Source organism: Nocardia sp. CDC159, assembly GCF_023740735.1.
Taxonomy (GTDB): domain Bacteria; phylum Actinomycetota; class Actinomycetes; order Mycobacteriales; family Mycobacteriaceae; genus Nocardia; species Nocardia pulmonis.
In genome coordinates, this window is record NZ_JAMRXH010000002.1 from 628,285 (window position 1) to 675,041 (window position 46,757).

Below are 46,757 nucleotides of genomic sequence, written 5' to 3' on the forward strand. Positions count from 1 at the left end.
CGGTGAGTTCGGCGGCCGCCTCGGCGATCCGGGGAATCAGCTGTATTCCCGACGATCCGGTGCCCACGATGCCGACGCGCCTACCGCGGAAGTCGACGCCCGCGCGCGGCCACCGACCGGTATGCACTCGAACGCCCTCGTACTGGGCGAGTCCAGGCAGCTCCGGCGTGTACGGCGCCGACATGCAGCCGACCGCGGCGATCAGATAGCGGCACCGGTGGGTGTCGCCGGCGTCGGTGACGACGGTCCAGGTCGCACTGGCCTCGTCGAATTCGGCGGCGCGGATCGCGGTGTCGAAGGTGATGTGCGGCAACAGGTTCGCGTAGTCGGCGACGTAGCGGGCGTAGCGCAGGATCTCGGGCTGTCCGGCGAATCGCTCGGTCCAGGTCCAGCCGTCGTGTAGGCGGCGGTCGAAGATGAAGCAGTAGTCCTTGCTTTCGATATCGCACCGGGCGCCGGGATAGCTGTTCCAGTACCAGGTGCCGCCGACGTCGCCGCCCGCCTCGAAGGCATGCACAGCGAATCCGCGGTCGCGACGCTGGTGGAGTACGCGTAGTCCGGCGAAACCGGCTCCGATGACGATGGCGTCGAGCACAGCAAAACTCTCTCACGCCTGGAGGTAAAGCGAAGGTCAAGTTTTCCGAAGTACTTGGAACGGAATGATCTGTTCTGTTACAGTGAGAGCAGAACGAAACATTCCGTTTCGGAGAGCAAGGAGCACCTCATGTCCGACATCCGCCCCTTCCGCATCGAGATTCCGCAGGCCGATCTGGATGATCTGACCTACCGGCTGGCCCGTACCCGATTCGCCGCGGAACTGCCCGCGGAGCAGGTCGCGGGCAAGGTGGACCTCGGGATTCCGGTTCCGCCGGGCTGGGAGTACGGCGTGCCCGGATCGTTCGTGCGGCCGCTGCTCGAGCGGTGGCGCGACGAATTCGACTGGCGCGCGGTCGAGGAGAAGCTCAACGCCTATCCGCACTTCGTCACCGAGATCGACGGGCAGACCATTCACTTCGTGCACATCCGCTCGGCGAATCCGGCGGCGACGCCGCTGATGCTGACCCACGGCTGGCCGAGCACCTTCGTCGAGGGCCTGCGCCTGGTCGAGCGGCTGACCGACGAGTTCCACCTGGTCATCCCGTCCTATCCGGGCTTCGCGTTCTCGGGCCCGACCCAGGACATCGGCTGGACGCCGGAGCGGATGGCGGCCGCATTCGTCGAGCTGATGCGGCGGCTGGGATATGAGCGCTACGGCGTGCACGGCAACGACGGCGGCGCGATCGTCTCGCCCGAAATGGGCCGTCTGGCACCGGAAAACGTGATCGGCGTGCACGTCACCCAGATCTTCTCGTTCCCCAAGGGTGAGCCGGGCGAACTGGACGGCCTCGGCGAACAGGATCTGGCCTTCCTCCAATTCGGCCAGAAGTTCCTCGAGCACTCGATCCACGACTTCACCCAGCGCGCCCAGCCGCACACCCTGGCGCACGCCCTCTCCGACTCCCCCGCGGGCCAGCTCGCCTGGAGCGGCCAGCTGATCGGCACCCTGGACCCCGACGACATCCTCACCAACGTCGCGATCTACTGGTTCACCAACACCTCGGCCTCCTCGGCCCGCTTCTACTTCGAAAACGCCAAGGGCGAACACGCCACCACCCCCACCACCGTCCCCCTCGGCCTGGCCTCCTTCGGCTACGACTACAAGCCCCCGCGCAAGTTCGCCGACCGCGACCACGCCAACATCGTCCAGTGGAACGAATACCCCGAGGGCGGCCACTGGTCCGCCTACGAGGTCCCCGACCTCCTGGCCACCGACATCCGCAATTTCTTCGCGAAGCTGGGATAGCTCGAGCGATACCGTCCGGCCCGGTCGATCCGTCGACCGGGCCGGACGCGTTCACGCCAGCAGATTCACCAGGAAATTTCGCGGGATCTGCGGGCCGTCCGGCTGGCCGGTGCCGAAGGGAAGTTCGTCGCGCAGGGTGCGGAGGATGGCCAGGACGCCGGGCCCCGCGTCCAGCAGCGGTCTGGTCCACCGTAATTCGGCGCAGCGAATCACGGCGGGGGTGAGGGTGCCGATGGCCTCGCCGGTCCAGCCCGCGGCGGAGAGGCATTCGGACAGGAGCAGGGCGGTGTCGAGTTCGGCTCGGGGGCGGTGTTGTTCGACCATGCGGCCGTGCAGGGCGCGGGCTCGTTTGACGGCGGAGTCGTCGGCGCCCAGGGGGGCCAGGTCGTCGCCGATGTAGGCGTCGTAGCCGCGGTGGTGGCGGGAGAGCAGGGCGCGGATGGCGGCCAGTTCCTCGGCCTCCGCGGCCAGGGCGGTGGTGCCGGTGGCGTGGCGCATCGAGCGCAGCACCGGATCGTTCATGGTGGGGAAGGCGTCCAGGGGCAGGCCCAGGCGCAGGCGTTCGGCGCGGATGTGGGCGCCGAGGCGGGAGAGCTTGCGGTCGGCGGCGATTCGGGCGCCCTCGTCCAGGCGGGCGGCGGCGGTCTCCAGATCGCCGCGCACCGCCTTGACCCGCGCGCCGACCACGAAGGTGGTGACCATGAAGTCGACCGGGCCCACCCGGGCGACCAGCTGATGGCTCTGATCCAGCAGCCGCTCCGCGACATCCAGATCGCCGCGCCGGTAGGTCACCTCGCCCAGCAGCGCCGCCGCCACCCGCACCGCGTGCGAGCGCGGGCCGGAACGCTCCCGGGCGATCTGCCAGGCCTGCTCGAAACAGCCGGTGGCCGTCTCGATATCGAGCTGTTCGTAGGCCGCCGCGCCCTGGCCCAGCAGCCCGAAGACGATGCCCAGCGGATCCTTGGAGCGGGCGTGGTACTGCGCCGCCCACTCCTGCATGCCGCGGGCCCCGTCGAAATCGAAATCGCACAACCGCACGAACGACACCAGATTCGCCGCCGTCGACACCGTCCAGGCGGGTAGCTCGTCGGCCAGTTGCAGGCAGTCCGAAAGCCGTTCCAGCACACCGTCGGTGCGATCGCGAGCCACCTGATCGGCCGCCGCGAGCACGGCCGCCTGGCAGCGCTGGCGGATGGCGTCGGCGTCGGTCGGCTCGCTGCGCGCCAGCATGCTCGACAGCCGCCCCAGCGCGGTGCGCGCCGCACCGGACTGCTGCAGATTGATATTGGCCCGCGCCAGCGCCATCAGCAGCTTCGACCGCGAGGCCACCTGTTGCACGGGCAGTTTCGACACCGTGCCGAGCAGGGTCGCCAGCTTGGAGGTGTCGATGAGGTCCATCCCGCCGCTCTCCACCAGATCCAGCGCCAGCTTCAGGTCGGTGGCCTGCAGCGCGTGATCGACCGACTTGCGCAGCAGCTGATGTTCGGCGTACCAGCGGGATGCCTTGCGGTGCTGGGATTTCAGATTGCCTGGATGGACCCGCTCCAGCCGGGCCCGCAGTTGCTCGGCGAACAGCGGCTGGATCCGGAACCATTCCGGATCGTAGGCGACCCGGCTGATGAACAGCTCGCGCTGCTCGGCCTGCTCCAGCAGTTGCTCGGCATCGGCCTCCCCGCTCAGCGCGGCCGCCAGCGGGCCGTTCACCTTCTCGGTCACCGAGATCGACATCAGGAATTCCAGCAGCCGCGGCTCGAGAGTGTCGAGCACGTTCTCCGACAGGTATTCCCGGATGGTCTGATTACCGCCGGACAGCTGCCCGATCAGCCGCTCCGGATCGGCCGGGCCGTTGCCCGAGCCGCGCAGTGCCAGGCTCACCAGCTGGATCGCGGCGGGCCAGCCGTCGGCCGCCGCGTGGATCCGTTCCACCTGATCGTCGGTGAGGCCGAAGCCGTTGTGCGACACGAGGATCTCGCGAGTCTCCGGCACGGTCAGCCGCAGTGCGTTGCAGTCGATTTCGACCAGCTCGTCCCGCACCCGCATCCGGCTCAGCGGCAGTCCCGCCTGCTCCCGGGTGGTGACCACGAAGCGCAGATGATGACATCCGTTGTCCAGCAACGCGTCCATCGCCCGGTGCGCCCCGGCATCGCTGACCCGGTGCCAGTCCTCGACCACCACGACCACCGCCCGCGCGCTCGCGTGGATCTCGTCGATGAGCGTGGAGATCGCATACGACACCGCCTCCGGCGGGCGCTCCTCGAGGACCTGCTCGAGACCGGTGCCGATATCCGGGCAGACCCGCCGGATCGCCTGTACCAGATGGGCGAGAAACCAGACCTCGTTGTCGTCGTCGTGGTCGATGCCGATCCACGCCACCGCGACCCCGCGGTCGGCCAGCTCGCCGCGCCACTGCGCGGCCACGGTGCTCTTGCCGAATCCGGCCGGACCGTGGATCACCGCCAGCCGTCGCCGTCCACCCGCCCGCAGCACCTCGAGCAGGCGCGGCCTGGGCACCGGCTCCCGGCTCGGGGTGGGCGGGCGGAACTTGGTCGTCGGCGTGGGCGGCAGGGTGGGCGAGGCCACCGGTGTGGCCTCGCCGGGCGGGCGCAGCGACAGCGTGCCGCGGGGGCCGCTCACCATCGATCGGGTGCGCAGCGACGGATTGGCCGCGCTGGCACCGGGATTCGTACCGTTGCCGGTGTCCTCGGCATCGAGCCCGGCGTCCAGCAGCGCCATCTCGTCGGGCAGCTGATCGTGCGCCTGCTGCACCGAGCGCAGCAGCTCGCCCAGTTCATAGGCCGAGGCCGGGCGATCCGCCGGATCCGGGGACATCGCCCGTTCGATGACATCGGCCACATCGGCGGGGATGTCCTGTTCCCGCAGGTCCGGAATGGGCTGGGTGGTGATGCGCAGGAACTGCGCCACGATCTTCTCCCCGGATCGCCGCTCGAAGGCGGCATGCCCGGTGAGCAGGGCGAACAGGGTCGCGCCCAGGCCGTAGACATCGGAGCGCTCGGTCGGCTCCTCGCCCTTGAGCACCTCGGGGGCGGTGAAGGCGGGCGAACCGGTGATCATGCTGGTGGAGGTGCGAAACCCGCCCGGGATGCGGGCGATGCCGAAGTCGGTGAGCTGGGGTTCGCCGTAGCGGCTGAGCAGGACGTTGGCCGGTTTCACATCGCGGTGCAGCACGTGCACGCGGTGGGCGCTCTCGATCGCACCGGCCAGCTTCACCCCGACCCGCAGGGTGTCGGCCCAGGTCAGCGGGCCGTGTTCGCGTACGAGCCGTTCCAGCGAACCGTGTGCGGCGTACGGCATGACGATGAACGGCAGGCCGCTGGCGGTGACGTCGACCTGCAGGATGTCGACGATATTGGGGTGGCCGGACAACCGGCCCATGGCATGTTCCTCGCGTAGGAAGCGCTCGCGGCTCTCGTCGTCGATCTCCGACGACAGCACCTTCACCGCCACGATGCGGTCCAGGGCCCGCTGGGCACAGCGATAGACGACCCCGAAGCCGCCGCGCCCGATCTCCTCCGCATCGAACAGTCCCATCGCCTCGAGCTCATCGGCGACGCCGATGGGCAGGTGACGCTGGGTGGTGCTCGATTCCGCCTGTGTGTCGGTGCTGCGGACCTTGCCCGTGTGTGGATTCATGGCACCACCTCGAACGTTCCGCGCTTACTCCAACGTAGCGCGGTAGGAACTCACGCGTATGGAATTCCGATCACGGCACGCGCGGACCGACCAGTCCGAACGAAAATCCTTCGGACACAATACGGCCCGGACCACGAATTTCCGTGATCCGGGCCGTACCCGTGCGATCTAGAAGGTAAGGGGGTCAACCCTCGACCAGCGTCGAGAAGCTGTCGACCTTACTTGCGCAGCGAGGCCGGAACCTCGAAGCGCGGGCCGAACTTGGCGACCAGCTCGTCGGCGCGGGCCACGAAGGCCTCCTGGCCGCCCGGGTAGCCCACGATGAACTGGTGGGTGCCACCGGTCCAGGCCGGGAAGCCGATGCCGAAGATCGAGCCGATGTTGGCGTCGGCCGTGGTGGTCAGCACGCCCTCGTCGAAACACTTCTGGGTCTCGATCGCCTCGGCGAACAGCATGCGATCCTTCAGATCCTGGAAGGAGACGCCCTCGGGCAGCTCCGTCGAGGTCTTGAACAGCGAGCGCAGCTCCGACCACAGGCCCACGGCCTTGCCGTCGACGTAGTCGTAGAACCCGGCGCCGCCCGCCTTGCCCTTGCGGTCGTACTCGCCCACCAGCTTGTCGAGGATCTCGGCGGTGGCCTTGGCGGCGGCATCGATCTCGCCGCCCGCGGCCACGAGGGCCTCGGCCGTCTCCTTGTAGATCTTCTGCATGGTGGTGAAGTTCAGCTCGTCCGACAGCTTCAGCGGCGCCGCGGGGTAGCCCGCCTGCAGACCGGCCTGCTCGATGGTCTGCGGGTCCACGCCCTCGGCCAGCATCGTGATGGCCTCGTTGATGAACTTGCCGATCACGCGCGAGGTGTAGAAGCCGCGCGAGTCGTTGACCACGATCGGGGTCTTGCGGATCGCGAGGGTGTAGTCGTACACCCGGGCCAGCGCCTCGTCGGAGGTCTTCTCGCCCTTGATGATCTCGACCAGCGGCATCTTGTCGACCGGGGAGAAGAAGTGGATGCCGATGAAGTCTTCCTGGCGCTTGACCCCGTTGGCCAGCAGCGTGATCGGCAGGGTCGAGGTGTTCGAGCCGAGCAGCGCGTCGGCGTCGACGATGTCCTCGATCTCCTGGAAGACCTTGGCCTTGAGCTCCGGGTTTTCGAACACGGCCTCGATGACGAAGTCGACGCCCTTGAAGTCGGCCGGATCGGCGGTCGGGTGGATACGGTCCAGCAGCGCCTTGGACTTCTCCTCGGTGGTCTTACCGCGGGAGAGGGCCTTCTCCTCGAGCTTGACCGAGTAGTCCTTGCCCTTCTGGGCGTTCTCGAGGCTGACGTCCTTGAGCACGACCTCGATGCCGGCCTTGGCGGTGACGTAGGCGATGCCCGCACCCATCATGCCCGCGCCCAGCACGCCGACCTTCTTGATCTCGCGCTTGGGCACATCCTTCGGCCGCGAACCGCCGTTGTTGATCGACTGCAGGTCGAAGAAGAACGCCTGGATCATGTTCTTCGCGACCGGGCCGGTCAGCAGGTTGACGAAGTAGCGCGACTCGATCAGCGAGGCGTTGTCGAAGTCGACCTGCGCACCCTCGATCGCGGCGGCCATGATGTTCTTCGGGGCCGGCATGTTGGCGCCCTTGAGCTGCTTGCGCAGGTTCGCGGGGAAGGCCGGGAGGTTGGCGGCCAGGGCCGGGGTGGACGGGGTGCCGCCCGGGATCTTGTAGCCCTTGACGTCCCAGGGCTGCACGCCCTTGTCCGGGTTGGCCTTGATCCACGCCTTGGCGGCCGGGACCAGCTCCTCGATCGAGCCGACGACCTCGTTGACCAGGCCGATCTGCTGGGCCTTGGTGGCGTTGAACTCGTTGCCCTGCAGCAGCACCTGCATCAGGGCGTTCTGGATGCCGAACATCCGCACGGTGCGGGTGACGCCGCCACCGGCCGGGAGCAGGCCCAGCTTGACCTCGGGCAGGCCGATCTTGATGCCCTTGACGTCGGCCGCGATCCGGTAGTGGGTCGCCAGCGCGATCTCCAGGCCGCCGCCGAGCGCGGCGCCGTTGATGGCCGCGACGACCGGCTTGCCGAGCTGCTCGAGGCGGCGCAGCGCGCCCTTGATCTCGGTGAGCTCGTCCATCAGGGCCTGGGCGTCGTTCGGCCCGACCTGCATCATGTTCTTCAGATCGCCGCCGGCGAAGAAGGTCTTCTTCGCGGAGGTGATGACGACACCGGTGATGTCGTCCTTCTCGGCCTCGAGCCGGTCGACGGTGGCCGTCATCGACTTCTTGTAGAGGTCGTTCATCGTGTTGGCGCCCTGGTTGGGGTCGTCCATCGTCAGCACGACGATGCCGTCGGCGTCCTTCTCCCAGGCGATCATGTTGTCGGTCATAGTCTTTCGGTCTCCTGAATGAAAGTCTGGGCGTTAGACGCGCTCGATGATGGTCGCGACACCCATGCCGCCGCCGATGCACAGGGTCACCAGGGCGTAGCGGGCATTGCGGCGCTCCAGCTCGTCGACCATGGTGCCCATGATCATCGCGCCGGTCGCACCCAGCGGGTGGCCCATCGCGATCGCGCCGCCGTTGACGTTCAGCTTCTCGTCCGGGATGTTCAGATCCTTCTGGAACTTCAGCACGACCGACGCGAACGCCTCGTTGATCTCGAACAGGTCGATGTCGTCGACCGACAGCCCCGCCTTGGCCAGCGCCTTCTGGGCGGCCGGGGTCGGGCCGGTCAGCATGATGGTGGCGTCGGCGCCGCTGATGCCGGTCGAGACGATGCGGGCGCGCGGGGTCAGGCCGGAGGCCTTACCGGCCTCCTCGTTGCCGACCAGAACCAGCGCGGCGCCGTCCACGATGCCGGAGCTGTTGCCGCCGTGGTGGACGTGGTTGATCTTCTCGACGTAGTGGTACTTCTGCAGCGCCACCGCGTCGAAGCCGCCCATCTCACCGATCACGGAGAACGACGGGTTCAGCTTGGCCAGATCCTCGAGGGTGGTGCCCGGGCGCATGTGCTCGTCGCGGTCCAACACGGTCAGGCCGTTGACATCCTTGACCGGAACGACCGACTTGGTGAAGTATCCGCCGGTCCACGCCGCGGCGGCGCGCTCCTGCGAACGCACGGCGTAGGCGTCGACATCCTCGCGCGAGAAGCCCTCGATGGTCGCGATCAGGTCGGCCGAGATGCCCTGCGGGACGATGTAGTTCTCGTAGCTGGTCCACGGGTCCATGAACATGGCGCCGCCGTCGGAGCCCATCGGCACGCGCGACATCGACTCCACGCCACCGGCGATGACCAGGTCCTCGAAGCCGGAGCGGACCTTCTGGGCGGCGAGGTTGACGGCCTCCAGGCCGGACGCGCAGAACCGGTTGATCTGGGTGCCGCCGACGGTCTCGGGCAGGCCGGAGGTCAGCACGGTGGTGCGGGCGATGTCGGCGCCCTGGTCGCCGACCGGCGACACGACACCCAGGATGACGTCCGAGATGCGATCCTCGTCCAGGCCGGGGAAGCGGTTGCGCAGCTCCTTGACCAGACCGGTGGTCAGATCGATCGGCTTGACCGAGTGCAGCGTGCCCTTCTTGTTGCGGCCGCGCGGGGTGCGGATGGCCTCGTAAATGTAGGCCTCTGTGGTCATATCGGAGTTTTCCTTCCTAGGGGTGCGCCGACACCGTCGTGGGCGGTACCGCCGCGGGTAACCTCGCCGACCGGCCCGTTCGAGACCGACCGTCCATGTTCAGTTGTCTGCGGCACTCGCGGGCCCGTCGCCCGCACCGTATAACGCTGTACAAACCTCGGCAGGCATCGGCCGACGAGTTTCGCGGTGACCCGGTCGTCCGGGCCCACCATAGAACCTCGCCGCTGGCGATGCCGTTGCCCTCCCCAGTCGAAGTGCGCCGGGATCCGTGTGGACAGTGTACCGCCGGATGCGAACTCCGGTTAACTTAACGCCGTCGGGGAGGTGGCTGTCAACCGTCCAGCCGTGTGGCGCCCAGCTCAGTTCGGAGCAGCTCCAATGCCACCTCATCGGGGTCGCGCCGGTCGCCAGGGGGCACCGGCCGCGCCGACTCGGCGAGCATCTCCTGCTCCTCCTCGGGCGTAGACGCAGGTGGGACACCTACATAACCTACCGGCGAGTAGCCGTCGGGTCCAGGGTCGTCCGGAAGGTCCGGGCCATCGGGCAGCGGAATGTCGTCGTCCGGGGGCGCGAGCCGGGGCCCGGAATCGGCGTCCGACGGCCCGGATTCGGGCCCGCGCGCGGTCGGCGCGTCCGCACCGGCCGGGCGCGCCTGGCTCGGCCGGGTGAAGCGCGGGGACTCCTTGGCCTCCGGCTTGCGTGCCGAAGCCGCCGCGGGACGCGCGGGCGCGGCCGCGGCCTGGTTGCGCGCACCACCGGCGGACGCCGGGCGCGCCCCGCCCCCACCGGCCTCCCAGCGCACCCCGTGCTCGCGCCCGAGTACGGCATGGATTGCCGCCTGCACGGCCTCCACATACTTCGGATTCGACAACCGCTGCGCCAGCGGCGCGTGCTGATGCGCGAAGACGATGACCTCCCCCTCGAGCCGCGCCACCGAGGCCCCCGACAGCAGCGCGTGCACCGCCGCCCCGAACTCCCGCACCTTGGCCCGGATCTCCCCCCACTTCGCCTCGACCTCACGCAGGACCGCGTCCTCCCCGGCCCCCCCACCCGCATCCGGCCGCACCGCAACGGGCGCGTCGGCCTCCACCGCACTCCGCGAGCCGGGCTCCGCCACCATGGGCGCGGCGGAGGATTCGGCCATCTCCGCGGCACTCCCCGACTGTGCGGCGTCCGACGACCCGGCCGCGCCTGGCGAATCGGATCGTGCCGCAACCGACGACTCGGCGGTCCCCGCCGCACCCCGAGCGGCGTCCGACGATCCGGCCGCCGCCGCGCCCTGCGGATCGCCCTGCGCTCGAACCGACGATCCGGCCGTCTCTGTCGCTCCCCGCGGGTCGGCTTGCGCACGAACCGAAGACTCGGCCATCCCTGCCGCACCCCGCGACTCGTGCTGTGCAGCGTCCGACGATCCCGGCGTTCCCGCCGCGCCACGCGGGTCGCCTTGCGCCCCAAGCGACAGCCCGGCAGACCCCGCCGCACCTCGCGGATCGCCTTGCGTCTCGACCGACGGCCCGCCGGTCCTCGTCACATCCTGCGGATCGGCTTGCGCCCCAACCGATGACTCGGTCAGCCCCGCCGCGCCACGCGATTCGCGCTCTGCAACGACCGACGACTCGCCCATCCCTGCCGCTCCACGCGGATCGGCTTGCGCCGCAACCGATGACTCGGCCACCTCTGTCGTGCTCCGCGACTCGGGCTGCGCGGCGACCGACGACCCCGCCGCCTGTGCCGCACCTCGGGGCTCGGGCTGTGCCACGCCCGGCGATCCGGGCGCCTCTGCCGGACTCCGCGGCTCGGGCTGCGCCTCGCCGGGCGCGACCGACTCTGCCGCACCCCGCGGCTGCGCGACCCTGAGCGGCACCGACGCCTCGGCGTTCTCCGCCGGTGCGATCGAGGGCCGAGTCGGCGGAGCCGCGGAGGACTGGGCAGCGGGCAGATCTGATTGCACCCCAATGGATTTCACGTATCCGCTCGAGCCCGGGCCGGACGCGGCGGATTCGGCACCCGAACGCGGCGATGTCGAAGCGCTCGCCGAGTCGGCAGCCGGTTCGGCCGGATGCGGCCGGTCGTGGGCGGCGGGCCGCGTCGTGTCGGGCGGGGCCGCACTCGCCGGGCCGGGCTCCCCGGTGAGGGTCTGAGCACGCTGGGCCGGATGCGGGCGCGGCTCGGCGGCCGTCGAGCCCCCCTGATGCGCCGCGGGGTTTGCGGTCACGTCGGGGTTCGGAGTCGTGTCCTGCGATGCGGCGGGACCTGCGGGTGCGTCCTGCGCCGCCGCGGGCGAACCCGTTGGCGCGCTGGACTTTCCGGCTCGGCTCTCGCGAATGGCCGCCAAGGCCTCGGCGCCCCGGCGGCGAGAGCCGCCCGCGGGCGGCGCGGCGGCGGGGGCCGAATCCCGTGCGGGCGCACTCGATGCCGGGCCGGGATTCGCGGCCGGGGGCAGGGCGCCGCCCTCCAGGCGGCGTTCCAGGCGCTCGAGGCGTTGCAGCGTCGCGGATTCGGAGTCGGAGACCGCGGGCAGGAGCATGCGGGCGCAGACGACCTCGAGCAACAGGCGGGGGGCGGTGGCGCCGCGCATCTCGCCGAGGCCCTCGTGCAGGAGCTCGGCGTAGCGGGCCAGGGCGGCGGGGCCGAGGCGGTCGGCCTGGTCGCGCATGCGGTCGAGGACGTCGCCGGGGCCGGTGACCAGGTTGCGCTCGACGGCGTCGGGGACCGCGCGCAGCAGGATGAGGTCGCGGAAGCGCTCGAGCAGGTCGGTGGCGAAGCGGCGGGGGTCGTGGCCCGCCTCGACCACGCTATCGATCGTGCCGAACAGGGCCGCGCCGTCGTCGGCGGCCAGCGCCTCGACCGCGTCGTCGATCAGGGCGATATCGGTGACGCCCAGCAGGGCCAGCGCCCGCTGATAGGTGACGCCCTCCGGGCCCGCACCGGCCAGCAGCTGATCGAGCACGCTGAGGCTGTCGCGCGGGGAGCCGCCGCCCGCGCGAATCACCAAGGGGTACACGGCCTCCTCGACCCGCACGCCCTCTTGCTCGCAGATCCGGCCGAGCAGCCCGCGCATGGTGGCGGGGGGCAGCAGCCGGAAGGGGTAGTGGTGGGTGCGCGAGCGGATGGTCGACAGCACCTTGTCCGGCTCGGTGGTGGCGAAGACGAAGATCAAATGGGCGGGCGGCTCCTCGACGATCTTGAGCAGCGCGTTGAAGCCCGCCGTGGTGACCATGTGCGCCTCGTCGACGATGAATACCCGATAGCGCGATTCGGCCGGGGCGTAGAACGCGCGGTCGCGCAGTTCGCGGGTGTCGTCGACGCCGCCGTGGCTCGCGGCGTCGAGCTCGATGACGTCGAGGTTGCCCGGCCCACCGGGCGCCAGCGCGATACAGGACGAGCACACCCCGCACGGGCGCGAGGTCGGCCCCTGTTCGCAGTTGAGCGAGCGGGCGAGAATGCGCGCCGAGGAGGTCTTGCCGCAACCGCGCGGGCCGGAGAACAGGTAGGCATGACTGATCCGCCCGGTGTCGAGCGCGATGCTCAACGGGTCGGTGACGTGCTCCTGCCCCACCACCTCTGCGAACGTTGCCGGTCGGTACTTCCGGTACAGAGCCACGGCCCGAGGGTACCGGCGCGCACCGACATCCAATACATGCGCTGGCCCCTGTCCTCGGCCTGGCGGCCGAGGACAGGGGAATCGGGGGAACGGGCCGGTCGGTCGGGGAATCGAGGAACGGGCGGATCGGTCCGAGAATCGCGGCAAACAGGGCGCAAGTGTTCGGGTGTCACCCACCGGAGCGCGGAACAACAGCGCGCGGGGTACGCGGCGTAGGGCACCGAACACAGGGGCCGGGCGTTGCCCATGCGCACTGGGGCGGGCACGGCGCGCCAGACGCGGAATAGGACACGGGCCGCGGACATAAGGCACGACAGGGGGCACGAAGCGCGGACGGGACACGGAACGCAGGCCAGGGCGCAGGGGACACCGGGGGCGACCACGAGACAAAGCGCACCAGGCGCGGGAGAAAGGCCGCAGGCATAGGGCGTGGGTGACGCACGGGCAAGGGGCGCGGCGCACGGACGCTCCGGCACGCGGCACGGACAAGGAGTCGGAGGCGCGAAACGCGCATACAGGAAGGGAAGCGAGAGTACGGGTGTGGGAATCGGGTGAATGGGGTGAGGAATCGGAAGCAAGGGACGAAAAGGTGTGACTCAGCTCACAATCATTCCTCGATCCCGTTAGCGGCGGGCGCACGTGGAGGGTGCGGCGATCTTCGGGGGGAAGAAATTCGACCTACAACCAAATTCCGGCGTTTACCGGGCTTGATCTCGCGTGCGGGCGGAACTTACCGACCAATTCCCCGATTAGTCCGGACAATTGCCTACGTAACGATCTTGTCAACGAATTGGCAATATCCGCAATTGACTGGCTAACGTGGTCGTCGGCAACTTCGGTAGCCAAACCTTCATCAGGTTGGTGTCCCCGGTCGGTCCCTCATCCCGACCGGGGCACAACCTCTCCCAAGACCCGGCGGGAGTTCTCGCATCGGTCGTTCGCGAACCCTCCCGCACCAGCCCGGAGGAAAAGTCGACAGTGCCGTCGCGTGACGACATCGCCGCCGCTTGGCTCGCCCATACAGATTTCGCCGGAAACCGCGCCGCCGTAGGCCTGTTGAGCCGCGCCATCAGCCCGCGGGACTTCGCGTTGAACCGGGACTCGCTACCGGTCACCGCCGCGGCCGACCCCAAGACCTCCGCCGCCATCCTGGAGCTGCTCGATCGCGGGCAGGTCCCGACACTGGCGGCCATCCGCACCCTCATCGTGCAGAACGAGATGCGGCAGGAGGCCGAGCGCATCGAGCGCCTGGGCAGGCGCGCCCAGCGCAGTATCGATGATTTCGGACGACTGCTCGCCACCCGCACTCACGAATACTGGGCCGAGCACGGAATCGGACCCACCCGGCGCGACATCCTGCTCACCGATCCGGTGCTGGCGCTGATTCGCGAACGCGTCGGCGATATCGCGCCGAATGCGATCAAACATCTCTGGTTGATCGAACGCGCCCAGCGCGCGGGCTGGATCGCATTCAACGCCACACCCCGATCTTTGTGCGCCGCAAGGCGTTTCCATTCGGCAGCATATGGCAATCGGGTGTCGCTGCGTCCGGTGAATACGATCGGCACTCTCGTCGCCGGATTTCTCGCCGCCTACGAATCCGAACACGGCCGCCCGCCCCGCTGGTCGGTACTCGCCCACGATCTGCGCGACGACCGCGGCCGCCGGGTGTTCAACGACACCGCCGACGCGCGGGCGCAGCAGCAGTGGCTGATCACCGCGGAATGGCTGGCCCTGCGCGACGATCTGCCCGTGCCGGGACCTCGGGGCCGACGCGCCCTGGCCCGCAAGTCGCGACGCTGACCGTTCGGTAACTTCCTTGCAACGCGATCGCGCGTGAAAGGAGTTGCCGTGCCCTCGACCATCGATCCCGCAGCCACGGCCTGGCTGCTGGCCAGCACCGCATTGGTGCTGCTCATGACGCCGGGACTGGCGATCTTCTACGGCGGCATGGTGCGCACGACCGGCGTGCTGAACATGCTCATGATGAGCTTCATCGCCATACCCCTGGTGACGGTGGCGTGGCTGCTGCTCGGCTACTCGCTGGCATTCGGCGACGACGCCGGTGGCGGGGTGATCGGAAATCTCGCGCATGCCGGGCTGGCCGGAATCGACCCGGGCACGGTGCGCGGCGGCGTTCCCGAACTGCTGTACCTCACCTTCCAGCTGACCTTCGCGATCCTGACCGCGGCGCTGGTCAGCGGCGCGATCGCCGACCGCGCGAAATTCTCGGCGTGGATGGTCTTCGTCCCGCTGTGGGCCCTGGCGGTGTATTCGCCCATCGCACACTGGGTCTGGGGACCCGACGGCTGGCTGGCGAAGTTCGGCGCGCTCGATTTCGCGGGCGGCCTGGTGGTCGAGATCGCCTCCGGCGCTTCGGCTCTCGCACTGGCGCTGGTGCTCGGGCCGCGCATCGGCTTCAAGGTGGACGCGATGCGACCGCACAATCTGCCGTTCGTCCTGTTGGGCGCGGGCCTGCTGTGGTTCGGCTGGTTCGGCTTCAACGCCGGATCGGCGCTGAAGGCCGACGGCCTGGCCGCCGCGGTATTTCTCAACACCCTGGTGGCGGGCTGCCTGGGCATGCTGGGCTGGCTTGTGGTGGAACGAATTCGCGACGGTCGGCCGACCACCTTCGGCGCGGCGTCCGGCGCGGTCGCGGGGCTGGTCGCGATCACGCCGTCCTGCGGTTCGGTCGACACCCTCGGCTCGGTGATCGTGGGACTCGTCGCGGGCGTGGTGTGTTCGTTCGCGGTGGGCTGGAAGTTCAAGGCGGGCTACGACGATTCCCTCGACGTGGTGGGCGTGCACTTCGTCGGTGGTGTGGTGGGCACGCTGCTGATCGGCCTGCTGGCCAACCAGGTCATGACCGGCGGCGCGCGCGGGCTGCTGTACGGGGGCAGCCTGGCTCAGCTCGGCAAGCAGGTGGTGGCGGTGCTCGTGGTCGCGGCCTACGCCTTCGCAGTGTCGTTCGCGCTGGGCAAGCTCATCGATCGCACGCTCGGCTTCCGGGTCAGCAAGGAGGACGAGATCGCCGGAATCGACTTCGCGCTGCACGCGGAGACCGCCTACGTCGAGGGCGTGCACGGGCATGCGCCGCGCGGGGTCTTCGGACATCAGCACGGCCAGGGTGATCGGGATCACTGACGGCCTTCTGAGGTAACGGCGTTACGCTAACGCCGTTACCGCACGCCGACCCGCTGGGAGCGCCGATGCTCACCCGAATCGCACAGCTGTCGACCCGGCACCCGCGGGTGATCCTGCTGACCGCCCTGGCCCTGGCGCTGCTGTGCGGCGCCTTCGGGGCCTCGGCCGCCGCCCATCTGAAATCCGCCGGATTCACCTCCGACAGCGCCGAATCGACGCGGGCCGCCCGGATCCTCGCCGACCAATTCAACGGCGCCCAGCCCAATTTCGTCCTCCTGATCGACTCCGAGCAGGGCGTCGACAGCCCCGTGGCCAGGCAGGCGGGCACCGACATCACCGCCCGGCTGCAGGCCCGCGACGACGTGGTGGGCCTGCGCTCGTACTGGACCAGCCCGCCCAACGTCAAGGCCGCGCTGCGCAGCACCGACGGTAGGAAGGCCCTCGTCGTGGCCTATCTGACCGGCGGCGACGATGCGGCGCAGCGCGCGGCGGGCCGGATAGTCGAGCAGCTCGACGGCACCACCCCGGGCGTCACGGTCCACGCGGGCGGACTGGCCGCCGCCTATCACGAGGTGAACGGCCAGGTCACCAGGGACCTCGCGGTGGCCGAGGGCATCGCGGTACCGCTGACGGCGATCGTGCTGATCCTGGTGTTCGGCAGCGTGATCGCGGCCTCGCTGCCGCTGGTGGTCGGACTGTTCGCGATCGCGAGCACGCTGGCGATCCTGCGGATCTTCACCCTGCTCACCGACGTATCGATCTACGCGCTGAACATGACCACCGCGCTCGGTCTCGCGCTGGCCATCGACTACAGCCTGTTCATCGTCAGCCGCTTCCGCGAGGAGCTGGACAACGGCTCCGACCATCGGGCCGCGGCCGTCCGGGCGGTACAGACCGCCGGGCGCACGGTGCTGTTCTCCGCGCTGACGGTCGCGCTGGCTTTGGCCGTACTGAGCGTATTCGACCTGTACTTCCTGAAATCGTTCGCCTACGCGGGCGTGGCGGTGGTGGCCACCGCGGCCGCGGCCTCGATCTTCGTCCTGCCCGCCGCGCTGGTGCTGCTGGGCGACCGGGTGAATGCCTGGAATCTGCGCGTTCCGCTGCGCCGCCTGCTGCGCCGACCCGAACCGGTGTCGCGGCCGCTCGAGCAGACCGGCTGGTACCGCACGGTGACCTGGGTGATGCGCCGTGCCCTGCCGGTGGCATTCGTGATCACCGCGGTGCTGCTCGCGCTCGGATCCCCATTCCTGGGCGTGAAATTCGGCTATCCCGACGACCGGGTGCTGCCCGCGGGCGCGGCGAGCCGAACGGTCGGCGACGAACTGCGCGGCCAGTTCCCGGCCGTCGATGCCGGGACGGCCACGACGGTCGTATTGCCGGGGTACCGCGGCGATGCCGGAGCCTATGCCGCGGCGCTGTCGAAGGTGGAGGGCGTCTCGACGGTGCTGTCCAATGCGGGCGTCTACATCTCCGGCGGGCGCGTGGCGCCCACACCGCCCGGAATGGCCAACGACTCCGGCCAATACCTCACGATCGCCTCGAAATTCGAGCCGTTCTCCGATGCGGGCAAGCGACAGCTGGAGCGGCTGCGGGAGGTGCCCGCGCCCGCGCCGACGCTGTTCGGCGGCGCGGGGGCGATGAATGCCGATGGCCTGCGCGATCTGGGTTCGCGCCTTCCGCTGGCGGCCGTGCTCATCGCGCTGGCCACCTTCGCGGTGCTGTTCCTGTTCACCGGCAGCGTCGTGCTGCCGCTGAAAGCCGTTGTGCTCAACTGCCTCTCGCTCACCGCGATGTTCGGGATGATGGTGTGGATCTTCCAGGACGGCCATCTGGCGGATCTGATCGGCTTCACACCGACCGGATATCTGGTCGCGACCATGCCGATGCTGATGTTCTGCCTGGCCTTCGGCATGTCCATGGACTACGAGGTATTCCTACTCTCGCGCATCCGGGAGGCCTGGCTGGCCTCCGACCGCACCGCCGCCGCCAACGAGCATTCGGTCGCGGTGGGCGTGGCCCGCACCGGGCGCATCGTCACCGCCGCAGCGGCGCTGATGGCGATAGTGTTGGGCGCCATGGCCTTCGGCAAGGTGACCTTCATTCAAATGTTCGGGCTGGGCCTCACACTGACCGTGCTCGCCGACGCCACGATCATCCGCGGCCTGCTGGTACCCGCGCTCATGCGACTGCTGGGCACGCGCAACTGGTGGGCGCCCGCGCCGCTGGCCCGCTGGCACGAACGGTTTGGGCTCAGTGAGGAATCGGCACCGCGGCCGGAGCCGGTGGGCCGCCGATGACGATCGGGCGTCGCCCCCGTTCGGCGCGCGGCACGGGGGCCGCGCTGCGCGCCGAAATCCTGCAGGCCGCCCGGGACCTGCTGGCGCACACCGGAAATGCCGATGCGGTGTCGATCCGGGAGGTGAGCCGGCGAGTCGGGGTGAGCGCGCCGTCCATCTACCGACATTTCGCCGATAAGGACGCCCTCATCGAGGCGGTGGTGGCTCAGGTCTTCGAGAACCTCGACGCCGCCATGGCGGCCGCCATCGATCCGGCCGCCTCCCCCATCATGCGCATGCGCGACCAGGGCCTGGCCTATGTGCGTTTCGCACTCGACCATCCCGAGCAGTACCGGATCGCGACCGCGGCCAGTTCGCGGCACCGCGCCAGCGCCGTCGATCAGGTGCTGGGCAGCGCGGTGTTCCAACGCTTCTCGCAGACCATCCGCGAGGCGATGGACAGCGGTTTGATCGCGCCCGGCGATCCCCTGCCGGTGGTGCTGCAGATGTGGGCCAGTGCGCACGGCATCGTCTCGCTCATGATCGCGAAACCCCATCTGCCCTGGGGCGATCCGGAGGTCATCGCCGATCGGGTACTGGCCGCCGCCTGTATCGGGCGGGCGGTGCTCGACATCATGGGCGGAGATCCCGATCCGGACGAGGCCGCGCGCTGGCTGGAAGGCATCCGAGCGCGCGGCGGTCACCGCCCGTAACCGGGCGGACCGTAGCCCGGTGGCGGATACGGCGGTTGCGTCATCAGCTCACCTGGCCGGACGGTGCGATGAAGGTATTGCACCGCGCCGTCCTGTTCTGATCGAAACCGGTGCTGAACCATTCACCCATATGCTGGGCCGTGCCGTGGTCGCGCATATCGCCGGGGGCGTCGCCGCGACCGTAGGCGTCCTCGCGGGCATTGCCCGATTGCGCCGCCGACAGCGAACCGCCGCCCGCGGAGGCCGACAGGAACATGCCGTCGAAGCAGTTGGCCTGCAATTCGATTCGCCGCGAGACCTCCAGACCCTGGGTGCTCTTCGGCCCCACCTCGCGGCGCTGCTTGTTCGCCGCCGACAGAATGCCCGACTGCGCCTGCACGTGATGGCCGTACTCGTGGGCGAACACCGACAGATAGATTTCCCAGTGGTTACCGAACAGATCGGTCTGCAGCTGGCTGATCGGCATGTAGATGGTCTGATTCGCGCCGCAGTAGAAGGCGGCGAAATTACTGCTGCTGCCGGTGCACGGGGTGGTGATGCCCGCGGTCGACGCGGTGACGTTCACACTCGGTGCGGTGAACGGCAACTTGGCGGCCGACAGCACGGGCTTCCACGCCTGCTCCAAACAGGTGGCGGCGCTTTCGAAGAATTTGCGCGCGGCGTCGACCTGGGTGCTCCACGGCGCGTAATGGCAGCGGGCCGGGCTCAGCGGCGAACCCGGGTCGGCGAGCAGCGGATTGGAGCCGGTCTCGGTGATCGGGGCCGTGCCCCCGGGCAGCTTTCCGGCGGTGGGCGCGTAGGTGTAGCCGACGCGACCGCCGGCGTGGTTCACGGCGTTCACACCGGTGCGAACGCCCACCCGGACCAGCGCGGCGACCACGACCAGGATGACGAGCACCAGCACACCGGCGACCCGGCCACCGCCGCCCCGGCGTCGCTGCGGCGGTCTGCCGGGCGGGCCGTAGGGCGGGGGCGGGTGGCCCATCGGACCGTAGGGATGCTGCGGCGGCTGCCCATGGGGCTGCGCGTACGGCGGGGGCGAATAGGGCTGTGCCGGAAAGCCGTACGGCGGCGCGGGCCGATAGCCCGGATGCTGCTGCGAACCATGACCGGGCGGCGGCGGATAACCCGGGGGCGGCCCGTAGGGCGGACCCGGCCGACCGGCAGGCGGAATCGGACCGTATCCGTAGGGTGGTTGATTCACTCCCCCGTGCCCCCTGGTTCTTTCGGGTACTCGACAGCCGCTGACGCAGGATAGCAAGCTGTCTAAGCTAAGGCCCCATGCTGATCTTTCGGGGGGGCGCCCTCGGCGCGCTGGTGCTCGTCCTGGCCGGACTGTTCGCGGGACCCCCCGCCGCGCGGGCGCAGCCAGCCGAGGGAGCGGCGATCACGGCTGATCTGAAACTGGGCGACGACGGCCTGCTCGAGGTTGCCGAGACCGTGCGGGTACCGCCGGGCGGCCAGTTCCATATGGTGCTGCCGCTGCGAATCGCGCAGGGGGACAACGGGCAACGGCGCTTCAGCGTGACCGGCGTCTCGGCCACCGGGGCGGGCACCGCCAAGGTCGAGGGCGATCGGTTCACCATCGATGCGCAGCCCGGTGAATCGTCGTTCACCTACACCGTGCACGGCGTGGTCAGCGAGGCGCCCGGCACCCAGCTGTTCAAGTGGACCGGCGTCCTCAATGCCGATGTCTCCTCGATCGATGCCTCGGTGATCAGCCCGAGCTTTCGGATGGGCATCGCCGACTGCACGATCGGACCGCCCGGACAGGCCAAGAAGTGCAATGACGTCCGGGTGGAGCCGGACGGGGTGATGTTCCTGAGTCAGAGCGGGCTGCATCGCGGCGATGTGCTCGACGTGACCTTGCAGCTGCCGCCGGGGACCGTGCCCGCCAATGCCGATATCCGTGACGGAAGCGATTCGGGCGCCTTCGGTTTCACCGCACCGGTGCTCGCCGCCTTCGGGGTGCTGCTGACCGCGCTGGCCGCCTGCGGTGGCTATGTGGCGTGGTCGCGGCGGCAGGATGCCGCGGCGCTGGCCGGGCGCGAGGCGGTGGAGCCGTTGCAGCGCACCGCGGATCGGGTGGAGTTCGCCTCGCCCGAGGGCGCCCTGCCGGGCGAGGTGGGTGTGCTGCTCGACGGCCACGCCGACGCCCCGGATCTGGCCGCCACCGTGGTGGATCTGGCCGTCCGGCGCTATATCAGGATCGCGGCGATCAGCGATTCGGACTGGCGGATCATCCGCGTGAATCCGGCCGACGAACAACTGCGCGACTATGAGAAGCAGGTCTATCGCACCCTGCTGCCCGACGGGACCGATGCGGTGACCGTCACCGAACTGCGCGGCCGTCCGATCGGCGAGCCCGCGCGGGCGGCACTGCTGCGCGATGCGGTGGAGCGGGGTGTGCTGATCGATCGGACACGGCGCGGCCTACTGTTCTGGCTGGGCGCGGCGCTCGTGACGGTCGGCATCACGACCACCGTCGCGCTCGCGATCAGCGGTGGGCACGCCCTGGTCGGCGTCGCCATCGCCCTCGGCGGCGGGGCGGCGCTGCTGCTGCCGCGCTATCTGCCCGCGCGCACCGCGGCCGGGCGCGAACTCGTCGGCAAGGTGCGCGCACTGCAGCGCGGCCTGGACGAATTGCGGCCCGATCGCATCCCGCCGGGCGACCGGGAGCTGGTGTTCTCCCGTGCGCTGCCGTTCACGATCATCGGTGGCCGCGCGGACAATTGGATCCGCGTCTTCCGCGATATCGACCCGTCGGCCGACCGGCGGCCGGGGCTGTACTGGTTCGGCGGCTTCGAGCGGGATCGCAATCTGCACCGGTTCGCGGGCCACTTCCCGTACTTCATCACCGCGCTCGAGGGCCTGTTCGCCTAGCACCATCCGGGCGGGAGGCGCAGCGGGTGCGGCTCCCGCCCGGTGGGCTCAGCGCGGGTTGCGGCTGGCGCGGCGCATGGCCGACAGCGGATCCGCGTAGAACACGCTCAGGGCGGTGACGGCCGCCGCGTGCTCCTGGACCCGGCCGCCGAAACGGCTGATCCGCAGGTCGGCGGTCGGCAGCGTGGTGCTCTGCGCGAATGCCCTTGCCACCGTGTCGATTCCGGGGCGGTAGCCGGTGAAGGCCTGACCGCCCAGCACGATCCGATCCGGATTGAACATGTCGCGGACCAGAGCGGCCGTGCGGCCGAGGATTTCGGCGCGTTCGGTGAGCAGCTCGCGGGCCGCGGCCGCGCCGGACTCGGCGGCACGGTACAGGTCGGTGATGACCGGGCGGCGCGGGGCCTCCCGCTTGGGCACGATGCCGGCCCGCACGGCGCGCGCCAGCAGCGCGGACTCGCCGACCGTGGCCTCCAGGCAGCCGCGCCGTCCGCACGAGCAGTCGACATCGGAGCCGGTGGGCAAGTGCGCGATCGAGCCCGGACCATTGGCGGGGGTGTGCACGCGATCGTGCAGGGTCACCGCGATGCCCGCGGTCTCACGCGCATAGATGTAGAGGCTGGAGCCGGGCCGCTCCTCGGCGGGCGAGTTCAGCAGCAGTTCGGCCGCGGCCATCGCCTCGACGTGCGCGGCGACCGAGACCGGCAGATCCAGCACGCCGCCGAAGATCGCGGCCACCGGCGCGGCCTGCCAGTCCAGGCGCGGATGGTCCACCACACCGGCGGCCGGATCGACCCGACCGGCCAGTGCGATGCCGGTCCACAGCGGCCGCCGCCGCGGCAGCCGGTCCAGGAAGGCCTTGGCGCTGCGCGCGATGATGGTCAGTGCCGCCTCCGGGCCGGCCTGCGGGGTGGCGATCTCGAGACCGCCGAGGATGCGACCGGCCAGGTCGGCCGCGACGATGCGGGTCACCGTGGCGCCGATGTGCACGCCCAGGGTGGTGTAGGAGTCGGTGTCGACCTCGAAGGGCACCCGCGGCCTACCGACCGCGCCGGATGCGGTGAGGTCGGCCCGTTCCCGCAGCAGTCCGGCCGAAAGCAGTGCCGACACTTGGCGATTCACGGTGGCGATACTCAAACCCGTTGTCTGGGCGGCGGTATCGCGGAAGATGGGCCCGCGGGTGGCGGCCCGCAGCACCGCGGCCGCCGGATTGTCGGCGATACGCAGTTCGGGCGGTACGGCCGGACGCGCCGCGGCGGTCCGGGCGGGCAGGGTGAGGGTGGACGATCGCTCGAGGGTGGGGCTCGTCATGTGCGGAATCCTTGTTGTGGTCCCGGGGCGCGGGACTTGTCCGAAAAGGGGCAGCAACAAGGCAGCGAGAAGGGCCCGAAATCGGTCGCTCAGCGACCGGGAGCGGTTCTCAGCTGCGCGGCCGGGAGCAACACAGCTCCCGCTGCCGCGGCAGCCGCACACCGAGCGCAACGGTCACATAGGTGACCCGTGCGGCGTTCGGACGGCTGGAGGACATGCGTTAGAAGTTATCATCCTATGTCTCGTCGACGCCAGACCAGGCGGTACGCATCCATTGCGATCGGCGTGAACACAACTCTTCGACCTGGTCCGTGCGGTGGTGCAACGGCCTTGCGTCGCAGTCATCCCCGTTTGACCGGCATCGCCTCGGGTAGGCGATCGATAGGGGGGATGCCATCGATCGCAACGCAAGGATTCGATATGACCCACTCACAGGAGACCGGCCACGTCACCGGAACCAAGGACAAGGACTACAACCTGATCTGGTACACCGAGGCGTCGCTGGACAACGCGTTACGGCTGGAGACCTACATCCAGGACGCCGAGCGCGAGGGCGACACCGAACTCGCCGAATTCTTCCGTAAGGCCCAGGCCGACAGCCGCAAGGGTGCGCGGATGGGCAAGGAGTTCCTCGCCAAGCGCCTGGGCTCCTCGGAGATCTGAGTCCCTCACGCCGCCCGGACGCGCTGAAGGCCCCACTCCTGCGCCAGCAGACGATGGGAGTTCAGCCGGTCGTGGTGGTCGTAGGTGACGCTGGTGATCACCAATTCGTCGGCACCGGTGAGTTGTCGCAATGCCGTCAGGCGTTCGGCGACGCTCGCGGCGGTGCCGACGAACTGTGTGGTGGTGCGGTCGCGGACCAGGCGCAGCTGGTGTTCGGTCAGGGGCGGGGCGGTGTCCGGATCGAGGTAGTCGGCCGCGCCCGCGCCGCTGCGAATGCTGTAGACCCAGTGCCCGTAGGTGGAGGCCAGGTGCCGGGCCCGCGCCTCGTCCTCGGCCACCACGACATCGGCGGAGACGACCAGGTACGGGCGTGGATAACGCTCGGACGGGCGGAACGACTCCCGGTACGCCGCAACGGTTTCCAGGATCGTGCCGGGCGAGACGTGATAGTTGGCCGCGAACGGCAGGCCCAGCCGCCCGGCCAGCCGCGCGCTCTCGCCGCCGCTGCTGCCGAACAGCCACAGCTCCACCTGCGCGCCCGCACCCGGAACCGCTTGCAGTGCAATGCCGTCCGAACCACGGTAGGTGCCCGCCAGCAGCGCGCGGATCTGCTCCACCTGTTCGGTGTAGTCCAGCGATTGCGCCCCGGGCAGTAGCAGCGCCTCGTGACTCGCGGCCAGGCGGCTGGTGTCGAGCACCTGCCCCGGTGAGAACGGCGGCGGAATCACCACGCCGTCGCGCACCTCGGTCGGCCGCGCGGGTGCGGGCACCGGCGGCACCCCGGCCGAACGGACCTGGGCGAGCCGATGCGCCGACCGTCCCAGGCCCAGATCCAGGCGGCCGGGATACAGCGCATCGATCGTGCCGAACGCCTCGACCACCGACGCCGAGGTGTGCTGGCCCAGCTGCACCGCCGCCGAACCCACCCGGATGGTCCTGGTGGCCGCGGCGATCAGCCCGATCAGGGTCGTCGTGGCCGAGCTCGCGACCCGGACGAAATGATGTTCGGCCAGCCAGTAGCGCCGATACCCCCAGGTCTCCGCCTGTCGGGCCAAATCGACACTGTTGCGTATGGCCTGCTGTGGGGTCGAACCCGCGCTGATGGGCGACAGATCCAGAATCGAGAGCGGAACACTCATTTCGCGACCTCCGAGCGGGGATCGCGCTCGCCGGCCGCCACCGCGATCGGCAGCCGGTTCTCGGCGGGCGCGACCGGGCAGGTGGCGTAGTCGGTGAACGCACAGGGCAGGTTCTGGGCGCGGTTGAAGTCGAGCAGCACCCCGCCGTCGGCGTCGGGCACGCCGACCGGCAGCAGTCGCCCGCCCGGGTAGGTGGTGACGCCGCTGGTGGCGTCGGTGAACAGGATGCGCAGCCCCGACTCGGCGGCACCGAAGGCGATGAGCCGGTATTCCTGGCCGTCGATGCGGAAGGCGATGGTTCCGGCCGCCGGGTGGTGGTGCTCCAGGCCCTCGACCACCGCACCGGTGGTGACGGTACGGGCGCTGTCATAGCGCTCGAGGGTTCCGATCACCGCCCAGCGCGGATCCGGTGGATAGGTGGGGATTTCGGTGAACGCGGCCAGCGTCGGAGCGGCCGGATCGTGCACCCGCAGCGCGAACCGCCCGGTGCGGCGGATCACCTCGATACTGCGCGCGCCCACCCGCACCTCGAGGCCGGGCGCACCCTCGCCGGGTGTGAGTTCGGTTCGCCCGCCGAGGGTTTCCCCGTCGATCCTCAGGCCGTCGGCGGGTTCGCTGGTGACGACGACGCTGTCACCCCCGACCCGCCAGCGGCCCGGCAGCCCGTCGACGACCTCGTCTCGCTCGCCCAGCCAGTGCAGTCCGGTCAGGCTCAGCCAGCCCAGCGGTTCGCGCGCCCACGCCTGCCGCTGCGCGTGCCAGCTCCGCCACTGCTGTTCGAATTCGGTGGTGACAGCGGTCATGACGCCCGTACTCCTTCACTGTTCCGATGAGGATGGCGCAGACCCAGGTGCTCGCGCAGGGTCGTGCCGGTGTATTCGGTGCGGAAGCTGCCGCGCTCCTGCAGCTCGGGAACGACCTTCTCGACGAATTCGTCGAGTCCGTGCGGGGTGATGTGCGGGACCAGCACGAATCCGTCGGCCGCATCGCTCTGCACATAGCGATCGATCTCGGCGGCCACCTCGGCGGGCGTGCCGACGAACTGCTGGCGGGCGGTGACCTCGATGATGAGCTCGCGGATGCTGAGCCGCTCGGCCGCGGCCTGCTCCCGCCAGGCGGCGGCGACCGCGCGCGGATCCTTGGCATGGCGGACCCGGCCGCGGGTGATGTTCACATTGTCGACCGGATCGACGTCGGGCAGCGGGCCGTCCGGATCGTAGCCGGAAAGGTCGCGGCCCCAGACCTGCTCGAGGAAGGCGATCGCGGTCTGCGGGCCGACCTGCTGCAGCCGGATCTCGCGGGCCCGCTCCAGGGCCTCGGCCGAGGTGTCGCCGAGTACGAAGGTGGCGGCCGGGAGGATCTTCAGCTCGTCTCGGGTGCGACCGTATTTCGCGAGCCGGGCCTTGACGTCGAGGTAGAACCGCTGCCCGTCCTCCAGGTCGCCGTGGCGACTGAAGATGGCATCGGCCTTGGCGGCGGCGAACTCCCGGCCCTCGTCGGAATCGCCCGCCTGGATCTGCACCGGATAACCCTGCGGGCTGCGCGGCAGCACGAACTGCCCCTCGATGTCGAACTGCTCGCTGGTGAATCGCACGCTGGGCGCGGGGCGGGCGAAGACGCCGCGCTCGCGGTCGATGACGAGTGCGTCGGCCGACCAGCTGTCCCACAGCGCCCGGGTCGCGTCGATCACCTCGGCGGCCCGGCTGTAGCGCTCGGCATGGTCGAGATAGCCGCCGCGCCGAAAGTTCTCGCCGGTGAAGGCGTCGGAGGAGGTGACCGCGTTCCAGGCGGCGCGACCGCCGGAGAGGTGATCCAGCGTCGCGAACTGCTTTGCCAGTTCGAAGGGTTCGTTGAAGGTGGTGTTGATGGTTCCGGCCAGGCCCAGCTGGGTCGTCACCCCGGCCAGCGCGTTCAGCACGGTGAAGGTGTCCGGACGGCCCACCACGTCCAGATCGTGGATCCGCCCGCGATGTTCGCGCAGCCGCAGCCCCTCGGCCAGGAAGAAGAAATCGAACAGTCCGCGCTCGGCGGTGCGGGCCAGATGGACGAAGGAATCGAAGTCGATCTGGCTACCGGCCTCCGGATCGCTCCAGACGGTGGTGTTGTTGACGCCCGGGAAGTGGGCGGCCAAATGAATCTGCTTGCGTACCTTATTGTTCGGCATAGCGGTCCTCAGGCGGTGAGCGCGTAGCGGTTGATCGGGCGGGGCAGGCCGAGCCGCTCGCGCAGGGTGGCGCCCAGCCGGGGCAGCCGGGCGAGGAAGGCGGGCAGCGCCAGCGGGCGCAGCACGATGCCGTCGGCGGGCACGTCGGCCAGCAACTCGTGCAGGCTCGCGGGAGTTCCGAGGTGGCGCAGGCCGTTCGGCTCGGTGGCCGCCCATGCCTCGAGACGCGCCACCTCGGCCGCCGCGGCCGATTCGGTCACGGCCACGTGCACCTCGATATCGACCAGTACCCGCACCAGATCCGGATCGCGTCCGGCCGCCGCGACCGCGGTGCGCAACTCGTCGCGTGTGCGGGCGGCGTGGTCGAGATCGGTTGCGGCAATGCGGATCAGATCGGCGCGCCGGACGGCGACGGCGGTGCTGTGCGCATCCTCGGCGCGCACCGCTACCAGCGGCTGCCCCTGGGGCGGTCGCGGCGTGATCGAGGGGCCCTTCACCGAGAAGTTCTCGCCCACGAAATCGATGTAGTGCAGCTTGTCGCGATCGATGAAGCGCCCCGTGGCCAGATCGCGGATCTCCGCATCGTCCTCCCAGCTGTCCCAGAGCCGGGCCACCACCTCCACGGCTTCGTCGGCCTCGTGCCACAGCGCGGCCGGATCCTGTTCGGCCTTGCGCCCGAACAACGCCGCCTGCCCCGCCGACACCGTAACCTCCCAGCCCGCCCGCCCAAGGGTGGCGAAATCGAGGCTGGCGATGGCCTTCGCGACGTGGAATGGCTCGGTGTGAGTGACCGGTACCTCGGGAATCAGGCCGATCCGGTGCGTGGCCGCGGCCGCCCGCGCGGCGACGGCGACGGCGTCGAGCCGCCCGATCGGGCCCCGGTCCTGCAGCGCGAACGAGTCGGGCAGGAAGGCGAGATCGGCCCCCGCGGCCTCGGCGGCGCGCACGGCGTCGAGCCAGTACTCGGCGGTGAACAGCTCCTCGGCGCGGGAGTCGGCGCGCCGCCAGGCGGCGGGATGCGTTCCGGTGCCGGACAATTCGACACCCAGCAGCGGTTGCGAATGGGTCATTCAGGCCGTCCTTTCGATGGCGGTCGGCGGGGCGGTGGCGCCCGGGATGGCCGACAGCAGTTCGCGGGTGTACTCGTGGCGCGGATGGTGGAACAGTTCCGCGGTGGTGGCCGTCTCCACGATCCGGCCCGCGCGCATGACCGCCACCCGGTCGGCGATGCGCCGAACCACGGCCAGATCGTGGGTGATGAACAGATAGCTCAGCTCCAGTTCGCGCTGCAGTCGTTCGAGCAGGTCGAGGATCTGCGCCTGGACCGATACGTCCAGTGCGGCGACCGGTTCGTCCAGCACCACCAGATCCGGATGCAGGGCCAGCGCGCGGGCGATCGCGACGCGCTGACGCTGGCCGCCGGACAGTTCGGCGGGGCGGCGCTGGCCGTAGGAGCCGGACAGCGCGACCTGATCGAGCAGTTCCGCGACGCGGTCGCGGAGCGCGCCGCGATCGCCGACACCGAAGGCGCGCAACGGTTCCGCGATGATCTGCGCGACCGACAGCTTGGGATTCAATGCGGCATAGGGGTTCTGGTAGACCACCTGGATCCGGCGACGCAGCGCGCGCAGCCGCCCACCGCCCAGCCGCCCGATATCGGCTCCGTCGAGGGTGATGGTGCCCGCGTCGGCGGACTCGAGTCGCGCCAGGATGCGGGCCGTCGTCGTCTTGCCGGATCCGGATTCGCCGACCACGGCCAGGGTTTCACCGCGATCGATGTGCAGCGTGACATCGTCGACGGCGGTCAGGGTCGTGCCCCGGCCGAGGCGGAAGGTTTTGCGCAGTCCGGTCGCGGCCAGCAGCGGCGCGGCGGCGGCCGCACGCGCGGGCCGCACCGCGGTGTCCAGGCTCGGGGCCGACGCCAGCAGGCGCCGGGTGTACTCGTGCCGGGGGTTGGCGAGTATGGCTGCGGTGCGGCCGATTTCGACGATCTCACCCGCGCGCAGCACGGCGATACGATCGGCGCGCTCGGCCGCCACCCCGAGATCGTGGGTGATCAACAGGACCGCCGAACCGGTTTCGGCGGTGCGTGCGGCCAGATGGTCGAGGATGCGGCGCTGCACGGTCACGTCCAGCGCGCTGGTCGGCTCGTCGGCGATGACCAGTTCGGGGTGGCAGGCCAGGGCGATGCCGATCAGCACCCGCTGACGCTGCCCGCCCGACAGGTCCTGGGGGTATTGGCGCGCCCGCAACTCGGGCCGATCCAGTCCGGCCCCGGCGAGGATGTCCACCGCCCGCGCCCACGCGGTCTTGCGGGTCGCGCGTCCGTGCACGCGCAGCGCCTCTCCGACCTGATCCCCCACGCGCAGCACCGGATTCAGCGAGGTGCCCGGATCCTGCGGCACCAGCCCGATCCGCGCGCCGCGGATCCGGCGCAGCACCCGTTCGGACGCGCCCTCGATCCGCTCACCCGCGAACGTGATTCGCCCGCCGGTCACCGCGCCGCCGTCGAGCAGCCCGATCACGGCATGGGCCAGACTCGACTTCCCGGACCCCGACTCCCCGACCAGCGCCACGGTCTCCCCCCGCGCGACGGTCAACGAAACCCCCCGCACCGCAAGGGTCCCCGCCCCATACGCAACCCACAGATCCTCCACCCGCAACAGCGCCTCCCCACTCACACTCCCACCCCCACACCGCTCGCCCCGTCTCCATTCCTGCCGCATCGCCGCACCCTTTCTCGCGCTTCGCACCCGTTCCAGGCGCCCGCAGGGGGTGCGAAGCGCGAGAAGGGGTGCGGCTGGCGGTTCATCGGGCGCCGTCCTGGCCCAGGGCGCGGGCGAGGCGCTGCGCGGAGAGGACGACGGCGACGATGACCAGGCCCGGCAGGGTCGTCATCCACCAGGAGGTGGCCAGGAAGTTGCGGCCCTCGGCGATCAGCGAACCCCATTCCGGGGTGGGCGGTACCGCACCGTAGCCGAGGAAGCTCAGCGACGAGACCGCCAGCACCGCCACCCCGAATTCGACCGCGGCAAGGGCCGTGACGGGGGCATAGGCATTGCGCAGCACATGGCGCAGCAGGACGGTCGGCCAGCGCACGCCCGCGGCGAACGCGGCCTCCACATAGGGCGCGCGCCGCACCCGCAGCACCTCCGCGCGCATCACCCGGGCGAAGCGCGCCACCAGCGCGATGCCGACGGCCAGGGCCACATTGCGGGTGCCGAAGCCGAGCACGGTCACCAGTGCCAGCGCGGTCAGCAGTTCCGGGACGGACAGCAGCACGTCCACCACCCGCATGATCGCCGCATCCAGCACGCCGCCGATCGATCCCGCGACCAGGCCGATGAGCGAGCCCACCACCAGGCCGATCAGCACCGCGGCGACCGTGGCGGTCAGCGACAGCGCGGCCGCGTGCACCACCCGTGTGTAGATGTCGCGGCCGAGATTGTCGGTGCCGAACCAGTGCCGCGCACTGGGACCGCGCAGTTTCTCCGCGGGCACCCCTGCCAGCGGATCGCGGCCCGCGAACACCGCCGGCACCGCCGCCCAGCCGAGTACCAGTAGCAGCACGAGCACCGACAGAGCGAGGAAGACATTGGCGCGCAGCGCCACCGCGGCTGTCATCTATGCCCCTCCGATCCGATTGCCCCGCACGATCCGCGGATCGAACAGGGGAAGCACCAGGTCCACGACCAGATTCACCACCACGAAGACCAGCGCGCTGCAGACGACGATGCCCTGCACCACCGGGATGTCCTGGTCCAGCACCGCGGTCTGGGTGAGCCGCCCGATCCCGGCGCGGGAGAACACCGTCTCCACGACCACCGATCCGGCCAGTACGGTCCCGACCCACACCCCGGCGATGGTCAGCGCCGGAGCCAGCGCGGGGCGCAGCACATGCCGCGCTTGCACCCAGCGCCGCGACGCGCCCTTGGCGAAGGCCACCGCCACGAACGGCTGCCGCCAGGTCTGGATCAGGCTGCTGTAGAGCACCTGGGCGATCACCGCGCCGACCGGAACGGCCAGCGTGATCGCCGGTAGCACGGCGCCTTCGAAGCCGGTTCCGCCGAAGGCGGGGAACAGCCGCAGCCGGAACGAGAACAGCTGCAACAGCAGCAGCCCCACCCAGAACGTCGGCGCGGCGGCCCCCATCGGCGGCAGCGCGGTCAACAGTCCACGCAGCCAGCGTCTTTCGGTATAGGCGGCGGTCACCGCCAGCACACCGCCGAAGCCCACCGCGAGCAGCAGCGTCAGCGCGGCCAGGCCGAGGGTGGACGGCAGCGCCGCACCGATCGCACCCGTCACGGACTGCCCGGTCCCGATCGACCGGCCCAGATCGCCGCGCACGGCGTGCGCGAGTGCGGTCCAATACTGTTGCCACACCGGCTGATCCAGCCCGTAGCGGGCCCGCATCTCGGCGATCGCGGCCGGATCGACGGGTGTGCCCGGAGTGGCGTTCGCGGCCAGTTCCACCGGATCGCCGGGTAGCAGGTAGAGCACGGCGAACGAGACGGTGAACGCCGCCCACAGCACGGCCACGGCCTGCAACACCCGGACGATCGCATAGCGGGTCACGCCATCACCGCCCGGTCAGCCAGGCGTCGTGGAACTGCAACCGCCCCGACGCCTCGAACTTCAGATCCGCCACGGTATCGGCCGCGCCGATCGCCTGCGACAGTTCGGTCGTGGGAATCCACAGTCCCTCGTCGAGCACCAGCCGCTGCGCCTGCCCGATCAGCTCGGCCCGCGCGGCGGCGTCGGTGGCCGCCACCTCGGCGGCGAGCACCTGGTCCAGCGGCGGAATCGGGCTGCGCGCGTTGAGGTTTCGCTGATCGAGGCCGAAGGTGGTGCGCAGGATGTCGCCGTCGGCCCGGGTGGTGTTGTAGTAGGTGACGTCGTAGTCGCGGGTGTTCTGCCGGGCGGTCGCCTCGTTCTGGGCGACCAGATCCAGCCGCAGATCGATGCCGACCTTGCGCACCTGCTGCTGCACCAGCTCCAGAATGGCCTGATTGCCCGCGAAGACCGCGCTTAACAGCACCCCGAACGACAGCCGCTGACCGCCCCGCACCCGGATGCCGTCCGGGCCGGGCCGCCAGCCCGCCGCGTCCAGGGTGCGCCGCGCCGCCTCCGGGTCGTAGCCGAGTTGAGCGGACAGGTCCACATGGCCGGGCGTACTGCTGGCCAGGGTGCTGGTGGCAGGTTTGAATCGCGGGCCGAGCACCGTATCGACCAGCTCCTTGCGATCGATCGCGGTGCGCAGCGCGGTACGGACGGCCGGATCGCGTAGCGGTCCGCGAGTCACATTGGGCTGCAGGCCGAATGGGATGCCCGGATTGGCGAAGAACAGCACCCGGCCCCCGGCAGCCTCGATCTGCGGCACGTCCTGCGGCAGCGCGTCGCTCACCGCGTCGAGCTGTCCGGAGGACAGGCTGCCGGTCCGCACACCCGATTCCGGGACGACGGTGAAGGCGATGCGGTCCAGATAGGCGTCGCCGTGGTTGGCGAAAACGGGCGAGCCCCAGCGGTATCCGGTGCGCTTGGCCAGCGTCACCGAGGCGCCCTGCTTGTACTCGGCGTAGGTGAACGGACCGCTGCCGATATTCGTGCCCAGGCAGCGGTCGTCGGCGGACTTCGCGGTGTCGGCGTCGGAGAGTATGCCCAGCTGCGGGGTCGAGGCCGCCTGCAGGAATTGCGCATTGGGCGCGGCGAACTCGACCCGGGCGGTCCGCGGGTCCACGACCGTCGTGCCGGTGTAACCCGCCAGATAGCTGGCCGCCAGCGACGCCTTGCTCCCGCCGAGGGTGTGCACGATGGCATCGAAGTTCTTGCGCACCGAATCGGCGGTCAGCGGCGTGCCGTCACTGAAGGTGATGCCCTCGCGCAGCCGGAAGGTGAAGCTGCGCGCCTCGGGTCCGATGGTCCAGCCCTCGGCCAGCCAGGGCTCGATCTCACCCGTCGCGGGATCCTGATCGACCAGCGAATCCACGATCTGCCGGGTCACGTAGATGGTCTGATTGGTGCCGGACTGCGCGGGATCGGAGCAGGTCGGCGGCAGGGACAGGCCGTAGCGCAGGGTGCCGCCGGACCGCGGCGGCCCGGCGGCATCGCCTCCGGCGGTGTCCGCGCCGCACGCCGCCAGCGAGACGGTCGCGGCGAGGGCGCCGAGCAGGGCCAGCGGTCGTTTCATCGGGTGGACCCTTCGCTGAGATGTCGGTGCGCGCCCAGGGGGCGGCTCGGAATGCGACGGCGCAGTTCCGGGGCGACCTCGGCCTGGAACAGCTCGAGGCTTTCGCGATGCTGTTTGTCGGTGAGCCCGTCGCCGTCGGCGGCGAGGTGGATCACCTCGTGGCCGAGTGCCTCGTGATAGCGCTCGACCTTCTCGAGCACCTGCCGCGGACTGCCGATCAGCGCGGAGCTGCGCTCGGCAAAATCCTCGAGGGTGGGAAAGACGATGGGCAGGTTGTGCTTTCGGGCGATCGCGCGCCGCGCCTCGAAGATCGGCCGGTAGGCGGCGAGCGCGTCCTGGGAATCTCGGGTGAGGTAGAAACCGGCGGTGCCCGCACCGACCAGCGCCTGGGCCGGATCGTGCCCGTGCGCGACCCAGCGCTCGCGGTAGTGCGCGATCAGCTCCGCGTACGGCTCGACCGGATGGGTGACGTTGGCCGAGAACACCGGATCACCGTGCCGCGCGGCCAATTCCACCGACTCGCGGCTGGTGGCGCTGCCGTGCCAGATCCGCAGGCGCGGCTGCAGCGGTCGCGGCAGGGCCTTGGCCTCGGTCAGCGGCGGCCGGAATCTCCCACTCCAGGTGACCGATTCGTGCTCCCACAGCAGCCGCAGCAGTTCGTAGCCCTCGCTGTTGCGCGCCCACTGGTCCTCGGTGGTGACACCGAACAGCTTCGCCTGCGCCGCACCGTTGCCCTTGCCGATGATCAGCTCGAGCCGACCACCGGACAGATTGTCCAGCGTCGAATAGTCCTCGAACGCCCGCACCGGATCCAGCAGGCTCAGCGTGGTGACGCCGGTGAACAGCGCGATCGTCGAGGTCACCGCCGCGATGTGGCCGAGCACCACCGGCGGCGCGGAGGAGATGAACGGATCCTCGTGCCGCTCGCCCACGGCGAATCCGTCGTAGCCCAGTTCCTCGGCGAGGCGAGCGCTGTCGACCGCGCGCCGCAGCCGCCGCGCCGGGGACTCGACCGCGCCGGTGACCGGGTCGGGCTGGTGGGTAATCAGGGTCAGCAGCAGGAATTTCATATCTCTCGTTCGGGTCGTGGCGGACCGAACCGCTCAGAGCACATGCGCGAGAAAGGCTTTGGTGCGCGGATGGGTCGGGTTGTCGAGCACCTGCTCCGGCGGGCCCTGCTCGACGATCGCGCCCTCGTCCAGCAGCACCACGGTGTCGGCCACCTCGCGGGCGAAACCGATCTCGTGGGTGACGATCACCAGCGTCGCCCCGTCGCGCGCCAGCGCCCGGATCACGTCGAGTACCTCGCCGACCAGCTCCGGATCCAGTGCGGAGGTCGGCTCGTCGAACAGCACCACCTGCGGCCGCAGCGCCAGCGCCCGGGCGATCGCGACCCGCTGCTGCTGGCCACCGGACAGCCGCCGTGGATACTCCCGCACCCGATCGGCCAACCCCACGCGCGCCAGCAGTTCCAGTGCCTCGGCCTCGACCTCGGCGCGCGGCCGACGCTGCGCCGAGATCGGTGCCAGCGCAACGTTTTCCAGCACGGTCAGATGCGGGAACAGATTGAAGCTCTGGAAGACGAAGCCGATACGCGAGCGCTGCCGCAGGATCTCCCGCTCGCTGAGTTCGTGCAGTTTGGCGCCCTTGCGGCGATAGCCGACCAGTTCTCCGGCGACCCGCACGGTCCCGGCATCGATCTGCTCCAGATGATTGATGGTCCGCAGCAGGGTCGACTTGCCCGAGCCCGAGGGGCCCAGGATCACCGTCACCTCGCCTGGACGCACCGCCAGATCGACTCCGCGCAGCACCGGGTGCGCACCGAACTGCTTTCGCACACCCCGTAATTCGACCGCGTACTCGCTCATCGGCGCTCCCCTGTGATCTCGGCGATCTTGCCGCGCACGCGCTGCCACGGCGTCGGCGGCACGTCACGCACAGTGCCCTTGGCGAAGTGACGCTCGATGTAGTACTGCACCACGGTCAGCACGCTGGTGAGCACGATGTACCAGACCGTCGCCACCATCAGCAGCGGCACCACCCGACCATTGCGGCCGTAGATCACCTGCACCTGGTAGAAAAGCTCCGCGATCGCCAGCACCGATACGATCGAGGTGCCCTTGAACAGACTGATCACCTCGTTGGCGGCATTGGGCAGAATGCCGCGCATGGCCTGCGGGGCGACGATGGTGAAGAACTGCCGCCGCCAGGGCAGGCCCAGCGATTTGGCCGCCTCCAGCTGACCCGGATCCACGGAAATGATTCCGGCGCGGATGATCTCGGCCGAATACGCCGCCTGATGCAGCGCCAGGCCGATCACCGCGGCGGTGAAGCCGCCGATTACGCCGTTCACCTCGAAGCTGAAAAACTCCGGGCCGAACGGGATTCCGATCGACAGCCGCGGGTACAGATAGGCGATGTTGAACCAGAACAGCAGCTGCACGATCAGCGGAATCGACCGGAACGCCCACACGTAAGTCCACGAAATCACTTGCAGCACCGGTATTTTCGACAGCCGCGCCACGGCCAGCCAGCCGCCCAGCAGAAAGCCGAACAGCGTCCCCCAGCAGGTGAGCTCCACGGTCAGCCGCAGTGCCTCCAGCACTGAGCGGGCGGTGAAGTATTTGGCGAAAGTCGGCCAGTCCCAACCGGGATTGGTGATCAGGCCGTGTGCGAACTGGGCCACCAGCACCAGCGCGACGGCGCCGATCAGCCAGCGCCACGGATGCCGGGCACGCGCGACCGGAAGGGCGTCCTCGACCACCTCGGCGGTGGCGGAGGGATCGATAGCGGCCACTGTGGTCATGAAATCGCGATCCTCCATCGGTCCCGGCGGTAGCACCCGCACCCGGCTCACGGGGGGTTGCTGCGGTCTCGTCGAGCCAGGTCTCTCAACCGCTCTGGATGGGCGAATTCGAACGTATCGGGCATGCAACAACATGTCTGCCGTCCCGATCAGCGTGAATTGAACTGTTGGCAGGGCTTTTTCCCGTTCCCCGGCGGAGAATCCGCCCGGCCGCACCGCAATGTGTACAACCTTGTTCGCAATAGCTAGGGTGACATTCATGAAGGATCTGACCGGCCGGAAGTGCCTCATCACAGGCGCGGCCAGCGGGATCGGCCGGGCCACCGCCCTGGCCGCCGCCCGCGCGGGCACGCGCCTGGTGCTCACCGACATCGCCGCCGTCGGGCTCGCCGAAACCGTGGAACTCGTGCGCGCGGGCGGCGGGGAGGTGCTCGACGCGACACCCTTGGACGTCTCCGACTACGACGCGGTCACCGCCTGGGCGAAGCGGGTGCACGACGAGCACGGCAGCCTGGACGTGGTCATGAATATCGCGGGTATCTCCGCCTGGGGCACGGTCGAGAATCTCGAACATCGGCACTGGCGGTCGATGGTCGAGGTGAATCTCATGGGCCCCATTCACATCATCGAGAACTTCCTGCCGCCGATGGTGCGGGCCGGGCGGGGTGGACATCTGGTGAACGTATCCTCGGCCGCGGGCCTGATCGCACTGCCCTGGCATGCCGCCTACAGCGCGGCCAAGTTCGGGCTGTGCGGCATTTCGGAGGTGCTGCGCTTCGATCTGGAGCGGCACGGCATCGGCGTGAGTCTGGTGGTTCCGGGCGCGGTGCGTACGCCGCTGGTCGACACGGCACAGATCGTCGGCGTCGATCCGGACGATCCGCGCCTGCGGAGGTTGCGCGCGGACTTCGCCGGGCGGGCCGCGACGCCGGAACAGGTCGCGGATCGAATCATTGCCGGTGTCAGGCGCAATCGCTATCTCGTGCACACCTCGACCGACATCCGCATCGCCTACTGGTTCGCCCGCAAGTTCGCCTGGCCCTACGAGCAGGTGGTGCGGTATGCGAGTCGGCAGTTCAGCAAGCTGCTTCCGGCCCAGGGCAGTTCGGTCGGCCGGTGAGTCCGGGCGCGTTGTTCACCGGGTGCTGACGCACACCACGAAGTTCCGCTGACCGTAGACGACACCGCGGTCCGCGGCCGAGCAGGTGTTCACGTCGGTGGTGCCCGCCCGGATGTCCAGCACCCGCACCCGGCCCGGGGCCGCGCAGTCCACCGCCCGCGGCGCTGCGCCGGCCAGGTCGACGCAGCTGCCAACCACCCAGTTGATGTCCAGGCACAGCTGTTCCCGCGCCCCGCCCGGCAGGCTGCGCGAATAGGTGCGATCGGCATCGCCGGGGCATTGGGCCTGCGCCGGGGTGCGATCGGCGACACGGTAGCCCGAACCCGCGGCGCAGGCGGTCTTCTCGATCGCGGACTCGTCGAGGGCCACGCAATCGCCCACCGCCACTTCGACAGCCGGATGGCCCTGATCCGCGCCCTTGTTCAGCATCATCGGGGCGGCGGGCGGCGGGGGCGGCTCGGGCAGCGCGACGGCCGTGGTCGCCCGTGCCGACCGGGTTGTGGTGGCGGGGCTTTCGGCCTGCCCGCCACCGTCACCGCCGAACGAGAGCACGGCCCCGAACAGACAGGCGAAGGCGAGCGCCGCGGCAACGACGCAGCCCGCCAAGGTGATTCCGGCCTGAACTCGTCGCCGTGCCACATCCCGTCCTTTCCCGCAAACACCGAAATGCATACACCACGCGATACCGGCGAGTCGAATTGTGAACTTGTCGATTTTCATCCCGGATATCTTGGTCGAGTGACTAGGTCACGATAGGACAACGATGATCGGCAATGTCTGGCCGATCGCGTTCGCGGACAGCAATGTTCGATCGCTGTCGCGAAAGGAAACACCTGATGAAGTTCGGCACGTTTGCCGCCACCGCATTCGGAACCATCGCCGCGCTCGGAATGGGCGCGGGAATCGTGCATGCCGATCCCCCGTCGGCGGAAATCGCCGCCGCCGGAATGGATCACGAAATCGCCTACCGCACCGTGCTCACCGATTCCTCGCGCGTCTCGACCACCACCGTCGCGGGCGGGCGATTCACCACCACCGAGGACCGGATCGTGCTGCGCTCGGACGCGGGCACGGTGCTCACCGAGATACCGCTGACCTATCGAGTGCGCGGCACGCTCGTGCGGGTGTCCCAGCGGATTTCCGACGACGGCCACCGCCTCGAACTCGAACCGCGGGTGAGCGCCCGTGAGATCGGCGAAATGCAACCGGTCAGCTCGATGGCCCGCCTGACCGATGAATTGAACCGCAATGTGGTCGGCCTGGTCGCCGGAGGCGTCCTCGGCGGCCTGCTCGGCACCATCCTCGGGATGGGCTTCTTCAGCCTTTTGACCGGCCCGATCGGGCTGGTCGTCGGCGCGGTCGCGGGTGCGTACATCACCGGCGGGCAATCGTTCGCCGACGCGGTCGCCGCAGTGCTGAACGGCGAACCCTGAGAATCAGCGCTTGCGGGCCGGTCGGATTCGTGGCTCAATCCGAGGGGGCGGCCTTTCGCCCCGACGTACCGACCTGGGGGCCTGTGGATGACCAGGGAATCGCACCGGTGGGTGCGGACCGCCGACGCGGACATGGTCGAACTGCGGGATCTGGTGTCGGGCCGCGCGGTTCGGATCGGGCGGCCCGATGTGGACGATCTGCCGGGTGGATTCCTGATCGAGATCGAGGCACTGGTGTTCCGGTGGGTGAATCTCGATACCCACGACGAGGCCGAGACCGAATTGGAGACGCGGCGCGAGCCGCTGCACACGCTGCGGGCGCTCAGCTGGCTGTGCGCCCTGTGGGCGGTGGTGTGCGAGACCCGGCTGGGCAAACCCGCCGATGACATCATCCGCGATCTCGACTACCGGGGCGGGTGGCGGCGCATCCGCACCGAGAACGAGGCACGGATCTGGGCCGGGCTCACCCAGCGGGTGCGGATCGGCGCGCTGGCCGCGCTCACGGAGGATCCCCGGGCGGCATCGGACTACCGGCGAGCCTGCACCGAACCACCCGATGTGGCCCCGATGCTGATCCGGCACACGCTGATTCATCTGGACGGCTTCAGCCAGGACATGTACCGCCACGACATCGAGGCGCGCGGACTGGCCGCCGCGGTGGTCGAGCACACCAGCCCCAGCCCGGGGACGCGGCGGCGGCTGTGTTTCCGGCCGTCGCATCCGCTGTGAGTGGTTACAGCGACGCGGGCCCGATCACCGAGCCGATCCACTCCGAATTCACCCACGACCAGCGGTCGCCCGGATCTCGACGGGCGGCCTGGTCGGCCTGCCAGTTGTCGATCCAGCGCCGCAGGTCGGCGGCGAAAAGCGCACGCAGCGAGCGTGTTTCACCGTGCTCCATGGAGTACCTCCTCGGGGTGCAGGCGGCGGAAGCGGCTGCCGTGGAAGACCAGCGGATCGATATCGGCGCGGGTGGCCAGCCGGTGGATGCGCAGGATCACGACCCGGTGGTCACCCGCGGGCACCTGCGTCTGGACGCTGCCCTCGATCCAGGCCGAGGCGCCGTCGACGAACAGGGCGTGCCCCGTGCCGCGATGCAGGCGCAGGCCCGAGAAGCGGTCGCCGGTGCGGGAACCCAGCGAGCGAGCGGCCCCCTCCTGATCCAGTCCGAGCAGGCTCAGGCCCAGGTGGCTGGCATCGGCCAGGCGTGGCCAGGTGCCGGAGCCGTTCTGCACGCAGAACGACACCAGCGGCGGATCCAGCGATACCGGGACGAAGGTGCTGACCGCCAATCCGTGGGCGGCGCCCTCGATTTCGGCGCACACCGCCACCACTCCGCTCGGGAAGGCCGCGAAGGCCCGGCGCAGGCCCGCACCGTCGGCGGGGATCTCGGTCAGCTCGGCCATGTGTTCGCCCTCCGATCTAGATGACACCGTGCAGCGGGGGTGGCGTTCCGTGCAGGAGCGTGCGGCCGATGTGCTGGAACTTCCACCGCACCGGGTCGTGCAGCGTGTGCGTGCGGGCATTGCGCCAGAAGTGGTCCAGGTTGAGATCCGCGGCCGCGCTGCGGGTTCCGCCGACCTCGAACAGCGCCGCGGCGACCTCGTTCGCGGCCCGGTCGGCGGCGATCTTGGCGGTCGCGACCGCGAGCGAGGCCGCGGCCACGGTATCGGCCGCCGCGGAGTCGGTGGCGAGGTCGACGGCCGATCCGGCCGCCACCAGCGTCGCCTCGGCCGTGGCGACCGCGACGGCCAGTTCACCGAAACGCTGAACGAGCAGGGGATCGTCGATCGCGCGCTCGACCCCGGCCTCGAACCACGGCCGACTGTGCGCGCGCACGAATTGCGTTGCGGCCGTGAGCGCACCGCGCGCGATGCCGGTATCGATGGCGGCGTGCAGCAGCTGCGCGAACGCGCCGTAGCCGGTCGGCGCGCGTACCGCGCCCGAGCGCTCGATCAGCTGCACGTCCTCGACGATCACACCGTCGAACCGCACCGTTCCACTTCCGGTCGTCCGCTGCCCCAGCGCATTCCAGTCGTCGGCGATCTCCACCCCGGCGGTATCGGCGGGCAGATACGCGATGTACTCCCCCGGCGCGAGACCGCCGTGCCCACCCGGATCGTCGAGGCGGGTGAGCACGGCGAGCAGATCGGCGAACAGCGAGCCCGTACAGTAGAACTTGCTGCCGTCTATGCGAAACCGCCTCTGCCCCAGCGGCTTCAGCGTGGTTCGCACCTCGGCGACGGTCGCGCCGCCGCGCTCGGACTGCGCATTGGCGATCCGCGCCCCGTCGAGCACCTGGGGCAAATACCGTCGCCGCTGCCCCTCGGATCCGGCCAGCCGCAACAGATTCAGATAGACGAAGTGGCTGTGCGGGATCTGCGCGATGTTCGGATCGGCGGTCGCGAGAATCCGCACGATCTCGGCCACCTCGCTCGCAGCGAGATCGGCTCCGCCGTAGCCGGCCGGAACAGTGACGGCCAGCAGCCCGCTGGCTGCCAGCCGATCCACCTCATCGAACGGCAACCGGCGCAACCGATCCCGCTCGGCGGCGTCGACCGCGAACTCCGACGCCAGCCGAGCGGCCACCTCGCGGGCCTGGGCGGCCGAGGTGATGCGTTGCGCCGTGACGGCGGTCATCGGCCTGCCGCCGCCGCGACCGGTTCGCGCTGCGCCTCCAGCTCGCGCACCAGCGGCAGCACCCGCTTGCCGAAATACTCGATCTCCTCCTGGAAGTGCAGGAACCCGCCCAGGATGAGGTCCACACCGAGGTCGCGATAGGCCACGATGCGCTCGGCGATCTGCTCGGGGGTGCCGATCAGCTGGGTGCGGAAGCCGTCGTTGTACTGCACCAGATCCTCGAAGGTGGAGTCGGCCCACATGCCCTTGCCGTCCTTGGTCGACGGCCCGGCCTGCTGCACAGCGTCCCGGAATCCCTGCACCGCGGGCTTGTTGGCCTTGGCGATGATCTCGCGCAGCGTCTCGCGGGCCTCCAGCTCGGTATCGCGGGCGATGATGAAGCCGTTGAGACCGAATTTGACCTCCCGGTCGTGCTGGCGGGCGACGGCGCGCACATCGTCCAGCTGCTCGGTGACGCCGTCGAAATCCTTGCCGTTGGAGAAGTACCAGTCGGCGTGGCGGCCGCCGTTGCGCCGCGCGGCGGTGGAGTTACCGCCCTGGAACAGTTCGGGATTCGGCCGCTCGGGGGTGTTGAGCGGCTTGGGCTTCAGGGTGAAGTCGCGGATGCGATAGAAGTCGCCCGCGAAGTTCACATTGTCCTCGGTCCAGATCTTGCGGATCACCTCGAGGAATTCCGCGCTGCGCCGGTACCGCTCGTCGTGCTCGAGCCAGGGCTCGCCCAGGGCCTGAAACTCCCCGGCGAACCAGCCGGAGACCACGTTGATGGCGAACCGGCCACCGGACAGATGGTCGGCGGTCGCGCCGAACTTGGCCAGCACGGCCGGATGCCACAGCCCCGGATGTACGGCCGCGATCACCTTCAGCCGCTCGGTCGCCCCCAGCAGCGCGAGGCTGAACGAGGTCGACTCGTGCTGATACTCCGCACCGTAGGAGGCGGTGTAGCGGACCTGCGACAGCGCGTATTCGAAGCCGTTGTTCTCCGCGGTCTGCGCCAGCTTCTTGTTGTACTCGAAGTCCCAGCTGGTGCGCTGCTCGATATCACTGGTGACCAGACCGCCGCTCACATTGGGCACCCAATAGGCGAACTTGATCCGGTCGGCGATTCTTTCGGTCGTCATCCCTACTCCGTTCGAGGCCGCCCCCGGTGCGTGTCTTCACTTCAGCAGCACGCAGGGCACGGCACGAGGTTTTGAATCGTTGCGATCGCATCGCTCAGGCCCGGGCGACCGCCGCGTCGTACCGCGACCGCTCGAACCGACCCGCCGGTTGGAACCGGGCCAGCAGTTCGGCCGCGTCCACGCCGGTCACCTCGGTGATGTAGGCGGCGGCGTCGGCGACCGTGCGGATGGGCAGGAACGGCTGCGGCCGGTGCAGCAGCCCCACCAGCGCCGACGCGAAGCGCGGATCGACCGCGGCCGTGGCGAAGAACTGGTTGCCGATATCGCCGAATTCGGGATCGCTGAGGAACAGCCGGGTCGCCTTGGCCGCCGCATCCGAACGGGCCGCCAGAAATTCGGCGTACTGCGTGCCGAGCCAGGCGGCGTCGAAGGGGCCCTCGTGCCGCGCCGCGGCCGCGACGAGGCGCTGGGCCTGGATGAGTCCGCTCTGCGCGCCCTGCCCCGCGATCGGATCGTAGGCCACGGCCGTATCGCCGATCGCGGCCACCGGATGCCCGCCGGGCGTCTCACCGACCCCGGCCCGCACGACCGGCCGCACCGCACCCTTCAGCCAGGAGTGCGGATCATCGGGAATGGGCTGCGTCGCGAGCACTTCCGGCAGATCCCAGTCGATGTAGTCGCGGTAGAGCTGCTGCACGATGCGGTGTGCGGATTCGGCGGAATCGGCCGCGGCGAACCGCTTCTCCCAGTCGCTGCCCGGTCGCGCCCAGCCCAGGAACGCCCAGGTCGGCCCGGCGTCCTTGTGCAGATAGGGGCCCCACCACGCCTCGCCCTGTTCGGCGAGGATGGAGAAGCCACTGTGCGCGCCGCCCTGTGGGCTGCGGTGCGCGAACACCTCTGGCCCGTAACCCAATCCGGTGACGGTCACGGTCAGCAGGCTGCGCTGCGGCGCGTCGTAGACCGTGCGCTGGGCATCGATCGGGAACAGCTCCGACAGCCCGCCGCGGCCGGTGGCGACCAGCGTCAGATCGTGCGACTCGGCGATGGCGTCCAGCTTTTCCAGATTCACCGCGTCGACGACGAAGCGACCACCGCGCTCCTGGAATGCGGTCAATCGCTCGTCGGCCTTGAGCCGGGTATCCACCGCAATTCCCACATAGCCCTCGAAATCGCCGTCGAATGCGATCAATTCGGCATTCTCCGGCCCGGCGATGCGCACGCTCAGCCCGGTGTGGTTCGGCGCCCGGTCGACGAAGGTGTCCAGCCCGAGCGCGGCCTCGGCGGCCTGCGCCTCGCCGAAGCCGAGCGCGGTGCCGGTGGCGGGGACGTCATCGCGCAGGGCGCGCTGATCTCGGTCGCTGTAGATCGTTACCTCGAATCCGGCGTCGAGCAGTCCGAGCGCGGCGGTGACGCCGGTTTGCCCGGCTCCGATGATGGCGGCTTTACGAGTCGAATTGTCGTTCGTCATAACGGAATACTGCTTCCGAATGGACCCACACCCGAGGGTTGGAATCACGGAGAATTCAGGTGAATATTCAGGATGCGGGAATCGCGGAACCCGGACGGGAGACCGAATCGGGCAATACCGTCGAGCCGGGCCCGCCGATCCGATAGCGCGCCCCGCGGTGGTTGTCCGGCAGCCGGTCGCCCGCACCGAACAACGCGTTGCGCAGCGTGCCCGGGGTGTATTCGGCCGGATACGCGCCGCGTTCGGTCAGCACCGGAACCACATGCCGCACAACATCCTCGAAGCTGCCCGGCGTGATCGCGTAGGCGAGGTTGAAACCGTCCACATCGGTCTCGTCCACCCATTCCTGCAGGGTGTCGGCGACGGTCGCGCCGGAGCCGACGAAAACCGGTCCCAGGCCGCCGATTCCGCCCCAGCGCGCGATATCCCGCACGGTCCACTCGCGACCGTCGTCGTCGAATTCCTGAAAGGCGGCGACGGCCGACTGGATGGCATTGCTCCGGACGTCGCCGATGGGGTCGTCCAGGTCGTAGCGGGACAGGTCGATGCCCATCCAGCCGGACATGAACACCAGTGCGCCCTCGGTGCTCGCGTAGGACAGGTATTCCTCGTGCTTGCGCGTGGCCGCCTCGTCGGTGGCGTCGGTGACGATCGTGGCCAGGGTGTAGATGCGTGCGTCGTAACGCCCGCGCCCGGCCGCTTCCAGTGCGTCGCGAATCCGCGTAACCGTTTGTGCCAAAACGCGTTTGGACGGTGCGCCGACGAAGATGGCCTCGGCGTTCTCGGCCGCGAACCGGGTGCCGCGCGGCGAGGCGCCCGCCTGATAGATGACCGGGGTGCGCTGCGGCGACGGCTCGGACAGGTGGATACCCGGCACCGTGTAATGCGTGCCGGAGTGCCCGATGTGATGCACCTTGGCCGGGTCCACGTAGATGCCCTGGGCCGCGTCGCGGACCACGGCGTCGTCCTCCCACGATCCCTCCCACAGCTTGTAGAGCACCTCCAGGTACTCGTCGGCCTGGTTGTAGCGCTCGTCGTGGTCGAGCTGGTCGGCCGCGCCGAAATTGCGTGCGGCCGAGGGCAGATAGCCCGTCACCACATTCCAGCCGATGCGACCGCCGGTGAGATGGTCGAGGGTGGACAGCCGCCGCGCGAACGGGTAGGGATGTTCGAAACCGGTGCCGGTGGTGATACCGAAGCCGAGATGCGTTGTCGCCGCGGCCATCGCGGTCACCAGCAGCAGCGGATCGGCCACCGGGATCTGCGCGCCCTGGCGCAGCGCGGCGATGTCGTTGCCGCCGTACACGTCGTAGGTGCCGAGCACGTCGGCGATGAAGATGCCGTCGAATCGCCCGCGTTCGAGCAGCCGCGCCAGCTCGGTCCAGTAGCTCAGCTCCTTGTACCGGTGGGACCGATCGTCCGGATGCCGCCACAGCCCGGGGGACTGATGAGCCACGCAGTTCATGTCGAACGCGTTGAACCGAATGCGCCGGGCCATTACGCGACCTCCTTCGGCGTGCGCTCCCCCGCGCTCCACGCGAACGGCAGCTCCGCGCCGTTGAGCAGGTGGTCACCGATCGCGCGGGCCTTCTGAATGGCCGGGTTGTGCACCGAGATGGTGCGGGCGTTGCGCCAGTGCCGATCCAGCCGCAGCCGCTCGGAGACGATCGACGCCCCGCCGAGTTCGAACAGCTGCGTCGTCGCCGCCAGCACGGTGTCGATCACGGTGAGCTGTGCCTGCGCGGCCGCGAGCTCCACCGCGACCAGGCCCGGCTCGTCCTTCGCACCGGCGGCCAGCACCTCGTCGAGCACATCGGCCACCGCCAGCACGCTCGCCCGCGCGGCGAACGCCGCCGCGGACAACCGGCCGATCACCTGTTGCACCAGCGGATCCTCGCGCGGCAGCCCGGCCGCGGAATGGGTGTAGCCCCGGGTTCGCGCGGAAACCCATTCCCGCGCATCGCTTTCCGCGCGCTTGGCGATGCCCGCCAGCACCGCCAGCTGAACCAGTTGCAGATAGCCGGTGGAATAGGTCGCCCCGGGCACGCCGTAGCCCGGCCCGAGAATGCGGTCCTCGGGCACCGCGACATCGGTGAATTCCGTTGTGCCGCTGGCGGTCAGGCGCTGACCGAAGCCGTCCCAGTCGTCGTGCTGACGCACCCCCTGGGCATCGGCGTCGACCAGCACGCCGACCCGATCGCCGTCGCGTTCGGCCGCGACCAGGATGTAGTCGGCGTAGAGCGAACCCGTGCTGTAGTACTTCACACCGCTGAGCAGCCAGCGCTCACCGTCGCGGGTCAGCCGCGTCCGATAGCGATCCACCGCACCCACGCCCGGTTCGGTGATGGCATTGCCCACCAGCACCCCACCGGCAATCGAGCGCAGCCAGCGCTCCCGGACCGGGCCGGGCTCGGCGAGCAGTTGGTCTTCCACGAACGACCAGTGCACGCGCAGCGCCTGCGGCAGATTCGATTCGGCCGCGGCCAGGTCGATGAGCAGCCGGAACAGCTGCCGCACGCTCGCGCCGTACCCGCCGAATTCGACCGGAACCCGCAGCGCGCCGAATTTGGCCTCGCGCAACCAGCCGACCTCCTCGTAGGGCAGGCGGCGATCGATCTCGCGATCGACCGCACCGGCGGCGATCCGGTCGAAGATGGGCCCGAAGACGGCATCGAGGTCCGCATCGGAGGTGGTGTGTGGAGCAGTCGAGGTCATACCCGACGATGGCTCGACCCGGCCGTTAGCTCACGGGTTAGGCGCAGCGGGATCGAAACACCCGCGCCGCCGCCGACCCGGGACGAGGGGATCGGCGGCGGCGCATGGGCGGTTTACTTCGGCGGAGCCGGAGCCGGAGTGAACGGTGCGTTGATGGTGGTGAAGTACTGCACCGCGGCGGCGATGGCGACGGGCGCGGTGATGAACAACTGCCCGGCCACGACGCCGAGAGCGCCGAGGCTGGTTCCACCGACCAGACAGC

The 46,757-nt window shown here is 69.6% G+C and carries 35 protein-coding genes, 1 pseudogene and 1 riboswitch (1 of these 37 running past the window's edge); of the genes and pseudogenes, 10 read left to right on the top strand and 26 right to left on the bottom strand.

The features are described from left to right. Positions 1-595, bottom strand: partial view of an NAD(P)/FAD-dependent oxidoreductase gene (locus tag NDR87_RS06750; RefSeq protein WP_251909592.1) — the 5' portion only. Its footprint begins 548 nt before the window's first position; 595 of the gene's 1,143 nt are visible here — the first part of the coding sequence; its start codon is at positions 593-595; its stop codon lies beyond the left edge, outside the window. Positions 596-724: 129 nt separating this feature from the next. On the opposite strand from NDR87_RS06750, the gene NDR87_RS06755 reads away from it, so the two are divergent. Beyond that, positions 725-1,843 carry an epoxide hydrolase family protein gene (locus NDR87_RS06755; protein ID WP_251909590.1) on the top strand — a complete coding sequence of 373 codons (1,119 nt, stop codon included), beginning with the start codon at positions 725-727 and terminating at the stop codon, positions 1,841-1,843. Between the two features lie 51 nt (positions 1,844-1,894). Here NDR87_RS06755 and NDR87_RS06760 read toward each other — a convergent pair whose 3' ends face one another. From NDR87_RS06760 to NDR87_RS06775, 4 genes and pseudogenes are all read right to left on the bottom strand, one after another. Continuing rightward, positions 1,895-5,494 (bottom strand): serine/threonine-protein kinase, encoded by a 3,600-nt coding sequence (locus tag NDR87_RS06760; RefSeq protein ID WP_251909589.1) that lies wholly within the window; start codon positions 5,492-5,494, stop codon positions 1,895-1,897. Positions 5,495-5,712: 218 nt separating this feature from the next. Next, positions 5,713-7,866: a 3-hydroxyacyl-CoA dehydrogenase NAD-binding domain-containing protein gene (locus NDR87_RS06765; RefSeq protein WP_251909587.1), complete on the bottom strand. Its 2,154-nt coding sequence runs from the start codon at positions 7,864-7,866 to the stop codon at positions 5,713-5,715. Positions 7,867-7,899: 33 nt separating this feature from the next. Continuing rightward, positions 7,900-9,111 carry an acetyl-CoA C-acetyltransferase gene (locus NDR87_RS06770; RefSeq protein ID WP_251909586.1) on the bottom strand — a complete coding sequence of 404 codons (1,212 nt, stop codon included), beginning with the start codon at positions 9,109-9,111 and terminating at the stop codon, positions 7,900-7,902. A gap of 2,026 nt (positions 9,112-11,137) precedes the next feature. After that, positions 11,138-12,715: pseudogene (locus tag NDR87_RS06775) on the bottom strand (DNA polymerase III subunit gamma and tau); the annotation flags it as partial. Between the two features lie 978 nt (positions 12,716-13,693). Between NDR87_RS06775 and NDR87_RS06780 the strand changes: the two are divergent. The 4 genes from NDR87_RS06780 to NDR87_RS06795 all read left to right on the top strand — a co-directional run bounded on the left by NDR87_RS06780 (position 13,694) and on the right by NDR87_RS06795 (position 18,848). Then, positions 13,694-14,518 carry a hypothetical protein gene (locus NDR87_RS06780; protein WP_251909583.1) on the top strand — a complete coding sequence of 275 codons (825 nt, stop codon included), beginning with the start codon at positions 13,694-13,696 and terminating at the stop codon, positions 14,516-14,518. A gap of 48 nt (positions 14,519-14,566) precedes the next feature. Then, on the top strand, positions 14,567-15,859 hold the full coding sequence (locus tag NDR87_RS06785; RefSeq protein ID WP_251909582.1) for an ammonium transporter: 1,293 nt from the start codon (positions 14,567-14,569) through the stop codon (positions 15,857-15,859). 65 nt (positions 15,860-15,924) lie between these two features. Then, positions 15,925-18,156, top strand: a complete 2,232-nt coding sequence (locus NDR87_RS06790; RefSeq protein ID WP_251909581.1) for an MMPL family transporter — start codon at positions 15,925-15,927, stop codon at positions 18,154-18,156. Further along, complete coding sequence (locus NDR87_RS06795; protein WP_251909580.1) at positions 18,153-18,848, top strand: TetR/AcrR family transcriptional regulator; 696 nt, start codon at positions 18,153-18,155, stop codon at positions 18,846-18,848. Before NDR87_RS06790 ends, NDR87_RS06795 begins: the two co-directional genes overlap by 4 nt. Positions 18,849-18,891: 43 nt before the next feature. On the opposite strand, the gene NDR87_RS06800 is transcribed toward NDR87_RS06795, so the two are convergent. Next, complete coding sequence (locus tag NDR87_RS06800; RefSeq protein ID WP_308212055.1) at positions 18,892-20,052, bottom strand: neutral zinc metallopeptidase; 1,161 nt, start codon at positions 20,050-20,052, stop codon at positions 18,892-18,894. A 77-nt stretch (positions 20,053-20,129) separates the two neighbouring features. Here NDR87_RS06800 and NDR87_RS06805 point away from each other — a divergent pair, with 77 nt between their 5' ends. Then, positions 20,130-21,731, top strand: a complete 1,602-nt coding sequence (locus NDR87_RS06805) for a DUF2207 domain-containing protein (protein WP_251909578.1) — start codon at positions 20,130-20,132, stop codon at positions 21,729-21,731. A gap of 48 nt (positions 21,732-21,779) precedes the next feature. Here NDR87_RS06805 and NDR87_RS06810 read toward each other — a convergent pair whose 3' ends face one another. Further along, on the bottom strand, positions 21,780-23,042 hold the full coding sequence (locus tag NDR87_RS06810) for an ROK family protein (RefSeq protein WP_251909577.1): 1,263 nt from the start codon (positions 23,040-23,042) through the stop codon (positions 21,780-21,782). A 420-nt stretch (positions 23,043-23,462) separates the two neighbouring features. Here NDR87_RS06810 and NDR87_RS06815 point away from each other — a divergent pair, with 420 nt between their 5' ends. Next, positions 23,463-23,705, top strand: a complete 243-nt coding sequence (locus tag NDR87_RS06815) for a hypothetical protein (RefSeq protein WP_251909576.1) — start codon at positions 23,463-23,465, stop codon at positions 23,703-23,705. A 5-nt stretch (positions 23,706-23,710) separates the two neighbouring features. Here NDR87_RS06815 and NDR87_RS06820 read toward each other — a convergent pair whose 3' ends face one another. From NDR87_RS06820 to NDR87_RS06870, 11 genes are all read right to left on the bottom strand, one after another. Beyond that, positions 23,711-24,844 (bottom strand): LLM class flavin-dependent oxidoreductase, encoded by a 1,134-nt coding sequence (locus tag NDR87_RS06820; RefSeq protein WP_251909574.1) that lies wholly within the window; start codon positions 24,842-24,844, stop codon positions 23,711-23,713. After that, on the bottom strand, positions 24,841-25,647 hold the full coding sequence (locus tag NDR87_RS06825; RefSeq protein ID WP_251909572.1) for a DUF1684 domain-containing protein: 807 nt from the start codon (positions 25,645-25,647) through the stop codon (positions 24,841-24,843). The genes NDR87_RS06820 and NDR87_RS06825 overlap by 4 nt, the downstream gene beginning before the upstream one ends. Beyond that, complete coding sequence (locus NDR87_RS06830) at positions 25,644-27,008, bottom strand: NtaA/DmoA family FMN-dependent monooxygenase (protein ID WP_251909571.1); 1,365 nt, start codon at positions 27,006-27,008, stop codon at positions 25,644-25,646. The genes NDR87_RS06825 and NDR87_RS06830 overlap by 4 nt, the downstream gene beginning before the upstream one ends. Before the next feature lie 8 nt (positions 27,009-27,016). Continuing rightward, positions 27,017-28,078, bottom strand: a complete 1,062-nt coding sequence (locus tag NDR87_RS06835; protein ID WP_251909569.1) for an LLM class flavin-dependent oxidoreductase — start codon at positions 28,076-28,078, stop codon at positions 27,017-27,019. After that, the gene (locus tag NDR87_RS06840) at positions 28,079-29,734 is read right to left on the bottom strand and encodes an ABC transporter ATP-binding protein (RefSeq protein WP_251909568.1); all 1,656 of its coding nucleotides are present in this window, start codon (positions 29,732-29,734) and stop codon (positions 28,079-28,081) included. It abuts the gene before it with no gap. An 82-nt stretch (positions 29,735-29,816) separates the two neighbouring features. Beyond that, positions 29,817-30,632 (bottom strand): ABC transporter permease, encoded by an 816-nt coding sequence (locus NDR87_RS06845; protein WP_251909566.1) that lies wholly within the window; start codon positions 30,630-30,632, stop codon positions 29,817-29,819. After that, positions 30,633-31,583, bottom strand: coding sequence for an ABC transporter permease (locus tag NDR87_RS06850; RefSeq protein WP_251909564.1), 951 nt, complete (start codon positions 31,581-31,583; stop codon positions 30,633-30,635). Positions 31,584-31,587: 4 nt separating this feature from the next. Further along, positions 31,588-33,195 carry an ABC transporter substrate-binding protein gene (locus NDR87_RS06855; RefSeq protein WP_251909562.1) on the bottom strand — a complete coding sequence of 536 codons (1,608 nt, stop codon included), beginning with the start codon at positions 33,193-33,195 and terminating at the stop codon, positions 31,588-31,590. Beyond that, on the bottom strand, positions 33,192-34,265 hold the full coding sequence (locus NDR87_RS06860) for an LLM class flavin-dependent oxidoreductase (RefSeq protein ID WP_251909561.1): 1,074 nt from the start codon (positions 34,263-34,265) through the stop codon (positions 33,192-33,194). The genes NDR87_RS06855 and NDR87_RS06860 overlap by 4 nt, the downstream gene beginning before the upstream one ends. 33 nt (positions 34,266-34,298) lie before the next feature. Then, complete coding sequence (locus NDR87_RS06865; protein ID WP_251909560.1) at positions 34,299-35,063, bottom strand: amino acid ABC transporter ATP-binding protein; 765 nt, start codon at positions 35,061-35,063, stop codon at positions 34,299-34,301. After that, positions 35,060-36,001 (bottom strand): amino acid ABC transporter permease, encoded by a 942-nt coding sequence (locus NDR87_RS06870; RefSeq protein ID WP_251909558.1) that lies wholly within the window; start codon positions 35,999-36,001, stop codon positions 35,060-35,062. Before NDR87_RS06870 ends, NDR87_RS06865 begins: the two co-directional genes overlap by 4 nt. 11 nt (positions 36,002-36,012) lie before the next feature. Beyond that, a riboswitch (SAM riboswitch) is annotated at positions 36,013-36,106 on the bottom strand. A gap of 154 nt (positions 36,107-36,260) precedes the next feature. On the opposite strand from NDR87_RS06870, the gene NDR87_RS06875 reads away from it, so the two are divergent. Further along, positions 36,261-37,121 (top strand): SDR family oxidoreductase, encoded by an 861-nt coding sequence (locus tag NDR87_RS06875; RefSeq protein ID WP_251909557.1) that lies wholly within the window; start codon positions 36,261-36,263, stop codon positions 37,119-37,121. A 15-nt stretch (positions 37,122-37,136) separates the two neighbouring features. Here the strand turns inward: NDR87_RS06875 and NDR87_RS06880 are convergent, their stop codons facing one another. Then, positions 37,137-37,760, bottom strand: a complete 624-nt coding sequence (locus tag NDR87_RS06880) for a hypothetical protein (protein ID WP_251909555.1) — start codon at positions 37,758-37,760, stop codon at positions 37,137-37,139. Positions 37,761-37,957: 197 nt separating this feature from the next. Here NDR87_RS06880 and NDR87_RS06885 point away from each other — a divergent pair, with 197 nt between their 5' ends. After that, a complete protein-coding gene (locus tag NDR87_RS06885; protein ID WP_251909553.1) occupies positions 37,958-38,554 on the top strand; it encodes a hypothetical protein in 597 nt (198 codons plus the stop codon). Positions 38,555-38,641: 87 nt separating this feature from the next. Continuing rightward, positions 38,642-39,283: a hypothetical protein gene (locus NDR87_RS06890; protein ID WP_251909552.1), complete on the top strand. Its 642-nt coding sequence runs from the start codon at positions 38,642-38,644 to the stop codon at positions 39,281-39,283. Positions 39,284-39,287: 4 nt separating this feature from the next. Here NDR87_RS06890 and NDR87_RS06895 read toward each other — a convergent pair whose 3' ends face one another. From NDR87_RS06895 to NDR87_RS06925, 7 genes are all read right to left on the bottom strand, one after another. Next, the gene (locus NDR87_RS06895; RefSeq protein ID WP_251909550.1) at positions 39,288-39,455 is read right to left on the bottom strand and encodes a hypothetical protein; all 168 of its coding nucleotides are present in this window, start codon (positions 39,453-39,455) and stop codon (positions 39,288-39,290) included. Further along, the gene (locus tag NDR87_RS06900) at positions 39,442-39,960 is read right to left on the bottom strand and encodes a flavin reductase family protein (protein WP_251909549.1); all 519 of its coding nucleotides are present in this window, start codon (positions 39,958-39,960) and stop codon (positions 39,442-39,444) included. Before NDR87_RS06900 ends, NDR87_RS06895 begins: the two co-directional genes overlap by 14 nt. A 16-nt stretch (positions 39,961-39,976) precedes the next feature. Beyond that, positions 39,977-41,194 (bottom strand): SfnB family sulfur acquisition oxidoreductase, encoded by a 1,218-nt coding sequence (locus NDR87_RS06905; protein ID WP_251909547.1) that lies wholly within the window; start codon positions 41,192-41,194, stop codon positions 39,977-39,979. Next, positions 41,191-42,312: a dimethylsulfone monooxygenase SfnG gene (sfnG, locus tag NDR87_RS06910; protein ID WP_251909545.1), complete on the bottom strand. Its 1,122-nt coding sequence runs from the start codon at positions 42,310-42,312 to the stop codon at positions 41,191-41,193. Before sfnG ends, NDR87_RS06905 begins: the two co-directional genes overlap by 4 nt. A 94-nt stretch (positions 42,313-42,406) precedes the next feature. After that, positions 42,407-43,780, bottom strand: coding sequence for a styrene monooxygenase/indole monooxygenase family protein (locus tag NDR87_RS06915; RefSeq protein ID WP_251909544.1), 1,374 nt, complete (start codon positions 43,778-43,780; stop codon positions 42,407-42,409). A gap of 67 nt (positions 43,781-43,847) precedes the next feature. Beyond that, positions 43,848-45,278, bottom strand: coding sequence for an LLM class flavin-dependent oxidoreductase (locus NDR87_RS06920; RefSeq protein WP_251909542.1), 1,431 nt, complete (start codon positions 45,276-45,278; stop codon positions 43,848-43,850). Then, positions 45,278-46,495 (bottom strand): acyl-CoA dehydrogenase family protein, encoded by a 1,218-nt coding sequence (locus NDR87_RS06925; protein ID WP_251909540.1) that lies wholly within the window; start codon positions 46,493-46,495, stop codon positions 45,278-45,280. The genes NDR87_RS06920 and NDR87_RS06925 overlap by 1 nt, the downstream gene beginning before the upstream one ends. Positions 46,496-46,757: the final 262 nt, after the last annotated feature.

Coding starts and splice junctions, on each gene's coding strand:
- NDR87_RS06755 (WP_251909590.1), top strand. CDS start 725: ATGTCCGACATCCGCCCCTTCCGCATCGAGATTCCGCAGGCCGATCTG.
- NDR87_RS06760 (WP_251909589.1), bottom strand. CDS start 5,494: ATGAATCCACACACGGGCAAGGTCCGCAGCACCGACACACAGGCGGAA.
- NDR87_RS06765 (WP_251909587.1), bottom strand. CDS start 7,866: ATGACCGACAACATGATCGCCTGGGAGAAGGACGCCGACGGCATCGTC.
- NDR87_RS06770 (WP_251909586.1), bottom strand. CDS start 9,111: ATGACCACAGAGGCCTACATTTACGAGGCCATCCGCACCCCGCGCGGC.
- NDR87_RS06790 (WP_251909581.1), top strand. CDS start 15,925: ATGCTCACCCGAATCGCACAGCTGTCGACCCGGCACCCGCGGGTGATC.
- NDR87_RS06795 (WP_251909580.1), top strand. CDS start 18,153: ATGACGATCGGGCGTCGCCCCCGTTCGGCGCGCGGCACGGGGGCCGCG.
- NDR87_RS06805 (WP_251909578.1), top strand. CDS start 20,130: ATGCTGATCTTTCGGGGGGGCGCCCTCGGCGCGCTGGTGCTCGTCCTG.
- NDR87_RS06810 (WP_251909577.1), bottom strand. CDS start 23,042: ATGACGAGCCCCACCCTCGAGCGATCGTCCACCCTCACCCTGCCCGCC.
- NDR87_RS06815 (WP_251909576.1), top strand. CDS start 23,463: ATGACCCACTCACAGGAGACCGGCCACGTCACCGGAACCAAGGACAAG.
- NDR87_RS06820 (WP_251909574.1), bottom strand. CDS start 24,844: ATGAGTGTTCCGCTCTCGATTCTGGATCTGTCGCCCATCAGCGCGGGT.
- NDR87_RS06825 (WP_251909572.1), bottom strand. CDS start 25,647: ATGACCGCTGTCACCACCGAATTCGAACAGCAGTGGCGGAGCTGGCAC.
- NDR87_RS06830 (WP_251909571.1), bottom strand. CDS start 27,008: ATGCCGAACAATAAGGTACGCAAGCAGATTCATTTGGCCGCCCACTTC.
- NDR87_RS06835 (WP_251909569.1), bottom strand. CDS start 28,078: ATGACCCATTCGCAACCGCTGCTGGGTGTCGAATTGTCCGGCACCGGA.
- NDR87_RS06840 (WP_251909568.1), bottom strand. CDS start 29,734: ATGCGGCAGGAATGGAGACGGGGCGAGCGGTGTGGGGGTGGGAGTGTG.
- NDR87_RS06845 (WP_251909566.1), bottom strand. CDS start 30,632: ATGACAGCCGCGGTGGCGCTGCGCGCCAATGTCTTCCTCGCTCTGTCG.
- NDR87_RS06855 (WP_251909562.1), bottom strand. CDS start 33,195: ATGAAACGACCGCTGGCCCTGCTCGGCGCCCTCGCCGCGACCGTCTCG.
- NDR87_RS06860 (WP_251909561.1), bottom strand. CDS start 34,265: ATGAAATTCCTGCTGCTGACCCTGATTACCCACCAGCCCGACCCGGTC.
- NDR87_RS06865 (WP_251909560.1), bottom strand. CDS start 35,063: ATGAGCGAGTACGCGGTCGAATTACGGGGTGTGCGAAAGCAGTTCGGT.
- NDR87_RS06870 (WP_251909558.1), bottom strand. CDS start 36,001: ATGACCACAGTGGCCGCTATCGATCCCTCCGCCACCGCCGAGGTGGTC.
- NDR87_RS06875 (WP_251909557.1), top strand. CDS start 36,261: ATGAAGGATCTGACCGGCCGGAAGTGCCTCATCACAGGCGCGGCCAGC.
- NDR87_RS06885 (WP_251909553.1), top strand. CDS start 37,958: ATGAAGTTCGGCACGTTTGCCGCCACCGCATTCGGAACCATCGCCGCG.
- NDR87_RS06890 (WP_251909552.1), top strand. CDS start 38,642: ATGACCAGGGAATCGCACCGGTGGGTGCGGACCGCCGACGCGGACATG.
- NDR87_RS06895 (WP_251909550.1), bottom strand. CDS start 39,455: ATGGAGCACGGTGAAACACGCTCGCTGCGTGCGCTTTTCGCCGCCGAC.
- NDR87_RS06900 (WP_251909549.1), bottom strand. CDS start 39,960: ATGGCCGAGCTGACCGAGATCCCCGCCGACGGTGCGGGCCTGCGCCGG.
- NDR87_RS06905 (WP_251909547.1), bottom strand. CDS start 41,194: ATGACCGCCGTCACGGCGCAACGCATCACCTCGGCCGCCCAGGCCCGC.
- sfnG (WP_251909545.1), bottom strand. CDS start 42,312: ATGACGACCGAAAGAATCGCCGACCGGATCAAGTTCGCCTATTGGGTG.
- NDR87_RS06915 (WP_251909544.1), bottom strand. CDS start 43,780: ATGACGAACGACAATTCGACTCGTAAAGCCGCCATCATCGGAGCCGGG.
- NDR87_RS06920 (WP_251909542.1), bottom strand. CDS start 45,278: ATGGCCCGGCGCATTCGGTTCAACGCGTTCGACATGAACTGCGTGGCT.
- NDR87_RS06925 (WP_251909540.1), bottom strand. CDS start 46,495: ATGACCTCGACTGCTCCACACACCACCTCCGATGCGGACCTCGATGCC.